The following is a 55958-nucleotide window of genomic DNA, read 5'->3' as shown; positions in this document are numbered from 1 at the left end:
TCCGGACGAAAGACCCTCGGCGTGGCCGTCACGCCGATACGAGCATCCGGGTGCGCCTGGCGTCCGCCAGGGCCCCTGAGGTCAGCACGGGTTCCGGGACCACGATGCCGCAGTCCGTGCAGACCGGACCCGACGACGGCTCGTGCGCCAGGTCGTACCTCCACAGCAGCCGCTCCCCGGTGCACACCGGGCAGGCCGTGCCCGGCTCGCGCTCCAGCGCGGCGATGAGCCGCCGCAGCACCTCGGCCAGCGGCTCATGCGGATGGACCTCCGGGTCGTCGCACCAGGCGACGCCGAAGCCGCCCCAGGTCAGCCGGTGCCAGTCGTCCACACTGCCCGGCCGGCGCAGTCCGTCGTGCTTCTCCTTCCTGCGGCGCTCGGTGAAATCGGCCTCATAGGTGAGCCAGACGGAACGGGCCTCCTCCAGCTCCACCAGTGCGGCCACGAGCCGCACCGGATCGGGGGAGCGGTCCTCGGGGCCGAAGGCGGCCCGGGAGCACAGATGGTCCCAGGTCGCCCGATGCCCGTAAGGGGCGAACTTCTCCAGGCACTTGCGCAGTGAATAGCGCCGCAGTGCCAGATCGCACCTCGGATCTCGTACCTGTCTCGCCAGACTCCGGAAACCGGCCATCGCCCTGCACCTCCGTCACACCAGCAGCTGTACTTCGGTTACCTCGGCGTCGTCGTACGGACGTCGCCGAATAGACGTATCGACAAGCAATTCGGCTCCATCCTTCGTCGAAGACCTCCCCGCGTTGTTTCGTTCGAGCGATTGAAAGTTGACGCATGTTCATCTTCAATCGCCGGGATACCGGCGGTAACGTCCGGCCGCCCCCACTCCGTCGGGAGGAGCTGCCATGCCACAGAGCACCCCACGCAACATCCTCGACAGACTGAGAACTCCTCGTAGATACCCGAAGTTCCTCAAGACCGCTTCGATATGCCTCCTCGTGGGCGGTCTTTTGTCGCCAATCTCGGCGACGGCCGCCTCCGGCACCCCCGCGGCGGCCCCCGCCGCTGCCCCCAACGACTACTGCGGCGGCCAGTGTTCGGACATCCTGCCGCCCGGCGAGAACGGCAACGCCACCCTCGCCCAGATCCTCCTCAACCAGGCCTTCGGCACCCAGCCCGGCCACGCGGAGGACCAGCTCGGCCCCTACGCCAACCTGGCCTCGGGCTACGCAGGACTCACCGACGCGAAGATCAACACCTTCTTCAACGACGCCTCCTTCGGCGTCCCCTCCGACCAGGTCGCCTCCACCGAGAAGCCCGGCGGCCGCGGCGACGTGACCATCGTCCGCGACAAGAAGACGGGCGTCCCGCACATCACCGGCACCACCCGCTATGGCACCGAGTACGGCGCCGGATACGCGGCGGCCGAGGACCGGCTGTGGCTGATGGACGTCTTCCGGCACGTCGGACGCGGCCAGCTGACCTCCTTCGCCGGCGGCGCCGCCGCCAACCAGGGCCTTGAGCAGCAGTTCTGGCGCAACGCCCCCTACACCGAGGCCGACCTCCAGGCCCAGATCGACCGGGCGGTGGCGAACGCCGGGGACCGCGGCAAGCAGGCCCTCGACGACGTCAACGCCTACATCTCCGGCATCAACGCCTACATCGACGCCTCCGACTCCGGCCGCTACTTCCCCGGCGAGTACGACCTCACCGGCCACAAGGACCCCATCACCAACTCCGGGACCATCGAACACTTCAAGGTGACCGACATGGTCGCGCTCGCCTCCGTCATCGGCGCGCTGTTCGGCTCCGGCGGCGGCGGTGAGGTCAACAACGCCATCTCGCTGCTCGCCGCCCAGGACAAGTACGGCGTGGCCGAGGGCACCAAGGTCTGGGAGTCCTTCCGCGAGCGCAACGACCCCGAGGCCGTGCTCACGGTCCACAACGGCGAGAGCTTCCCCTACGCGACCAGACCCGACAGCCCCAAGGGCGAGGCGCTGCCCGACCCCGGCTCGGTGACGGCGGAACCGCTGGTCTACGACCGCACCGGCAGCGCGAGCGCGTCGAGCTCCACCCGCGCCTCCACGTCCGCGGCGGACACGGCCCTCACCTCCGCCCGGCGCGGCATGTCCAACGCCCTGGTGGTCAGCGGCAAGTACACCGCGAGCGGCCACCCGATCGCCGTCTTCGGCCCGCAGACCGGCTACTTCGCGCCACAGCTGCTCATGCTCCAGGAGATCCAGGGCCCGGGCATCAGCGCCCGGGGCGCGTCCTTCGCGGGCCTCGGCATGTACGTCGAACTGGGCCGCGGCCAGGACTACTCGTGGAGCGCCACGACCTCCGGCCAGGACATCATCGACACCTACGCCGTCGAACTGTGCCAGGACGACTACCACTACCTGTACCACGGCACCTGCACCGCCATGGACAAGATCGAGCAGAAGAACGCCTGGTCCCCGACGCTCGCCGACGGGACCGCGGCGGGCTCCTACACGATGCGGGTCTGGCGGACCAAGTACGGCCCCGTCGAGTACCGCGCGACCGTCGGCGGCAAGAAGGTCGCCTACACCACCCTGCGCTCGTCGTATCTGCACGAGGCCGACTCGATCATCGGCTTCCAGATGCTGAACGACCCCGGCTACGTCAAGGGCCCGCAGGACTTCGAGAGCGCGGTGCAGCACATCAACTACACCTTCAACTGGTTCTACGCCGACTCCCGGCACACCGCGTACTACAACAGCGGCGACAACCCGGTGCGCGCCGACGGAGTGGACGCCGAGTTCCCGGTGTGGGCGCAGCCCGCCTACGAGTGGCGCGACTGGGACCCGGCGGTCAACACCGCCGACTACACACCCCCGTCCCGGCACCCCAACTCCCTCGACCAGGACTACTACATCTCCTGGAACAACAAGCAGGCCGCGGACTACACCTCCGCTCCCTGGGGCGAGGGCTCGGTCCACCGCGGCAATCTGCTGGAGGACCGGGTGAAGAAACTGGTGGCCGCGGGCGGGGTGACCCGCTCGGCGCTGACCAAGGCCATGGCGGACGCGGCGCTGGCCGACCTGCGGGCGGAGGACGTACTGCCGAAGCTGCTGAAGGTCATCGGCAGTTCGGCGGTCACCGACCCCACCGAAGCGGCGGCGGTGAGCAAGCTGTCGGCCTGGGTGTCGGCGGGCGCCCGGCGCACGGAGACCTCGGCCGGTTCCCACACCTACGCCGACTCCGACGCCATCCGCATCCTGGACGCCTGGTGGCCGCTGCTGGTGAAGGCCGAGTTCGAGCCCGGCCTCGGCAGCGACCTGTACACGGCCCTCGCCGCCAACCTGCCGGTCGACGAGTCGCCGTCGGCCGCGCACGGCCCGACCGGCGCACACGCCGGAAGCTCCTTCCAGTACGGCTGGTGGAGCTATGTCGACAAGGACATCCGAGCGGTGCTGGGGCAGCCGGTGCAGGGCCCGCTGGCGCAGAAGTACTGCGGCGGCGGAGACCTGGGCGCCTGCCGGGACGCCCTGCTCGGCACCCTCAAGCAGGCCGCGGGCATGACCGCGGCCCAGGTGTACCCCGGCGACGACCAGTGCTCGGCCGGTGACCAGTGGTGCGCCGACTCGATCGTCCAGCGGCCGCTGGGCGGTATCAAGCACGGCCGGATCGGCTGGCAGAACCGGCCGACGTTCCAGCAGGTGGTGGAGTACACCTCGCACCGGTAGGCGCGGGACGGCGGCGGACCGGACTCCCGGCCCGCCGCCGGTACCACCCGGGCCGGTTCAGACCACGCGGCCCGCCGCCAGCACCACCCGGGCCAGTTCCGGGTGCACGATGTCGCTGTGCGCGCCGGAGGGCGGTCCGCCGTGGCGGACCACGGCGGACACGTCCACGTTCACCGGGCCCGCCGTGGGCAGGCCCCGCAGGGCGTCGGCGAGCGCAAGACTCCGGGTGCCGTCCACCCCCTGGACGCCGTCGTGGCCCAGCGCGCCCCAGCGCGGCCCCAGCAGCCGGCCGATGTCGAAGTCCTCCGCCGGGAGCCCCGCCAGCGAGCGGTCGTCCCCGGCCATCCGCGAGGCCAGCGGATACATCGTGCCGAGCGCCGAGTCGAAGCGGGAGTGGCAGCACACCAGCGGCCCGTCCACCCGGTCCTGGTATCCGCGCAGGACACCGGCGGCGGCCGGGTCCTCGGGCACCCGGGCCGCGAAGGCGTAGTGGGAGAAGGCGCCCTGGAGCAGGGTCAGGGACTTCACCGTGCGGACGCCGTCCGGCAGCCCGCGCAGCGCGAAGGAGACCAGCCGTCCGCCGAAGCTGTGGCCGACGAGATGCACCCGCACTCCCGGAGCCGTCCGCGCCAGCCGTCCGAGCAGCGGCCCGAGCCCCTTCTCCCCGACGGTGCCCGCCCGCCCTTTCATCGCGTAGTACGTGGCCTGCCGCAGCACCTCCAGGGCCCCGTCCCAGAGCCCCTTGGGCGTGAGCGAGAAGCCTTCCGTGCCATCCGCCGCGGCCGACTCCGTCTGCTCCAGCGCCCGGGCGAACTCCCCGCACACCTCGGTGATGTCCCCGTACAGCAGCTCGGGGCCGCTGCCGGGCGCCGCCCCGGGAGTGGTGTCCGCGCCGCCCGTGGCCTGCGGGCCCTGCGGATCCCCGGCCACCAGCTGCCGCAGCAGCCGCCCGAACTCCGCGAGCGCGTCGGCGCCGTCGGGGCGTTGCTCCAGCAGCCGGGCCAGCCCCGCGACCTCGGCCGCGCGGCCGGGGAAGACCGTCAGCAGCGCCTGTCGGCTGCCGTCGTCCAGGCCCGGCCGCGCGGGCGGGGCAGGGGCCGCCGCGGGCGACGCGGGGAAGTCGGGGACCGGCTCGTCCGCGAACATCATCGACGGCCAGATCACGCCCACATAGCCGAGGCGGGCCTTCGGGGCCAGCGCGGGCACCGGCGCGAAGAAGCGGCCGTAGAGCCGGGTCGCGCCGGAGCGCTCGTTGTTCCAGCCGTGCGCGAAGACCAGCAGGTCCCGCACCCCCTGCCGGGCCGCCTCCGCCAGCAGCCGGTCCCGCTCGGGACCGTCCGGGTCGCCGTCCGCGTCGAAGGTCAGCTCCCAGTAGGGACTCACACCGATCGCCGGTTCCGCCATGACGGACCCCTTCCGGGTCGGGCCGGATGCACTGTGCCCGCATCGTCCTGCCGCCGCCGCGACTTGACCATAGGCTCGGCCGCCCCCGGGGGCGGACCCCGCTGTCCCGCCCCGCCTTCCGCGGCGGAGGGGGCCCTTCCCCCGGTACATACCGACTGGTTAGTCTGGAGTTCGCAGCAGAGCCGACTGCTACAGAGCCGAGTCGCTTCGCGTCGAAGGAGACCGATGGTGGAAGCCGTGCAGGATGCGGGAGTGGTCGTCACCGGGGCGGGCGGCGGAATCGGGGCCGCCCTGGCCCGCCGGTTCGCCGCCGAGGGGGCGCGGATCGTCGTCAACGACATCGACGCGGAACGGGTGAAGGCCGTGGCCGACGAGATCGGCGCTTACGCCGTCCCCGGCGACGCCTCCGCGATCGTGGCCGAGGCCCGGGACGCCCTCGGCGGCACGGTCGACATCTACTGCGCCAACGCGGGCCTCGGCTCCGGCGGCACCGAGGCGGCCGACGAGGAGGTGTGGGAGCGGGCCTGGGACGTCAATGTCATGGCCCATGTCCGCGCCGCCCGGGCCCTGCTGCCCGACTGGCTGGAGCGCGGCCGGGGACGCTTCGTCTCCACCGTCTCCGCCGCCGGACTGCTCACCATGATCGGCGCCGCCCCCTACAGCGTCACCAAGCACGGGGCCTACGCCTTCGCCGAGTGGCTCTCGCTGACCTACCGCCACCGCGGCCTCGCGGTCCACGCCATCTGCCCCCAGGGCGTGCGTACCGACATGCTGACCGCCGCGGGCAGCGCCGGTGAACTGGTCCTCGTACCGACCGCGATCGAGCCCGGACAGGTCGCCGACGCGCTCATGGCGGGCATCGCCGAGGACCGCTTCCTGATCCTGCCGCACCCCGAGGTCGCCGAGTACTACCAGGTGCGCGCCGCCGAGCCGGACCGCTGGCTGACCCAGATGAACCATCTCCAGCAGAAGTGGGAGGAGGCCCGGTGACCACGTCCCGCTACGCCGCGAAGCCCTGGCTCGATCTCCTCGGCGACGCCCAGCGCGCCCCCGTCCACCCCGCCGACTCCCTGGTCCACGCCCTGCGCACACTCCCCGGGGACCGCACCGCCCTCGCCTACTTCGACGGGCGCATCACCTACGCCGAACTGGACGCCCTCACCGACTCGGTCGCCGGGCACCTCGCCGCCCGCGGCCTCGAACGCGGTGACCGGGTCGCGATCCTGCTCCAGAACTCCCCGCACTTCGTGATCGCCCTGCTCGGGGCCTGGAAGGCGGGCGCCACCGTGGTGCCCGTCAACCCGATGTACAAGTCGGGCGAGGTCACCCACATCCTGAAGGACGCCGAGGTGAGCGCCCTGGTGTGCGCCGACCGCGCCTGGGCCGCCTATCTGCGCGGGACCGCCGTCGGCACACCGGTCCGTACCGTGCTCACCGCCTGCGAGCTGGACCTCCAGATCCGGGGCGACGCACGTGTGCTGACCTTCGAACGCGCGGAACCGGCCGCCGACGCCGACGACCTGGTGGCCCTCGCCCGGCAGGGGCACCAGGCGCCCGAGGACCGCGACCCGGCGCCGGACGACATCGCGCTGATCAGCTACACCTCCGGCACCAGCGGCACCCCCAAGGGCGCCACCAACACCCACCGCAACATCATGTACAACGCCGAGCGGCAGCGCACCGGTTCGGGCCTGCCCGAGGCGCCGGTCTACTTCGCGCTGGCGCCCCTCTTCCACATCACCGGCATGGTGGCGGAACTGGTGGCCTGCCTCCTCAGCGGGGGCACACTCGTCCTCGCCTACCGCTTCGAGGCGGGTGTCGTCCTGGACGCCTTCGCCGAGCACCGCCCGCACTACACCGTGGGCCCCTCGACGGCCTTCATGGCGCTGGCCGCCCACCCCTCCGCCACCCCCGGCCACTTCGCGTCCTTCCAGGCCATCTCCTCCGGCGGTGCACCGCTGCCACCGGCTCTGGTGGAGTCGTTCCGGACGCGCTTCGGGCCCTACATCCGCAACGGCTACGGCCTCACCGAGTGCACCGCCCCCTGCGCCAGCGTGCCCCCGGGCCGCGAGGCCCCCGTGGACCCCGTCTCGGGCACCCTGGCCGTGGGCGTGCCGGGACCCGACACCGTGGTCCGCATCATCGACGACCAGGGACACGAGGTGCCCTTCGGCGCACAGGGCGAGATCGTCGTCCGGGGCCCGCAGGTGGTGCCCGGCTACTGGGGGCGGCCCGAGGCCACCGCCGAGACCTTCCCGGACGGCGAACTGCGCACCGGGGACATCGGCTTCATGGACGCCCAAGGCTGGCTCTATGTCGTCGACCGCAAGAAGGACATGATCAACGCGTCCGGCTTCAAGGTGTGGCCGCGCGAGGTCGAGGACGTCCTCTACACCCACCCGGCGGTGCGCGAGGCGGCCGTCGTCGGGGTGCCGGACGGCTACCGCGGGGAGACCGTCAAGGCGTACATCAGCCTCCGGCCGGGCGCCGCGGCGGACCCGGGGGAGCTGGCCGCGTACTGCAAGGAGAGGCTGGCCGCCTACAAATACCCGCGCCAGGTGGAGATCCTGCCGGACCTGCCGAAGACGACGAGTGGGAAGATCCTCCGTCGGGAACTGCGTTCCCGTACCGAGACCCTCCGGTAGACATCCGGTGGACACCGAGGAAAGGCAGGTGGCGGCAGTGCCCAGAACGACGGACGGGGACGGTACGCCCGTCCCGCAGCGGCTGCTGGCCGCCGCCACCCGGCTCTTCGCCGACCAGGGGTACGACCGCACCTCCGTACAGGAGATCGTTGAATCGGCCGGCGTCACCAAGGGGGCGCTGTACCACTACTTCGGCTCCAAGGACGATCTGCTGCACGAGGTCTACGCCCGTGTGCTCCGCCTCCAGCAGGAGCGCCTGGACGCCATCGCGGACGCCGAGGCGCCGGTCGAGAAGCGGGTGCGGGCCGCGGCCGCGGACGTCGTCGTCACCACGATCGAGAACCTCGACGACGCGATGATCTTCTTCCGGTCCATGCACCAGCTCAGCCCCGAGAAGTACAAGCAGGTGCGCGCCGAGCGGCGCCGCTACCACGAGCGGTTCCGCGCGCTGATCGAGGAGGGCCAGAAGGAGGGCGTCTTCTCCACCGCCACCCCCGCCGACCTGGTCGTCGACTACCACTTCGGCTCGGTGCACCATCTGTCCACCTGGTACCGCCCCGACGGACCGCTCACCCCCCAGCAGGTCGCCGACCACCTCGCCGACCTGCTGCTGCGGGCGCTGCGCCCCTGACGGCACCCGGACGGGAGGAGGGCCGCCCCTCCTCCCGTCCGCCGCTCACCGGTACTGCTGCAACTCCCGGCGGGCCAGGGACCGCTGGTGCACCTCGTCCGGGCCGTCCGCGAGCCGCAGGGTCCGGGCCGCCGCCCACAGCTCGGCCAGCGGGAAGTCCTGGCTCACCCCGCCCGCGCCGTGCAGCTGGACCGCCTTGTCGAGGATGTCGACGACCGTGCGCGGAGTGGCGATCTTGATGGCCTGGATCTCGGTGTGGGCACCCCGGTTGCCGACCGTGTCCATCATCCAGGCGGTCTTCAGGACCAGCAGCCGCAGCTGCTCCACGGCCACCCGCGCATCGGCGATCCAGCCGTGCACCACGCCCTGCCGGGCCAGCGGCTTGCCGAAGGCGGTACGGTCCAGGGCCCGGCGGCACATCAGCTCGATGGCCCGCTCGGCCATCCCGATCAGCCGCATGCAGTGGTGGATACGGCCCGGACCGAGCCGGGCCTGGGCGATGGCGAAGCCGCCGCCCTCCTCCCCGATCAGATGCGACACCGGCACCCGCACCCGGTCGAAGACGACCTCGGCGTGACCGCCGTGGGAGTGGTCCTCGTAGCCGTACACCTGCATCGCGCGCTCGATCCGCACACCGGGTGTGTCGCGCGGGACCAGCACCATCGACTGCTGGCGGCGGATGTCGGGACTGTCCGGGTCCGTCTTGCCCATCACGATGAAGATCCGGCAGTCCGGGTTCATCGCCCCGGAGATGTACCACTTGCGGCCGGTGATGACGTACTCGTCGCCGTCGCGCTCGATACGCGTGGTGATGTTGGTGGCGTCGGAGGAGGCCACCTCCGGCTCGGTCATCGCGAACGCCGACCGGATCTCCCCGGCGAGCAGCGGCTCCAGCCACTGCTTGCGCTGCTGCTCGTCGCCGAACTGGGCGAGCACCTCCATGTTGCCCGTGTCCGGCGCCGCGCAGTTCAGCGCGGTGGGCGCGAGGTGCGGGGAGCGGCCGGTGATCTCGGCGAGCGGGGCGTACTGGAGGTTGGTGAGCCCGGCGCCGTACTCCGCGTCCGGCAGGAAGAGGTTCCACAGGCCCTGGCGGCGGGCCTCGGCCTTCAGCTCCCCGACGACCGCGGGGGTGTCCCAGGGCGAGGCCAGCCGCGCCCGCTGCTCCTCGGCGACCGCCTCCGCCGGGTAGACGTGCTCGTCCATGAAGGCGAGCAGCCTGGCGCGCAGCTCCTCGGTGCGCGCGTCGAATGCGAAGTCCATGGCGGATCAGCCTTCCTGGAGGGTGGTCAGGCCGTGCTCGATGAAGACGGGCACCAGCTCGCCGATGCGGTCGAAGCCCCGGCCGACCGTCTGGCCGAGGGTGTAGCGGTAGTGGATGCCTTCGAGGATCACGGCGAGCTTGAACCAGGCGAACGCCGTGTACCAGGAGATGGCGGTGAGGTCCCGTCCGGAGCGGGCCGCGTACCGCTCGATCAGCGCGGCCGGGTCCGGATGGCCCTCGGCGGTGGCGGTGGTGGAGATGGGGGAGTCCGCGAGCCGCAGGGGCACGCTGTACATCGCCAGCAGGCCCACGTCGGTGAGCGGATCGCCGAGCGTGGACATCTCCCAGTCCAGCACCGCCGTGATCCGGTCGTCCTCGCCGAGCAGCACATTGTCCAGGCGGTAGTCGCCGTGGATCACGGTGGGCGCGGGGGAGGCGGGCAGCGCGCGGCCGAGCGCCACGTGCAGTTCGTCGATGCCCGGCAGCTCGCGGTTGCGGGAGGCGTCCAGCTGCTTGCCCCAGCGGCGCAGCTGCCGGTCCAGGAAGCCATCCGGGCGCCCGAAGTCGTCGAGGCCCGCCCCGGCGGGGTCCACCGCGTGCAGCTCGACCAGAGTGTCGACCAGGCCGAGCACCGCGTCCCGGGTCCGTTCCGGGCCGAGCGGGGCCAGTTGCCCGGCGGTGCGGTAGGGGGTGCCCCGGACGAAGTCCATGACGTAGAACGGGGCGCCCAGCACCGAGTCGTCCTCGCACAGCAGCACCGGGCGCGGCACCGGGACGGCCGTCGGGTGCAGCGCGCTGATCACCCGGTGCTCGCGCTTCATGTCGTGCGCGGTGGCCAGGACATGCCCGAGCGGGGGACGGCGTACGACCCAGGTGGCCGCCCCGTCCGAGACGGCGTAGGTGAGGTTCGACCGCCCGCCCTCGATCAGCCGGCCGGTCAGCGGGCCTCCCACCAGTCCGGGCCGCTCGGTGTCGAGCAGGCCGCGCAGCCGGTCGAGGTCGAGGCCTGGCGGGTGGTCTGGGCTCATCATTGCTCCTACGCGCGCGGGAAGACAGGACGTGCATCATGATGCCGACCGGTCGGTATGCCGTCCAGTGTGCGGGAGGAACGTGATCGGCGCCACGAGCTGGGCTCGTGGCGCCGGGGGCGGAACGGGAGGAGCGCGGCGGTACCGCCGGACGCTCAGGCGTGGCTGGCCACCATCTCCCCGCCGTTCAGTACGGCCATGTCGTGGAAGGCGGGCAGCGGATCGAGGGGGGCGCCCTCCGGCTGCCCGTCCAGCTCGGCGTAGGCGCGGTGCAGATTGGCCACCAGCCGCTCGCTCTCCCGCCACTCGGCGAACTCCCCGAGATCGGTGGCCCGGGCGGCCTCCAGCGGAGTGTGCCCCTCCGGGTGGTGCTTCTGCGCCACCTCCGCGACGAACCGCAGATAGCGCTCGGTGCGGTCGAACTCCGACGGATCGGTAATCGAGCCATGGCCCGGCACCACCGTCTCGGCGCCCAGACCGCGCAGCACGTCCAGGGCGCGCAGCGAACCGCTCAGCGACCCCATCAGGAAGAACGGGGTGCCGCCCTCGAAGACGAGGTCCCCGGCGAACAGCACCCGCCGGTGCGGCAGCCACACCACGGAGTCCCCGACGGTATGGGCCACACCGGGGTGGATGACCTCCGCGTCGATCCCGCCGACATGCAGCGTCGTGCGGTCGGTGTACGTCAGGTCGGCGCCCTGTATGCGGATGTCCCCGTAGTCGGTCCCGGGCCACACCAGCGCCAGGTTGTGCCCGCTCGCCAGCGCCTCCCGGCGGCAGTCCGCGTGCGAGACGATCGCTGCGGCCGGGGAGAACAGCCCGTTGCCGTAGGTGTGGTCGCCGTGGTGGTGGGTGTTCACCACGAACCGCGGCGCGGGCGCCCCGGTGGCCGCCACCGCGGCGGCCAGGGCGCGGGCGCGCCGCTCCGTGGCCGCGGTGTCGACGAGCAGGGTCGTGGTGCCGTCCCCCACGAACCCCGCGTTGTTCAGACACCATCCGCCGTCCGGCTGGACATAGGCGTGTACGTCATCGGCGAGTGCGCACGTGTACGGCTCGGCCGCGGTCATGGAAACCCCCTGCGTTGTCGTCAACCGATGATCAAGACTGCCAGTCGACGCACGGCCGCCCCGCGCAGGGGGTGCCGGTACGGCGGTGGGGTTCTCGGGTAGCGCGGTCAGAACAGCAGTGCGGCCGCGCACACCGCGAGGGCCACCGTGCACAGGGTCGCGAAGGCGGCATGACGGGGGCTCAGCCGCGGGGGACTGCCGGGTGGCGCGGACGCCAGGGCGCATATGCGCCGCTGGGCGACGGCCAGAAAGCCGGACCAGAGCAGTCCGCAGAGGCAGACCACGGCGAAACCGGCCGCCGTTCCCGAGTGCAGCGCCGCCTTCCCGGCCAGGACGGCGGCCACCGTGCACGACAGGGTCGTACGGCGCCAGGCCAGCCGGGTGCGCTCCGGCTGGAGGCCCGGGTCGCGCTCCGGGGCCGGGGCGCTCATCCCGCCAGGCCCAGCAGCACGACCAGGACCATCGCGACCGCCACCACGGCGACGGCGATGCCCAGCAGGGCCGGGAACCGGGAGGCCGGGAGGTCCTCACCGCGCCGCATCGCCCTCTCGCAGCGCACCCAGTGGTGGACCGCGCGCAGCGAGCACAGGACCCCGGCGGCGAGCAGCGCCAGGGCGAGCCCTACCCGCCAGGCCCAGCGCAGATGAGGCAAAAACTGGTCCACGGCGAAGCCCCCGCCGATCAGTGCCAGCGCGGTGCGCAGCCAGGCGAGGAACGTCCGCTCATTGGCGAGGGAGAAGCGGTAGTCGGGCGTACGGCCTTCCTGCCGGACCTCCCCGGGCGCAAACCACAGCCGGACGTTCCGCACGAATTCGCTCACATCCAGGACCCTACCGGTCACCCTTGGAAGGTTCGTGGGGCGGTTCTGGTCAGACATCTACAGCCGCGGGAGCGCGCCGCCCGGCCGGGGCCCCGGGGTCAGGCCGTGGACCGCCGGTGCTCCTTGAGCCGTTCGTAGGCGGCCAGACCGTCCGGGACCCACTCCCAGTCGGTCAGCCGCCGCTCCACCTCTTCCTCGGGCAGAAAGGCGTGCCAGGCGACCTCCTCGGCCTGGGGGTCCACCGGCAGCTCGCAGCGCACCCGGTAGACCGCGGACCACCAGGTCCGGCCGCCGCCGTCGTCGTAGAGAAAGGTGAAGAGGAACTCCGGCCGGGGCAGCCCCCGGACCCCGAGTTCCTCCTCCGCCTCCCGCAGCGCCGCCTCGTCGTAGCTCTCGCCCGCGCCGACCACTCCGCCCACGAACATGTCGTAGAGGGAGGGGAAGACCAGCTTGGTGGGGGTGCGGCGGTGCACGAAGAGGCGGCCCTCGCCGTCCCGCGCCTCGATGAACACACACCGGTGGCGCAGCCCGCGCGCATAGGCCTCGCCGCGCGGCGACTGCCCGATGACCCTGTCGTTCTCGTCCACGATGTCGAGGAGTTCGTCGGCGGCACTCATGGGCCCATCCAAGCAGCCGGATCCCGGGCCCGCCCGGTCGGGCCCGGCGCCGCCGCGCCTCACCGCGCCTGGAGGTCCCGCTCCCGTTCCGGCTCCGCCGTCCCCCGGGGCATCGCCGGGTGCAGTCCGAGCAGCACGATGCCGCAGACGATGCCCGCGAGCCCGGCCGCCTCCCAGGCCAGGGCGCCCGTGTCGGTGCGCAGCCGGTCGCCCAGGAAGCCCACCCCGCAGGCGATCCCGGCCAGCGGCTGGGCCGCGGTCAGCGCCGGGAGGGACATCCGCAGCGGCGCCGTCTCGAAGGCGCTCTGCACCAGGATCAGTCCCGTCACCCCGAGCACCAGCACCCCGTAGGGCTGCCAGCTGGTGATGAACTCCGCCCAGCCGCCCGCCGTGAACCGCTGTCCGCTGACCCGGGTGAGCGCGTCCTGCACGCCGTAGAGCAGACCCGCCGCGAGTCCGAGCAGCACCGGTCCGATGATCAGGCGCGACTTCTTGGCGTACGTCGTGAGCAGCAGGGCCGCCCCCACCATCACGCCGATGATCACCCAGTGCCGTACGGGATCCGTGACCGCGACGCCCGCCCGGGGACGGCCCGCCACGATGAACGCCGTGACGCCCCCGGCCAGCAGCGCGAGCCCCGCCCACCCCTGGCGGCCCAGCGGCTGCCTGGTCTGCCGACGGGACTCCGCCAGCGCGAACAGCAGATTGGTGGCGACCAGCGGCTCGACCAGGGAGATCTCGCCGCGGGCCAGCGCGACGGCGCTGAGCACCATCCCGGCCACCATCAGGGCGAGACCGCCGAGCCAGCGCGGCATCCGCATCAGGTCCAGCAGCAGCCGGGGGGAGAGGAAGTCGCTCAACGGCGCGTGCTGGGCGGCGTTCTGCTGGAGCACGAATCCGGTACCCAGGCAGAAGGCCGCGCTCACGGCGAGGGCAAGAACCAGTACCGACACGCTGTACCTCGATGATCGGCGGGGTCTCGGGATGCGTATCACGCCGACTGTAACGCCCCCGGCCGGGGCCCGCCCGTGGTTGACCGCATCCGACGGATCCCGCCCGGCCGTGACGGCGGGGCGGGCCCGGCGACGCGTACCCCGGGCCGGACGGTTGACGCCGTCACTCGTCCTGCCGAAGGATCTGACCCGTCGGTAACCCCCCTGAACTCCCAGGTCGTCACGGCGAGAGGACGGGCCCATGGCCTACGACGCTGATGTCATCGTGATCGGTGCGGGCCTCGCCGGGCTGGCCGCGACCGCCGAACTGGCGGACGCGGGCCGCACGGTGATCCTGCTCGACCAGGAGCCCGAACAGTCGATGGGCGGCCAGGCGTTCTGGTCCTTCGGCGGCCTCTTCCTCGTCGACTCCCCGGAGCAGCGGCGGCTGCGGATCCGGGACAGCCACGCCCTGGCCCTCCAGGACTGGACGGGCACCGCCGCCTTCGACCGGCCGGAGGACCACTGGCCGCGCACGTGGGCGGAGGCGTACGTCGACTTCGCGGCCGGGGAGAAGCGGGCCTGGCTGCACCGGCAGGGCATCCGCTTCTTCCCGGTGGTCGGCTGGGCCGAGCGCGGCGGCTACGAGGCCACCGGCCACGGCAACTCCGTCCCCCGCTTCCACATCACCTGGGGCACCGGCCCCGGGGTGCTCGCGCCCTTCGTCCGGCGGGTGCGGGCCGGGGCCGCCCGCGGCCTGGTCCAGCTGAGGTTCCGTCACCGGGTCACCGGGCTCTCCCGCAGCGCGGGCGCCGTGGACACGGTCACCGGGGAGATCCTGGAACCCTCCGCCGTCCCGCGCGGCAAGGCCAGCAGCCGCACGGTCACCGGGGCGTTCGAACTCCGGGCGCAGGCGGTGGTCGTCACCTCCGGCGGCATCGGCGGCAACCACGACCTGGTCCGCGCCCACTGGCCCCGGCGCCTCGGCAACCCGCCCGAGCGCATGGTCTCCGGGGTGCCCGCACACGTCGACGGCGAGATGCTCGGCATCGCCGAGGGGGCGGGCGCCCGGCTGATCAACCGCGACCGCATGTGGCACTACACCGAGGGCCTGCACAACTGGGACCCGGTCTGGGACAACCACGGCATCCGCATCCTGCCGGGCCCCTCCTCCCTCTGGCTCGACGCCCGCGGCCGGCGCCTGCCCGTCCCGCTGTTCCCCGGCTTCGACACCCTCGGCACCCTCGAACACATCATGGGGACCGGCCACGACCACACCTGGTTCGTGCTCGACCGGAAGATCATCGGCAAGGAGTTCGCGCTGTCCGGCTCCGAACAGAACCCCGACCTCACCGGGAAGTCGGTGCGGGACGTGATCGGCCGGGCCCGCGCGGACGTACCCGGACCGGTGCGAGCCTTCATGGACCACGGCGTCGACTTCGTCGTGGAGAAGGACCTCGGAGCGCTGGTGCGCGGGATGAACGCGCTCACCGGGGAGCCGCTCATCGACGAGGCGGAGCTGCGCCGCGAGATCGTGGCACGGGACCGGGAGATCCTGAACCCGTTCACCAAGGACCTCCAGGTGACCGCGATTCGCGGGGCCCGCCGCTTCCTCGGCGACCGGCTGGTCCGCACCGCCGCCCCGCACCGCATCCTCGACCCCGCGGCGGGCCCCCTGATCGCGGTACGGCTGAACATCCTCACCCGCAAGACCCTCGGCGGCCTGGAGACCGACCTCTCCTCCCGGGTGCTGACCGAGGGCGGCGACCCGCTCCCGGGGGTGTACGCGGCCGGGGAGGCGGCCGGTTTCGGCGGCGGCGGGGTGCACGGCTACCGCTCCCTGGAGGGCACCTTCCTCGGTGGCTGCCTGTTCTCGGGACGCACGGCCGGACGCGCGGCGGCCCGGGCCGTGGGGTAGGGCGTGGGCCCGGGCCGTGGGGCCGCCCAGGGGCCCGCTGCCCGAGAACCGGGGGCCGTCTTCCGAGAGCGGCCGGGATCCCGCTTCCCGGGAACCGGGGCCGTGGCCCCTCCCTGAGAACGGGGTGAGAAGAGATGACGGAAGTATGACGTACGCCCGTCCCCCCTGGCCCCGGGGCACCGGAGAGTGTTCGAATCGGTCTGTGAACCCTGAACGACCCGAAGAGCGGGACGCGCCGGAGCCCCCCGACCGGGAGCCCTCCGAGGCCCCCGCGACCGGCACCCCGATAGGACGCCGGGTCCTGCTGGGCACCCTGGGGCTCGGCGCGCTCGGTGTCGTCACCGCGCCCGCCCTCCAGCGCGGTATGGAGGCCTTCCTCGGGAGCGTCTCCCAGCAGGACCCGACGGGCCTGACCGGGCTGCTGCCCAACGGCGGCGGCTTCCGCTACTACTCCGTCACGGCGTCCGTGCCGCACCGGGGCGAGCGTGACTACCGGCTCACCGTCGGCGGCCTGGTCGACCACCCCAGGAGCTTCACCCTCGCCGACCTGCGCGCCCTGCCGCAGACCCGGCTGGTCCACGACGTCCAGTGCGTCACCGGCTGGCGGGTGCCGAAGACACCCTTCGAAGGGGTGCGGCTCGCCACCCTGCTGGAGGCGGTCGGCGTGCGCTCCAACGCCGGGGCCGTCCGCTTCACCTGCTTCGACGGGGCGTACACCGAGAGCCTGACCCTCGACCAGGCGCGCCGCGACGACGTCCTGGTGGCCCTGCGGATGCAGGACAAGCCCGTCACCCACGACCACGGCGGCCCGGTGCGGCTGTATGTGGCGCCCATGTACTTCTACAAGTCCGCCAAGTGGCTCTCCGGCATCACCGTCACCCGGGACGTCCGCCCCGGGTACTGGGAGGACCGGGGCTACGACGTCGACGCCTGGGTCGGCCGGTCGAACGGACGGGACGATGCCCCCACCAGCTGACACCGCACACCCCGTCACCGCCCCTGCCCTGCTGCGGCGCTTCAGCCGCGCGGAGCGCTGGGTGCACCGGCTGACCGCCGCGCTGATGGGCGTCTGCGTCTTCACCGCCGGCTGCTTGTATCTCCCGCCCCTCGCGGAGCTCGTCGGCCGCCGCGAACTGGTGGTCCGGATCCATGAGTGGGCCGGCCTGATGCTCCCGGTGCCCGTCCTGGCGGGCCTGGTCTCCCGCGCCTTCCGCACCGACCTCGGCCACCTCAACCGCTGGGGCCCGCACGACCGGATCTGGCTGCGCGCCGCCCTGCGCCGGGACCGGCGCCGCGCGTCCCGCCCCGCGGGCAAGTTCAACGCGGGGCAGAAGACCTACGCGGCCTGGATCGCGGGCGCCACCCTGGTGATGCTCGGCACCGGGCTGCTGATGTGGTTCACCCATCTCACCCCGCTGATGTGGCGCACCTCGGCCACCTTCGTCCACGACTGGCTCGCCCTGACGATCGGCGTCGTCCTGGCCGGCCACATCGGTATGGCACTCGGAGACCCGGAAGCCCGGCGCGGGCTGCGCACCGGGCTGGTCCGCCGCGACTGGGCGGAGCGGGAACACCCGCTGTGGCGGCCGTAGCCGCCGCAGCGGGCGAGCCCTAGACGACGAGGGACAGCAGGAGCACCAGGGCCCCCGCGACCACCGAGATGATCGTTTCCATCACGGACCAGGTCTTGACGGTCTCTCCGACACTCAGGCCGAAGTACTCCTTCACCAGCCAGAAGCCCGCGTCGTTGACATGGCTGAAGAACAGCGAACCGGCGCCGATGGCCAGCACCAGCAGGGCGGTGTGGGTGGTCGACATGTCGGCCGCCAGCGGCGCCACCAGACCGGCCGCCGAGACGGTCGCCACCGTGGCGGACCCGGTGGCGAGCCGGATCGCCACCGCGATCAGCCAGGCCAGCAGCAGGGCGGGGATCGACCAGTCCTTGGATATGTCCAGCACCATCTGGCCCACCCCGCAGTCGATCAGGGTCTGCTTGAAGCCGCCGCCCGCGCCGACGATGAGCAGGATCCCGGCGATCGGCGCGAGCCCCTTCTCGACGGTCCCGGCGATCCGCTCCCTGGTGAACCCGGCTGGGCGTCCCAGGGTGAACATGCCGACGACCACGGCGGCGAGCAGGGCGATCAGCGGGGAGCCGATCACATCGAAGACCCGCTGCACCTGCTGTGCCGGGTCGTCCACGACGATGTCGACCAGCGCCTTGGACAGCATCAGCACCACCGGGAGCAGCACCGTGGCCAGCGTGGCCCCGAAGCCGGGGCGCGTCCGGAGTTCCTCGGAGGCGCGCGGCGGGAGCATGCGCTCCGGGACCGGGGCGTCCACCCAGCGGGCGGCGACCTTCGAGAACAGCGGGCCGGCGATGACCACCGTCGGGACGGCGACCAGCACGCCGAGCGCCAGCGTCACCCCGAGGTTGGCCTTGAGGGCGTCGATCGCCACCAGCGGCCCCGGGTGCGGAGGGATCAGGCCGTGCATCACGGACAGGCCCGCCAGTGCCGGGATGCCGATCCGCATCAGGGAGTAGTTGCCGCGCCGGGCGACCATCAGCACCACCGGGATCAGCAGCACGATGCCGACCTCGAAGAACAGCGGCAGGCCGATCACCGAGGCGATCAGCACCATCGCCCACGGCATCGCACGGCCCTTCGCCCGGGCGAGGATGGTGTCGACGATCTGGTCCGCGCCGCCGGAGTCGGCGAGCAGCTTGCCGAGGATCGCGCCCAGGGCGATCAGCACGCCCACACCGGCCACGGTCGAGCCGAGACCGGTGGTGAAGCTGGTGATGGCCTTGTCGAGCGGTGCCCCGGCGAACGCGCCGAGCGCGAGCGAGCCGATGGTCAGGGCCAGGAAGGCGTGGAGCTTGAATTTGGTGATGAGCAGCACGATGACGGCGATGCCCGCCAAGGCCGCGATGCCGAGTTGAGCGTGGCCCGCCGACGTGATCGGCTCGACGGTGTCCGCTGCCAGCATCTCGACGCTGAGTCTGGTCACGGGGGTCCCTTGGGTGAGGAGAGGAACTCTCGGTTTCTGGTGGGACGGCCCCCGGCGCCGCCGGTCCGGGGAGGACGGCGCGCGGGGACCGGGAGGTTACTGCGAGGGCTGGGCGGAGGACCGCTCCAGGGCGCCCAGGGCGTCCACGGCGCGGGCGGCGATCTCCTCGGGGCTGCCCGAGACGTCCACCGCCACTCCCGCCTCGTCCGGCTCCAGCGGCTGGAGCGTGGCGAACTGGGAGTCCAGCAGGGCCGTGGGCATGAAGTGCCCCCGCCGCTGCGCCATCCGGTCCTCGATGAGGCCCCGGTCGCCCGTGAGGTGCACGAAGACCACGCCGGGAGCGACGGCCCGCAGCCGGTCGCGGTACGCCCGCTTCAGGGCCGAGCTGCTGACCACCCCGCCGAGCCCCGCCCGCCCCTGCGCCCAGGTGCCGATGGCGTCCAGCCAGGGCCACCGGTCCTCGTCCGTGAGCGGGACGCCCGCCGACATCTTGGCGATGCTGGCCGGGGGGTGGAAGTCGTCGCCCTCGGCGTACGGAACGCCGAGCCGGGCCGCGAGCAGGGGGCCGACCGTGGTCTTGCCCGTGCCTGCCACGCCCATGACCACGACCACAGGGGGGGTGCGCACTTGGTGCATCGTGCTCTCGCTGTCTTCGTCGACATCTGATGTCGACGTCACTGAAACCGATTAGGTAGGACTAATTCAAGTCTCTGTGACAAATAAGTCTGACTTTTTCTTCCCGTGACCCGCCTCGTACGCTGAGTACATGACCACTCCGGGCCGGGGGCTGCACGGCCGTGTACTGGACACCCTCGGCCCCGCGATCACAGCGGGCGAGTACCCGCCGGGCAGCGTCCTGCGCACCGACGAACTCGCCCATCACTTCGAGGTCTCCCGATCCGTGATGCGGGAGGCGGTCCGGGTGCTGGAGTCGATGCACCTGGTGGAGTCCCGCCGCCGGGTGGGTGTCACGGTCCGGCCCAAGGCCGAGTGGAACGTCTACGATCCCCAGGTCATCCGGTGGCGCCTGGCCGGTGCCGACCGTCCGCACCAGCTGCGGTCGCTCACCGTGCTGCGCTCGGCCGTCGAACCGGCCGCCGCGGGCCTGGCCGCCCGCAACGCCACGCCCGCGCAGTGCGCCCGGCTGACCGAGTGCGCCCTCGGCATGGTCGCCAACTCACGCGGCCATCAGCTGGAGGGTTACCTCCTCCACGACGTGGCCTTCCACCGGACGGTGCTGACCGCGTCCGGCAACGAGATGTTCGCCCGCCTCGGCGACGTCGTCGCGGAGGTCCTCTCGGGACGCACCCACCACGATGTGATGTTCGAGGACCCCGACCCGGCCGCGGTCACCCTGCACGTCCGGGTCGCGGAGGCGGTACGGGAGGGCGACGCGGCCCGCGCGGAGCAGCTCACCCGGGAGATCACCGTCGGCGCCCTGCACGAGCTGGACATCCTCGCGCCGTAGGCCCCTCCGGGTGGTGCTCAGTCGGGGAAGTCCCCGTCGATGTACACCCAGGCCCCGTCCACCCGCTCGAACCGGCTGTGCTCCGTGAGGGCGCCGCCCCGGTAGGAGGCGCGGAAGGTCACCGTGCCCGTCGAGTGGAAGGCGGACCCGTCCGCCGTCCCCAGGATCTCCAGCCCCGTCCAGCGCGTCCCCGGGTCCAGGTCCAGCCGCGCGGGCCGGGTGCGCGGATGCCAGGTCCGCAGCAGATACCCCGCCTCCGCCCGGACGAAGGCGCTGTACCGCGACCGCATCAGCGCCTCGGCGGTCGGCGCCGCCGCGGCCCCCGAGTGGAAACGGCCGCAGCACTTCTCGTACGGCTCGAGCAGCCCGCAGGGGCAGGAATGCGTGGTCATGACCGCCATTGTGCCCGCCCGGCCCTCCGGTCCCGCGGGCCGGGCGGCCGGGCGCCCCCGGCGCAAGACCTCCCCCTTGCGTGCGCACCCGTCCCATCGGAGTCACAGTGGAGGAAGGGCGCGCGCGCCCCGTGCGGTGCCGCACCGCACCGGCGTGAGGAGGTACGGAAGATGACGTCGTTCCGAATCGCCCCCGGCCGCCCGCCCGCCGCCAAGGAGTGGAGCCTGCGCCTCTACCTCTCCGAGCACGACCCCTCCACCACGGCCCGGGTCGTCCTGGACACCGGCGACAATCTGCTGGAGAGCTGCGCCGCGGCACACCGCAACCCCTACGACATGGCGGTGCCCGAGATCGGGGACGAACTCGCCGCCGGGCGGGCCCTGATCGCACTGGGCCGGAAGCTGCTGCGCGCCGCCGCGGGCGACATCGAGGAGACCGGGGCCCCGGAGGAGGCACCGCCCGCACCGCTGTGGCTGTCCCGGGAGTGAGGAGGGCCGAGCCGTGCTCTTCATGGACCGTCAGGAAGCGGGACGGCTGCTGGCCGCGCGCCTCGAACACCTCCGGGGCCGCGACGCGGTGGTGCTGGGGCTGCCCAGGGGAGGCGTCCCGGTCGCCTTCGAGGTCGCCCGGGCGATCGGTGCCCCCCTCGACGTCTGCCTGGTCCGCAAACTCGGCGTGCCGTTCCAGCCCGAGCTGGGCATGGGCGCGATCGGCGAGGACGGCGTCCGCGTGATCAACGACGCGGTGGTCCGGGAGGCGCGTGTCACCCGGCAGGAACTCGGTCAGGTCGAGGAGTACGAACGGGGCGTCCTCGAACAGCGGGGCCGCCGCTACCGCGGCACCCACGACCCCGTGTCCGTCGAGGGGCGGACCGTGGTCGTGGTCGACGACGGGGTGGCCACCGGCTCGACCGCACGGGCCGCCTGCCGGATCGCCCGCGCCCGGGGGGCCGCGCGGATCGTCCTCGCGGTGCCCGTCGCCCCGGACGACTGGACCGAGCGGCTGGCCGACGAGGCCGACGAACTGGTGGCCGTGGCGGCGCCGCGGGACTTCTTCGCGATCGGCCAGTTCTACGCCGACTTCGCCCAGACCGACGACGAGGAGGTCGCCGACTGCCTGCGGCGCGCGGCGGGCCGCCCCGCGGCACCCGGCCGGGCGGCCCCGGGCACCGAGGTCGAGGTGACCGCCGGTCCGGTGCGGCTCGGCGGTCTGCTGACCGTGCCGGACGACGCGCCCGGCATCGTGGTGTTCGCCCACGGCAGTGGCAGCAGCCGGCACAGCCCGCGCAACCAGTTCGTGGCGTCGGGCCTGAACCGGGCCGGACTCGGCACCCTGCTGTTCGACCTGCTCACCGAGGAGGAGGAGCAGGACCGGGCCAATGTGTTTGACACCGGTCTGCTGGCCGGACGCCTCACCGACGCCACCGCCTGGCTGCGCACCCGGGCTGGGCACGAGGGGTGCGCCGTCGGCTACTTCGGCGCCAGTACCGGGGCCGCCGCCGCCCTGTGGGCCGCCGCGGAACCGGACGCCCGGATCGCCGCGGTGGTCTCCCGCGGCGGCCGCCCCGACCTCGCGGGGCTCCGGCTGCCCGCGGTGACCGCGCCCACCCTGCTGGTCGTCGGCGGCGCCGACCCGGTCGTACTCGACCTCAACCGGCAGGCCCAGATGCGGCTGCGCTGCGAGCACCACCTCGCCATCGTCCCCGGCGCCACCCACCTGTTCGAGGAGCCCGGCACCCTGGAGGTGGTGACCGACCTGGCCCGGGACTGGTTCACCGACCACATGGCCCCCGCCCACGTCTGACCGCCCCGCGCCCCTCGCACCCCGCACGGACGCGGCCTTAGCGTGGGAGGGTGGACGAGGGCCAGGCCACCGCCACGCTGTTCCTCGGCGGTGATGTCATGCTCGGCCGGGGCGTCGACCAGATCCTTCCGCATCCCGGTGACCCGGCGCTGCGCGAGGCATACGTCCGCGACGCCCGGGACTACGTCGCCCTGGCCGAGGCGGCCAACGGCCCGGTGCCCCGGCCGTCCGGCTTCGAGAGGCCCTGGGGCGAGGCCCTGCCCGTCCTCGATGCCGCCGCGCCCGAGGTCCGGGTGATCAACCTGGAAACCTCCGTCACCCGCCAGGACGACTTCGCGCCCGGCAAGGGCGTCCACTACCGCATGACCCCGGCCAACCTCCCCTGCCTCGCGGCCGTCCGCCCGGACGTCTGCGCCCTGGCCAACAACCATGTGCTGGACTTCGGCCGCCGCGGCCTCACCGAGACCCTCCACGCGCTCGCCGCGGCCGGACTGCGGTCGGCGGGCGCGGGCCCCGACGCGGCCGCGGCCCGGGAACCCGCGGCGGTGCCGCTGGGCGGCGGCCGGGTGCTGGTCTTCTCCTTCGGCATGCCCTCCAGCGGGATCCCCGAGCACTGGGCCGCCACCGGCCGCCGGTCCGGCGTAGACCTCCTGTCCGGTCCCACGGCGGCCTCCGCCACCGCCTTCACCGAGCGGCTACGGCACCACCGACGCCCGGGGGACCTGACCGTCGCCTCCGTCCACTGGGGCACCAACTGGGGCTACGACATCTCCCGCGCCCAGATCCGCTTCGCACACGCCCTGGTCGACGCGGGCGTGGACATCGTGCACGGCCACTCCTCCCACCACCCGCGCCCCCTGGAGGCGTACCGGGACCGGCTGGTCCTCTACGGCTGCGGCGACCTCGTCGACGACTACGAGGGCATCGGCGGCCACGAGCGCTACCGGGACGAACTGCGGCTGCTGTACCTGGTCACGGTGGACCGGGCCACCGGCGAACTGGCCGGTGTCCGGATGGTGCCCCTGCGGTCGCGCGCCCTGCGGCTGGAGCACGCCACGTCCGAGGACGCCGCCTGGCTGCGGGACGCCCTCGACCGGTGCAGCCGCGCCCTCGGCACCCGGGTCCGTCTGGACCCCGACCACACCCTGGCCTTCCGCACCCCGCCCCCGCTCACCCCGCCGACCCGGTGAACGCGGCCGGGTCAGCGCGGTCTGCCCCGGCCGAGGAACTGCCGCAGCCTGCGCAGCGGCCAGGTGTTCACGACATCCTCCGGGGTCAGCCAGCCGCGCTGGGCCGTGCCGACGCCGTAGCGCAACTGCGCGAGATGCGGCACCGAGTGGGCGTCGCTGTTCACGGCGAACTTCGCGCCGTGCTCCCGGGCACGCAGGATGTCCTCGTCGCACAGATCGAGCCGGTCGGGCTGGGCGTTGACCTCCAGCGCGGTGCCGGTGCGGGCGCAGGCCGCGAACACCTCGTCCCAGTCCGCGTCCGCGCCCGGGCGCCTGCCGATCAGACGGGTGGTCGGATGGCCGATCACCCGCACATACGGGTTCTCGCACGCCCGCACCAGCCGCCTGGTCATCGCCCGGCGGTCCAGATCGAAATGGGAGTGCAGGGAGGCCACACAGAAGTCGAAGCCCGCCAGGAACGTGTCCGGCCAGTCCAGCTCCCCCTCCGGACCGATGTTCAGCTCCGTGCCGTGCAGCAGCCGCATCCCGCGGTGGACGCCGTCCAGCTCCCGCAGCCGCTCCCGCTGGGCGAGCATCTTCTCGTCCGTCATCCGCTGCATATACAGACGCGGCGCATGGTCGGTGACCGCGTAGTAGGCGTACCCGCGCGCCGCGGCGGCCTCCACCATCGCCTCCAGCGACGCCAGGCCGTCGGTGAGATCGGTGTGGGTGTGCAGATCACCGCGGATGCTCCGCTCGGTGACCACCTCGGGCAGCGCCCCGCGCAGCGCAGCCTCGATCTCCCCGCGGTCCTCGCGGAGCGTCGGGGGAATCCACGGCAGCCCGAGCCGCCCGTAGACCTCCTCCTCGGTACGGGAGGCCAGCGACCGGCCGCTGCCCGCGTCGAAGAGACCGTACTCGGACAGCTTCAGACCCTGACGGACGGCGATGGTCCGGGTGCGGATGTTGTGCCCCTTCGACCCGGTGAAGTACTGCTGCCCGGCCCCCCAGGAATCCGGCGGCAGCACCCGCAGATCGACCTGGACACCCTGGCGGGTGCGGACCGATGTCTTCTTCTCGCCCCGGGCGATCACCTCGGCGGTGGACGGCAGCGCGCACAGGGCGTCCATGAAGGGGGCGGACCGCCGCGCCGCCACCAGCACATCGATGTCCCCCACGGTCTCCCGCATCCGGCGCAGCGACCCGGCGTAGGCACAGCGCGCGCAGCCGGTCACGGCGGACAGCCCGGCGACGATCTCCTCGGCGGTCTCGACCGCCAGATGCAGCGGAATACGGCCGCCCGCCTGCCGCAGCAGGTCGATGCCGTGCGCGATGTTCTTCTGCGTCTTCGCCCCGAAGCCCTTCAGATCACACAGGGCGTCCGCCTCGATCGCCGCCGCCAGCTGCTCCACCGAGGCGATGTGCAGATCCTCGTAGAGCCGCAGGGCCTTCTTCGGACCGAGGGTGGGAATGGTGATCAGCTCCCGCACCCCGGCGGGGATCCGCGCCCGGCGCTCCTCGACCGCGGAGACGGTCCCGGTACGCAGAAACTCGAGCACCTTCTCGGCGATCGACCGGCCTACATTCGGTATCCCGCGCAGCTCGTCGGCGTCCATCCGGGACACATCCCCGGGATACCCGCCGATGGCACGCGCGGCCTTCTCATAGGCGCGCGCCTTGAACGCGTCGCCCGCCGTGATCGCGATGAGGTCCGCGTACTCCCGAAGCAACGCCTCGACCTCGCCATTGGCCCGGGCCACACCCCAAAGTCTAGAAACGCCCCACCACAACGGGCCAGCCCGTACCTGCCCCGACGGCTTCCGCATCCACGACTGGACGTGCGGCGGGTGACGCCACGGCCCGGAAAAGCAGAAGACCCCTGGTGCACAGGGGTCTCAGCTGGTGTCCGAGGGGGGACTTGAACTCTCCTCTCGGGCACCAGCCCACATGCGGTTTGAGCTGGGGAAACACCCGCTCCGAGGCGGGATTTCGACGGGCGCTTCTCCGGTTCTTTCCTGCTGTCTCCTGCGGCTTCGGGGCTCTGTTGGTCATCCGTTGGTCACGTGACCATCCCGCCGCGCCCCGCCTGATCACGCTTTCTCGATCGCCTCGAAGATGTCGGCGTCCGTCTCCTGCTGCCAGGTCGGGAGGTCGGGCCAGTCAGCGACGTAACCCGGCTTCGGGTCCTCGAAGTGCTTGAACATCTGCGCCGCCCAGCACGTCGCCACGAACCGGCTCTTCTGCTCGCGGGTCAGCCGCGACGCGTGCCCGTCGCTGATCTCGATGAACTGGCGCACCTGGTCGAAGACAGACCCGGCGGCCTCGCGCTCCCACTGCGGCGTGTCCTCCCACGGGGTCACATAGCCTGGCTTGGGCTCCCCCGGGAAGTGCTGTCGCACCCCGGAGATCCACGCTTCCCTGAACAGTCGTGCACCTTCGACCTGCGGCATGGCAACCCCTCTCGTCATGACGTGCCCAGTGCGGTGATCTCCGCCCCGAGGTCCGCCACCCGCTGGTCTCGACGCAGGGGGCCGACCTCGCCGCACAGGGCTTGGAGTCTACGGGCGACGTAACCGGAGGAGGAGGCGCGGGCCAGCCGCAAGGCTTCCCGGCCGTACTCGATGACTTGCTCGGCGTCGCGGCGCTTGGCGCCGATGACGGCCAGGTCGGCCAGCACCGTGCCCCTGCGGCGGAAGGACTGGCCGGAGGAAAGTGCCCCCTGCGTGAGAGCGGCCTTCAACGCTTCATCCGCCAGGTCGAGATGGCCAAGCTGTACGTAGCGGGCTCCCCGTTCCTCGGCGAGCCTGGACCCGTCGAAGCGCAGCCACCCTCCGTTGACGCTTCCGACCGGTAGAGCGGTGACTTCCTCGGCTCGGTCCATGGCCCTTTCGCAGGAGGCCAGGTCACGGAGTCCGGCGTATGCCTCGGCCTGTACGGAGGCGACCCAGTGGCGGGTTGACAATGCGCTGTCTCCCCGCTCGGCCAAGGTGCGCGCGGCTTCGAGGATCTGTGCCGCCTGACTGTAGCGGCGCTCCGACATGTCCACGTAGGCATGACGCACCAGGGCGCACGCCCACAGGTCGTAGGCCCCGGCGTCCTTGCTGACCGATGCGGCAAGGGCATACGAGGCTGCCGCGTCGGAGTACCTGTTGGCGTCGAAGGCCACTTCCCCGGCGAGTTGGAGGAGGTCGGCTGCGGCGTTCAGCAGCGGGCGGGAGTTGCCTCGGGTGTCACCGGCGAGAGTGTCGTTGAGGGTGGTGAGCTGGTCACGGACCAGGAGGTAGACGGCTCCTTTTGAGCGGGCCAGTTGGTAGACCTGCCACAGGTGGGTGTTCATCCGGGCGAAGTCCTCGGGTGCGCCCCGGCGCACGCCGTCTTTGAGAGCTTCGGCGTCATCGATCGGCAGGGCGGTCAGCGCCCCGCTGACGGTGAGGATGCGGAGGAATTCGCGGCGGATCATCTCGTCAGGTTCTCCCGCGCTCGGGCCGTTACTGGGCGCTCGCCTCACCTCTTCCGGGCTGGATCTCTGCGGCCCCGTCAAAAGGGCGTCCAGCTCCTCCCGGCTGAGTTCGAGGGCTTCGGCCAGGCCCGGTCGTTGGGGCGGCTGAGGGGTGCTTCTGCCGCTCTCCCAGCGCCCGATGGTCGTGCGGTCCACCCCGAGTAACTCGGCCAGTTGTTCCTGACTGTAGCCCAGGGACCTACGCCGTTCCGCCATGCCCATGGCCGTCCCTCTCCCTGACCCGCGCGGCCCTGCCCCGTGCACGGAAGTGCATCAAGACTGCCGCATCGATGCCGTGGGATGAACGGCCTTCTGGCGCTTTTCTTGGAGTTGTCGCAGAACAGCGCAGGAGCGGACGGAGAGAGGCCGCAGACATGGCAGCGAAGGGCCACACGGACAGTGCACGTCACGGTGCAGGAGCGGCCGGCGGCCGTCATCGCAGGGAGCGGCACGACCCGATGGGAGCCGTGCTGGCCGGAACCTGGGCGTTGGGCAACCTCCTGACGCTGTTCCTGCTTGGCGCCCTTGCCAGCCAACACGTGGCACCGGAGGGCCATCCGTCGCGCCTGGCCGACTGGTCGGCGCCGGACCAGGAAGTGACCGGCTGACGCACTGCGCATGGATCACCTGACGATCCGATCCAATCCCCTCCCGGGGCCGCGTCGCCTCCGGGAGGTCGCACCACCGTGGTGGGGAAGCCACCCCGCCACGCTCGGCAGTTAACGAACGGAGATGAGAACCATGGAGGACCGTTCCCAGCTCGAACCGGAGCCGACGGAGGAGGTCGTATCCCTGGAGGACGCGGCACTTCTGACGAAGGGCGGCAGTAGCTCCAGCGTCGAGAACAAGCGATCGCCCTACGGGGGCTGACGCCCGGCGGCGGCATCCCTGCGCGGGGTGCCGCCGCACGTTCTTCCACTCCAAGAGGAGGTGACGGCATCCGTTGGTTCGGCGGGGCGATCGCCCCCTACGCACCGGCCCCGAGACCGGCGACCGCTGATGTCCTGTGGCTCGGGCCGGAGACCTGGACCGTAGGCACTCCGGTGCGCCAGGCGAGGGACGGAGACGGGCGACGACTGGCCGTGTTCGGGCCGTGTGGAGCGACGGACACGCAGCTCGTAAGGTTGGTGCGCTCGCCGGACTTGCGAGAGTTCGATGCGGCGGCCTCGGCGTGGTCTGGCTCGTACGCCCTGCTTCTCGACGACGGGGCCGGATCAGTCAGCCTCTGGGCCGACGCGGCAGGCTCCTGCCCGCTGTACGTGGCGGAGGTCGGTGGCGCGCTGGTCTGGGCGTCGAGTTCCTTGGCGCTGGCCTCCCTGCTGGGCAGTCGTCCGGACACGGCTTGGCTTGCGGCTCACTTGGCACACCCCACAGCTTGGGCGGCTGGGCGCTCGGCCTGGACAGGGGTGAAGCAGGTACCACCCGGGCACCGCTGGACGGCTCCACGCGACGGGTTGACCTTCTCTACCCCGTACTGGCGGCCCGTTTCCTCCACCTGGCCGGAGGCGGTAGACAGGTTGCGGCTCGACCTGTCGGACGGAGTGCTGATCCGGGTGAGCGGGCGTGCTGCGTCCTCCGACCTGTCCGGCGGCCTGGACTCCAGCACCCTCGCGGCCTACGCGGCACAGTGCGGGCCCGTCCTGGGCGTGACCTTCCATCCCAAGGGCCGGGAGTACGGCGGGGACGTGAGCCACGCGCGCAACGTGGCCAGTGCGTTCCCCTCCATCCGGCACCGGTTCATGGCACTGGGGCGTGAGCACCTGCCGTTCACCGACCTGGAGGCCCTGCCCCTGACCGACGAACCGGCACCGTCCGCCGTGACGATCGCACAGCTTTGCCACCAGTTCGCCCTACTCGCGGAGGAGGGCGTCTCCGTACACCTGACCGGGGACGGTGGCGACACCCTGTTCATGCCGCCCCCCGTCCACCTGGCCGACCTCGCCCGATCGGGCCGCCTTCTTCGCCTGGCGCGTGACGCCCAGGCGTGGGGACGCCTCTACCGTTCAAGCCCCTGGCCTGTCGTGGCGGCAGCCTGGAACGCACCCGACCGGCTGGCAGGCGGGGAGCTGGCGAAGCCCTGGCTCACCCATCAGGCGACCGTGGTCGCCGCGTCCGTCATCTCGCCGGAGACGGGCGTTGACGGCCTCGGCTACGCCGACCGTCACCTACTCGGTGAGGCGCGCTACGTCGGCCGTACGGCCGCGTCGGAGAACCAGCTAGCCGCTACGTACGGCATCGAGATGCACAACCCCTTTACGGACGCCCGTGTTCTCGAAACCGTGTTGTCGGTCCCCGCCTCGGAGCGGTGGTCCGCCCGACGGTACAAGCCGTTGCTCAGCGATGCGGTTACCGGCCTTCTTCCGGATGCGGTCGTAGGGCGTGGGTCCAAGGGGTTGTTTGCGGTGGACCATCACCACGGACTGCGGGCCAACCAGGCGATCGTCCTGGAACTGGCGGACGGTCGCCTGGCAGACCTCGGTCTGGTGCGCCCTGCGGTCCTGCGCTCACTTCTGCGACGTGCCGTACTGGGCGTGGAGGTCCCCTGGGGTCTGCTCGAACCGCTCTTCGGCGCAGAACTGTGGCTACGGGCCAGCGACATTGCCACCGAACAAGTCCGCTGGGAGGGCAAGCCGTGAACATCCCCGTCCCGAGTCGCCACACCCGGACCGCGTTGGCCGGAGCGGTGGGCGTGGTCGTCAACTACCACACAGGATCGACTGTGGTCCTTACCGGGGAATCCCTGTCGCGCTGGCTCGACTCCCTGGAAGAGGGCAACGCACCAGCCGCCGTCACAGTCCGGCCCTCCGAGTCCTCGTGGGGCACGAGTGAGGCACCCGCTCACCTGAACGCTGCGGATGTGACGCCGTGGTCGTGGCGCATGGCGGCGACCGTGGCCCTTGGGGTCACCCTCACGACGCGCCACCTGGGACGCAGGCGTACGCGCTTCGGCCGCCTGGTCCGCTTGGCGGAGGGGGGCCGCACCCTGCCCCCACCGAGCCGGGCACACGCCCGCCTGGCGGTCCGTTCAGTCCGCTGGGCCGCCCGCCTCTTCCCCGCCCGTGTCGCGTGCCTGGAGGAGTCAACATCTGCCGCACTCCTGCTCGCGGCGGGCGGACGCGGCGGAGCTTGGCGCCATGGGGTCGCCACCGACCCGATCCGGATGCACGCCTGGATCTGCGACGTTCACGGTCAGCCCGTCGAGGAACCGGACCAGACTGGGGAGTACACGCCCGTCAACAGGGCGGGGCCAACGTCGAAGGGGTGCCCATGACCGAGCCGCACATCCTGATCCCGGGCAAACGCGTCAGCCTGGCCATGCCGAACCGTGACCACCTGTCCGACTACCACCGCTGGGAGAACGACCCCGGCACCATCCTGGGCTTTGGCACGCAGGTCCCACAGTCCTGGGAGGTCCGTGCCGGCGGTTGGGAGGCGACCGGACGGAACCGTGACTTCCCCCAGTTCGAGGTCATCACGACCGACGACCGGACCCCGGTCGGCCTCACGTCTCTCCAGATCGACCCGGCGGTACGGACCGCCGAGTACGTCATCCTGCTCGCACCCGAAGCACGGGGGAAGGGACTGGCGACGGAGGCCACGGCCCTGACCCTGCGGTGGGCGTTCGAGTACGCCGCACTGCGGATGGTCTGGTTGAAGGTACTGGAGCCCAATACGACCGGGGTCACCGCGTACGAGAAGGCCGGGTTCAAACCCGCTGGCCGTCTCCGTCAGTCCGGCTACTGGCGGGGCCGCCCCTGTGACGAACTCCTGATGGATGCCCTTGCCGAAGAGGCTCCTCCCGCTCCGGCGGCCGGAAGTTGAGCTATCACCGGGACCCCGCCCCACCTAGGACAGGGCCCCGAACGGCTTTTGCCACCGATGTGCGCCCGTCTCAGACACTTTCACCGATATGCCGGTACAAGGTGGCCCGGGAGATCCCCAGGGCCTCGGCGGATGCCATCCGCCTGGAGGGTGGCGGACAGGGACATCAGCTCTGCCACGTTACGGGCAAGACGCTTCATCTCGACCCCGGTCAGGATGACCGGATGGCCAGGAGCAGCCTGCCTGATCTCCCGCGCCAGGGTGACAGCCTTCTCCAGTTCCGGCGGCACCTTCACACGGGTACGGATCTTCTCGGAGAACACGCGTGTGCACTGGGCCTCGGCAAGGGCGTCCAACTGGGACCGGAGTTCCTGCCCCACGGTGGAGCAACGGTCGTAGCCGAACCGGATCGCTGCGCCCGGTGCGGCGTCGGGCACCTGGGGGACGGGTGCGCCCTTGGCCACGGCTTGCCGGGATTTGCGGTCGGCCGGGGTCTCAGCTCCGCGCAGACGGCGTCGACGTCCCAGTAGACGCGCCCCACGACCGACACACCGCCAGTCGGCCACCAGGGCCGACGGGGGCTTGGCGCCGGTTGCCGTTCCGATGTTCCTCAAGCCCCGGTTCGCCCGGCCGGAAGCTCGCGTGTCTGTCCCTGTCCGCCCACCCCAGCGCGGCGAAGTACACGCGGAGGTGGGATCTTGCGCCATGCGTCGGTACTCATGCTGGGGGACGCCGCCCCACGGGCACCCAGGACCGAAGCTGATGGCCACCGCGCTCCCTCCTGGGCGGCGCACCCGGGTGCGTCAGTCGCCGGGCTGCACCATGGCGCGCTTGGGCAGGCGTCGCGCCGAAGGGGCGAAGAAGCCGGCCGCTTCCAGTGCTGCCCGAATCGGCCTGTCATCCCCAGTCTGACCAGGAAGTTCGCTCGACTGTTGGTCACGTGGTTGGTCACACAACACCCCGGAAAAGCAGAAGACCCCTGGTGAACAGGGGTCTCAGCTGGTGTCCGAGGGGGGACTTGAACCCCCACGCCCGATAAAGGGCACTAGCACCTCAAGCTAGCGCGTCTGCCATTCCGCCACCCGGACAAGGTGTCTGTCGTGCGGGGCCTGCCCCGCGGCGACGAAGGAAACATTACCAGGCTTTCGGGGGCGTTCGATCACACCCCGTCCCGGCGTGAACGGTGCGTGACGGGCCGTGCGGTGCCTTGGGGTGCAGCCGGGGTCGGAGGGAGGATGGGGGGACCACCAGCAGTGACAGCGGGAGGAAACAGCGTGACCGAGACGGACACGGCCAGGGGCGTCACCGGCGAGGACGAGGTTGTGGACCTCTGCCGCGAGCTGATCCAGATCGACACCAGCAACTACGGCGACCACTCCGGCCCCGGAGAGCGCAGGGCCGCCGAATACGTCGCCGAGAAGCTGGCCGAGGTGGGGCTCGAACCGCAGATCTTCGAGTCGCACCCGGGCAGGACCTCCACGGTGGCCCGGATCGAGGGCGAGGACCCGTCGCGGCCCGCGCTGCTGATCCACGGGCACACCGATGTCGTACCGGCCCATGCGCCGGACTGGACGCACCACCCGTTCTCCGGCGAGATCGCCGACGGATGCGTGTGGGGCCGGGGCGCGGTCGACATGAAGGACATGGACGCGATGACCCTGGCGGTCGTCCGCGACCGGCTGCGCAGCGGGCGCAGGCCGCCGCGTGACATCGTCCTCGCGTTCCTGGCGGACGAGGAGGCGGGCGGCACCTATGGCGCCCGGTATCTCGTGGACCACCACCGCGGTCTCTTCGAGGGCGTCACCGAGGCGATCAGCGAGGTGGGCGGTTTCTCCTTCACCGTGAACGAGCAGCGGCGCCTCTATCTGATCCAGACCGCCGAGAAGGGCATGCACTGGATGAAGCTGGCCGTGGCCGGTACGGCGGGCCACGGTTCCATGATCCACCGGGACAACGCGATCACCGAGCTGTCCGAGGCGGTCGCCCGGCTGGGGCGCCACACATTCCCGGTGCGGGTCACCAGGACGACCCGGGCCTTCCTCGACGAACTCGGCGACGCGCTGGGCACGAAGCTGGACCCGGAGGACATGGAGTCGACCCTCGCCCGTCTCGGGGGCCTCGCCAAGCTCATCGGCGCGACCCTGACCAACACGGCCAACCCCACGCAGCTGAACGCCGGTTACAAGGTGAACGTCATCCCGGGCGAGGCCACGGCCCATGTCGACGGGCGCTTTCTGCCCGGCTTCGAGGACGAGTTCCTCGCCGACCTCGACCGGATCCTCGGACCCCGGGTGCGGCGGGAGGACGTGCACGCGGACAAGGCCGTCGAGACGGGCTTCGACGGAGCGCTGGTGGAGGCGATGCAGTCCGCGCTCCAGGCCGAGGACCCGGGCGCGAAGGCCATCCCCTACATGCTCTCGGGCGGGACGGATGCCAAGTCCTTCGACGAAATCGGCATCCGCGGCTTCGGGTTCGTGCCCCTGAAGCTGCCGCCGGAGCTGGACTTCGCGGGCATGTTCCACGGTGTCGACGAGCGGGTGCCGGTGGATGCGCTGAAGTTCGGTGTGCGGGTGCTGGACCGGTTCATCGACGCCTCCTGAGCAGCGGCCCGGTCTCCTCGCTGAAACGACAATGCATTAATCGCCAGCGCGTACGGGGGCCGACCGGGACGGGTGAATGCGACCATAAGCTCGTAGCTCCATTACTCCCTCCTCGTTACACGGGGTGCGGTCCGAGGCTTGGACCGCTTTGCCTACGAGGAGGAATAATGCTCAAGAAGGTTGTCGCTGTCGCTGCTGCCACCGGTGGTCTGGTTCTTGCGGGTGCTGGTCTGGCTGCGGCCGACTCGGGTGCCCAGGGTGCCGCCGTGCACTCCCCGGGTGTTGTGTCCGGCAATGTCGTCCAGGTTCCCGTGCACGTCCCGGTGAACGTCTGTGGCAACACGATCTCGGTGATCGGGCTGCTGAACCCCGCCTTCGGCAACACCTGCGTCAACAGCTGACGTTGTGCTCATCCCTTGAGGACCTCTGAGGGCCTCACTCCATGAGGAACCTCGTGCCATGAGGGGCCGCGCCCGATGAGGGGCCCCGCCCCGCGAAGGGCTGAGTCCGTCGGCCCCGGAGCGCGTGCCACGTGCTCCGGGGCCGACCGGTTCCTCCGCGTCCCGGCCCCTGAGGGCGGGCGCGCTCCAGAAGTTTCAGGACAACGTCGAAGGCAGGGAATCCAGCAATGCGACAGGTCACCCGCAAGGGCCTGATGACCGTGGCGGCGGCGACCGGCGTCCTCGCCGTCACCGGTGGCTACGCGCACGCCGACTCGGCGGCGAACGGATCGGCCACGGGCTCGCCCGGCGTGCTGTCCGGCAACACCGTGCAGGTCCCGGTGCACGTCCCGGTGAACGTCTGCGGCAACACCGTGAATGTGATCGGGCTGCTCAACCCGGCGATGGGCAACGCGTGCGGCAACACCGGCGGCGCGCACACCGGCGGCGGCTCCCACGCGGTGGGCCGGACCGGCGGTTCACCGGGCGTCGGCTCCGGCAACACCGTGCAGGTGCCGGTGGACGTGCCCGTCAACGTCTGCGGCAACAGCGTGAACGTGATCGGCGGCGGCAACGGGGCGCTCGGCAACCACTGTGGCAACCCCGGCGGCAGCCAGGCGACCACCCCGCCCGGGGGAGGCGGAACTCCGGGCCACCCGGGTCACCCGGGTCACCCGGGTCACCCGGGTCACCCGGGTCACCCGTGTCACCCCGGCCACCCGGGTCAGCCCACGAATCCGGGCAACCCCACCAACCCCGGGAACCCGAGCAACCCCGGGAACCCCACTCAGCCCGGCACCCCGGGTAACCCCACTCACCCCGGGACCCCCGTCCACCCCGGTACGCCCCAGCAGCCGGGGGGCGGCGGCACTCACCATGTCTCCCAGCCCGCGGGGTCCTCGTCCCTGACCCGGCCCGCGACCGGCGCGCAGCTCGCCCACACCGGTAGCGACCTGCCGCTCGGCGCGCTGGCCCCGGCGAGCGCCGGAGCGCTGCTCGGCGGCGCGCTGCTCTACCGCCGGGCCCGCGCCCAGGCCTGAGGCACCATCGGACCCGCCCGGGCCGGGCACCGATCGGCGAACCAGGCGAATCAGGGGAAACGCGGACCGTTGCCGCGTGTGCCCAAGGAGTGACCGGGGGTCGGCCCATGGGAGGCCCCCCAACGGATCGGGCCCCGCGAACTCCGCGGGGCCCGATCCGTTTCAGCCGCCTTCACCTCACCATGTGGCACGCACCTGGCGGATGATCCGCCGACGCAGCCGCACCTTGCGGCTGCCGTCACGCAGCAGGCTCAGGCGGTCCAGCTCCCAGTGTCCATACTCGGCGTGGTCCGTCAGCAGACGTGCGGCGTCCTTGCGGGACACCCCACGAGGGACGAACACGTCGACAAATTCGTATTCCGGCATCGCATCTATTGTGCGGGCTGGGGCCCGGTACGGATAGCGTCTGCACTATGTCTGATGCTGCGCAGCCCACCGCTGCCGAGGTACGCGCCGCCGCCGAGGCGGTCAAGACCGCGCTCGACCGCCACCTGGCCGCGGTCGAGCGCAGGACGGGCGAGGACGACCCGGCCGTCTACGAGGCGTTCAACGAGCTGGCCGCCGCGGCGGAGGAGTACGACGAACTCCTCTACGACCGCTACGACGAGGTCACCCCCTTTGAGATCCCCGGTGCGGAGGAGGCCCTTCCGCCGTACACGGGCCCCGAGGAACCGACGGCGCTGAGCGTGCTGATCCGCCGGGACTACTCGGTGGCGGAGCCGCAGCGGCTGCTGGCGCAGGCGCGGCGGGTGGAGGACGTGGACGAGGCCGGGCCGATGGAGTCGTCGGCCGACACCGTCCATGGCGCGCTCGGTGTGCTCTTCGGGGAGTTCGAACCCGACGAGATCGCCTCCCGGCACAAGGAGTTCGGCCTCGAAGAGGGCGACTCCACCCTGTGGGTGACCGCCGCAGAGGAACCCGCCGAGCCCGGGGAGTGGCTGGAGACGCCCTTCGAGCAGGCCGACCCGCAACGGATCATCTGCCGTTTCGACGTCAGCGCGGTCTTCGACGACGAGACGGACGACGACGAGATCGAGGACGATCTCGTACTGGATCCGGACCTGCACGGCGCGTTGGACGACGAGGACCTGGAACCACTGGACGCCGAACGCTAGAGACCCGGTCCGCCGGGCACATGTCCGACCATCCGGCACATGTGCCCGGCGCCGCGGTCAAGGCGTTCGTCAGGTGCGCGTCAGGCATCAGCCTTCAGGCGCCGTGCCCTCAGGCGTCGTGCCCTCAGCCGTCGGCACCTGGGGCCGGAGGAGTTCGGGCAGGCGGGTGGTCCGGGGCTTCGCCGGGATCTCGGCCACGGCCCGCGGCAGTGCCTGCTCCACGCCGTGCACCACGGACAGATGGCGGACCGCCCGCCCGAAGGCCGTGTACACCCAGGGGCGGCTGAGCGCCTGGGCCGCGTCGCCTGGCAGCACCACGACCACCGCGGGCCAGCGCTGCCCCGCCGCCTGGTGCGCGGTCATCGCCCAGCCGTGCCGTACGGACTGCTCCACCCGCTCTCTGGGCACCACCACGGTCTCGCCCGCGCACTGGAGATGCAGCCCCTCCGCGTCCGCCCTCAGCACCCGGCCCGGCAACGCGCGGCCCGGGGCGGGGGAGTGGACGACCTTGTCCCCGGGGTCGAAGCCGCCGAAGCGGCCGGGGCCGGGGTTCAGCCGCTCCTTGAGTGCCGCGTTGAGCGCACGCGTCCCCGCCGTGCCCCCGTGCCCCGGCGTGATCACCTGCGTCTCCTCGGGCGGTACGCCGATCGCGCGCGGCACCGAGTCCGCCACCAGCTGCACCGTCCGGTGCACCGCCTCCGCGGCGTCCCGGACCGGCACGATCACCACTTCCTTGCCCGGCGCGTCGACCTGGGGGAGCTCGCCGACGCCGATCGAGGAGACCAGTTCACCGAGCGGCCCCGGGTCCGGGGTCCGCGAGGCGACCGACGGACACACCCGTGCCGCCAGCAGATCGCCGAACACCCGTCCGGGACCGGCCGACCACAGCACCCCTGGGTCACCGCTCAGCACCAACCGCGCTCCGTCGGGCAGCGACTCGACGAGCAGCGCCGCCGTCTCGACGTCCAGCTGGGGCGCGTCCAGGACGATGAGCAGATCGAGGTCCAGCGCGCCGTCCGCGTCCCGTCCGGGGCCCTCGGCACCCGACAGCAGTCCCGCCACCGTGGCGAGCGGCGCCTCCGCCCGCTCTCCGGGAGCGTCCTGTGGGCCGGGCTGTGCGAGCAGCGCGGCCAACTGCTCCCGTCCCGCCGGAGTGTGAGCCGCGGCCCAGGCGCGTACCCCGAGCCGACGCGCCTCGCGCAGCAGGGCGACGGGCTCGGCACGGGACGCCTCTCCGCCGGTGTGGAGCACCAGGCCGTGGCTCCCTGCGGCACGGATCAGCTCCGTCGCCGAACCCCGCGCCGAGCGGGCCGCCCGCTCCCAGTCGTCGGCCGGACCGTCCTCCTTCGGCGGGGAGTTGACCAGCCGGGCCAGTCCGTCGGCGAGGCTCTCCTCCGCGAGCGCATACCGCTCCAGGCCGATCAGGGCGCGAACCGGGTGCTCCTCCCCGTCCGCGTCGTCCTCGCCCGTCTCCCGGCCCTCGCCGCCGCTGTCCGCATCCTCCCCGGGCCCTGTCTCCAGGGCGTCCTGGAAGACCAGGACCTCGCCCTCGGTGATCGCGCTCTGCACGGCCGCCTCCGGATCGGGCACCGCGCGCTGTGCGAGCGCCGTCTGGAGAGTGGAGACCTCCAGCGCCGTATGCCCGGCCAGGGCCGCCTGCTCCAGCAGCCAGACCGCCACCGCGCGTCCCCGGCGTTCGTCGTCGGGGCGGCACTCGGCGCCGAGCAGGGCCCGGGCGAACCCGTCCGCCTGCTCGGGCCGCACTCCGGGAAGCCGCAGCAGCAGCCAGGGGTCCTCGCGCAGCCGGCTCTCCGTGCCGTCGCCGAAGGCCTCGGCGGCCTGGGGTACCAGGGACTCCGGAGCGCCGCCCTCGGCCAGCACGGACCGCACGGCTGCCAGGGTCTCCGCGGCGGGGGCCGCCGCCACCGGGGGTGCCGAGGGCCGGGTGCGCTGCACGGGCTCGGGGGCGGTCCGGCGCGGGGAGGGCGGGGGCTCGCTGAAGGCGCTCGCCACCGGCTTGGCACCGCTTTCCACGGCCCGTACGGCCGCGAGCAGGTCGGCGGCCGTCCCGCTGAGCTTCCCTCCGGCCTCGATGGGCCCCTTCTTCTCCGCCTTCCGCCGCTCGATGCGGTCCCGCTCCAGCTGCTGAGCCGCCAACTCGGCCGCGGCCTCGGACACCTGAGCGGAACCATCAGCACCGGCGTCGGCCGAAGCACCCTCGGCATCGGCGTCGGCCGAAGCACCCGTGCCGTCGGCATCGGCGCCCGCGTCGGCCGAGCCACCCCCGGACCCCGACTCCGAGCCACCCCCACTCTCGGCGGCCCCCGCGGCCCCCTCCTCACCCGAGCCGGAGGCGGCCCTCTGCGGATTCTCCCGGGTGCCGTCCAGGGGCTCCGGGTCCGGCCCCCCGGTCCGTTCCCCCGGGTGGGAGTCCGTCTCCGTGGCTTCCGGGTCCGTGCTCACAGCGTGCTCCAGTCGTGATCGGGATAGCGGTGCACCGGGGCCGACACATCGTCCAGCGCCCGGCAGATCTCGTCAGGAAGACTAAGCGTCTCCACTGACAGTGCCGCCGTGAGCTGCCGCGCGTTGCGCGCCCCGACGATCGGCGCGACCACCCCGGGCCGGTCGCGGACCCAGGCCAGCGCCACCTGGAGCGGTGTCGTGGCGAGGCCGTCGGCCGCCGTCTGCACCGCGTCCACAATGCTGTTCGCCGTGTCGTCGAGATAGGGCGCGACAAACGGCGCCATGTGCTCCGAGGACCCGCGGGAGTCGGCCGGAGTCGCGTTCCGGTACTTGCCGGTGAGCACCCCCCGGCCCAGCGGAGAGGACGGCAGCAGCCCGATCCCCAGGTCCAGCGCCGCGGGCAGCACCTCGCGCTCCACGCCCCGCTGGAGCAGCGAGTACTCCATCTGACTGCTGGCGATCCGGGTCCGCACACCTGGCGCCGCGAGCTGCCAGGTGGCAGCCTTCGCGAGCTGCCAGCCGCAGTAGTTGGACACTCCCGCGTATCTCGCCCGGCCGCTGGCGACCGCCAGGTCGAGTACGCCGAGGGTCTCCTCCAAGGGTGTGTGCGGGTCGAAGGCATGCAGATGCCACACGTCGACATGGTCCGTGCCGAGGCGGGCGAGCGAGGCGTCCAGCGCATCCAGCAGATGCCCCCGGGAGCCGTCGGAACGGCGGTCGGGGTCGGCCACACTGCCCGCCTTGGTGGAGATGACCAGGTCCCGGCGCGGTATCAAGGAGTCCATCAGCTTGCCGAGTACATATTCGGCCTCCCCGTCCCCGTACACGTCCGCCGTGTCGACGAGGGTCCCGCCCGCCTCCCAGAACACCTTCAACTGCTCCGCGGCGTCGCGCTCGTCCGTGTCACGCCCCCAGGTCAGCGTGCCGAGTCCGATGCGGGACACACGAAGGCCCGTACGCCCGAGATGCCTCTGCTCCATGGACGCCGACACTACTGTCCGGAACCAGCCGCGTGGGCGGCCTGTGGACAACGGTCTTCCCGCCGCGCGCGGCGGCTTCCGGCGGCGGCGCGACCGGCGCCGCGCCCGCGGCCGCGCGCCGCCCGTGGTGCGCCGCGCTGGTTTCCGCCCGGTGCCCGCCCGGCCGGACAACCCTCCCCTATCCGGCCGCCCCGCGCTAAGGTCTGCGCACAAGGGACGTTACTGATCGGTAAGGGGAATCGGCCATGCAGCTCGGGATCAACCTCGGCTACTGGGGCGCCGGAATGGACGCGGACAACCTCGCCGTGGCCCAGGAGGCCGACCGGCTCGGCTACGCGGTGTGCTGGGCCGCCGAGGCCTACGGCTCCGACGCGGCGACCGTGCTCACCTGGGTCGCCGCCCAGACCGAGCGCATCGACGTCGGCTCCGCGATCTTCCAGATCCCGGCCCGGCAGCCCGCGATGACCGCGATGACGGCCGCCACCCTCGACTCGCTGTCGGGCGGCCGCTTCCGCCTTGGGCTCGGTGTGTCCGGACCGCAGGTCTCCGAGGGCTGGTACGGCGTCAAGTTCGACAAGCCGCTCGCCCGCACCCGCGAGTACGTGGAGATCGTGCGCAGGGCGATGACGCGGGAGCGGCTGTTGTACGAGGGCGAGCACTGGACGCTGCCGCTGCCGGGCGGCCCCGGCAAGCCCATCAAGCTCACCGTGCACCCGCAGCGCGAGCACATCCCGCTCTACATCGCCGCGATCGGCCCCAAGAACCTGGAGCAGACCGGCGAGATCGCCGACGGCGCCCTGCTGATCTTCCCCTCGGCCGACCACATCGAGGACACCGCCATCCGGCATCTGCGCGCCGGGCGGAAGAAGGCCGGCAAGACCCTGGACGGCTTCGACGTCTGCCCCACCCTGCCGATCGCTGTCGGCGACGACAAGGACGTGACCTCGCTCGCGGACACCTTCCGCCCCTACACCGCCCTCTACGTCGGCGGCATGGGCAGCCGCAAGCAGAACTTCTACAACCAGCTCGCCCGGCGCATGGGCTACGAGGAGGCGGCCGCCGAGGTCCAGGACAAGTACCTGTCCGGCGACAAGCAGGGCGCCGCGGCCGCCGTACCGCACGAGCTGATCGACCGGACCACCCTGCTCGGCTCCGTCGACCGCATCGCCGACCGGATGAAGGCGTACGCCGCGGCCGGTGTCACCACGCTCACCCTCTCGCCCGCGGGCTTCACGCTGGACGAGCGGATCGCCTCGCTCCGGGCGGGATCCGAGGCCCTGGAGCGGGCCGGACTCGCCTAGGCGAACAGGCGGAGGCGAGAAGTCTGCGGCCGTGGTGGGGGCTCGGGGGTCCTCCCCGCCACGGCCGTCACGGGGAACAACGCGTCAGCGGGCCGTCGGTTACGCATGCCCCGCCCCCGGCCGCACGTCCGTCGTTCGGCGCAGTGCGCCGCCGCCCGTGTTGCCGCCGTACCCGCCTGCCACTCGACTCGTTCTTTGCGGACCCTGAGAAACTGCGCGGCGAGGAGCCGCTCACCGTGCGGGACGTCGTCACCTATCTCGCCCACAGCAGGGTCACCGAGCAGCGCGCCTGCGAACAGATGAACCTGCTGCGCCGGCACTGCGGCGACCATCCCGAGGTGGGCCGCGCCGTCCGGATGATCTCCGACGACGAGGACAACCACCTGGCCTGCTGCCACGAGGAGCTGCTGCGTCCCGCGGGCGCCGGGCACGGCCACGCCATCCGGCGGACGCTCCGCGCCTGCGCCCTGGCCGAGATCCGGGTCCACCGCGATGTCGGTCTCGCCGTGATGGCCCGCATGGCGCGGATCCTGGGCCGGCCGAGGGCCAGATCGGCGCTGCTCGCGGCGGGCATCCACACGATGTACGCCTGCGAGCGGGCCGGTGGCTGGCGCCGCATGGTGTTGCTGCGGATGCCGGAGCGCCGCGACGCGCTGGGCGGCCCGGCCGCCGCGGCCCCCGAATACGTCTGAGCCGGGGGCCGGGAACGGCCCGCTACAGCCAGCCCCGACGCTTGAACAGCCGGTACAGCAGCACCTCCAGCACCACCATCACCAGGATCACCGCCGGATAGGCCGCCACCCAGTGCAGCTCGGGCATGTGCTCGAAGTTCATGCCGTAGATGCCCGCGATCATCGTCGGGACCGCCGCCATCGCCGCCCAGGCCGAGATCTTCCGCATGTCGTCGTTCTGCCGCACGCTCATCTGCGCCAGATGCGCGGACAGCACGTCCGACACCAGCCGGTCCAGAGCCTCCACGGACTCGTTCACCCGGGTCAGATGGTCGCTGACGTCCCGGAAGAAGGGACGCGACCGCTCCTGCACGAACGGCACCACCGCCCCCGACGGCCCCTGCCCCGCCAGCCGGGTCACCGGGGGCGCCAGCGGGACCGTCGCCCGGCGGAACTCCATGACCTGGCGCTTGAAGGTGTATATCCGCGACGCCGTGTGCCGGGAGCCCCCGTCCGCCGGGGAGAAGACCTCCGCCTCCAGCTCCTCCAGATCGGTCGCCAGTTCGGTCGCCACCTCCAGATAGCGGTCGACGACACAGTCCGCGATGGAGTACAGCACCCCCGTGGGCCCGTGCCGCAGCATCTCCGGCTGCTCCTCCAGATGCTTGCGCAGGGCACTGAGCGGCATGTCCTCGCCATGGCGCACGGTGACCACGAAGGAGTCGCCGAGGAAGACCATCAGCTCCCCGGTGTGGACCGTGTCGTTGTGCTGCTCGTAGGAGACCGGTTTGAACACCATGAACAGCGAGTCGTCGTAGACCTCCAGCTTGGGCCGCTGGTGCGCCTTCAGGGCGTCCTCCACGGCCAGCGGATGCAGTCCGAACTCCTCGGTGACCAGGTCGAACTCGCTCTCCGTCGGCTCGTAGAGGCCGATCCACAAAAAGGCGTCCCCGACGGAGCGCGCCTGCTGGAGCGCGTCGGACAGGTCTTCGGGCCCCTCGGTGCGGCGCCCGTCGCGGTAGATGGCGCAGTCGACGATCACGGAGCGCATTCTCCCTTCGGCTCGTTCCCGGTGCACCCGGGGGTCCCTCCACCCGTTCGCGCGCCTCCCGCAGCAGGGCGGCCCGGGGTGCGGGCCACCCCCGTACGCTGGACGGCATGCCCACGTTGATCCTCGTCCGGCACGGACGCTCCACCGCCAACACCGCGGGACTCCTCGCCGGCTGGACGCCCGGCGTGGCCCTCGACGAGCGCGGCGCCGCACAGGCCGCGGCCTTGCCGGGACGGCTCACCGAGCTGCCCCTCGCCGAGGTCGTCACCAGCCCCCTGCAACGCTGCCAGGAGACCCTGGAGCCCCTGCTCGCCGCCCGGCCGGGGCTGCGGGCGCACACCGACGAGCGCATCGGCGAGTGCGACTACGGCGACTGGTCCGGGCGCAAGCTCGCCGAGCTGAAGGACGAGCCCCTGATGGAGGTGGTGCAGGCCCACCCGTCGGCCGCCGCCTTCCCCGGCGGCGAATCGATGCGGGCGATGGCGACCCGGGCCGCGGAGGCGGTACGGGAGTGGAACGCGCGCGTGGAGCGCGACCACGGCGCCGACGCCGTGTACCTCATGTGTTCGCACGGTGACGTCATCAAATCGCTTGTCGCGGACGCTCTCGGACTTCATCTCGACCTCTTCCAGCGGATCTCCGTGGAACCTTGTTCCATCACCGCGATCCGTTACACCCGGCTGAGGCCGTTTCTCGTTCGCCTCGGCGACACCGGGGATTTCGCCTCCCTGGCACCGCGCGCCGAACCCGCCGGGCCGGACGCCACGGTCGGGGGTGGTGCGGGCGCACCGTGATCGTCGGCCGCAGTAGGGTGAAGCGGTCGCACCAGCGCAGTAGTTGTCAGCAACCGGAACGGGCCGACCCCAACAGCCGGTCCCGGTCCCGATCCAATGGAGACAGGACGTGTCCCGTCAGGTGTTCCTCTACGACCCCCCGGACCGTTTCGTGGCCGGTACGGTCGGGCTGCCCGGGCGCCGCACCTTCTTCCTCCAGGCCACGGCCGGACCCCGGGTGACCAGTGTGGCCCTGGAGAAGACCCAGGTCGCGGCGCTCGCCGAGCGCATGGACGAGTTGCTCGACGAGGTCGTGCGGCGCAGCGGCGGCAGTGCCGCCGTCCCCGCCGTGGCCCCCACGGAGATCTCCGACACGGGCCCGCTGGACACACCGATCGAGGAGGAGTTCCGCGTCGGCACCATGGCCCTGGCCTGGGACGGCGAGGAACAGCGCATGATCGTCGAGGCCCAGGCGCTCGTCGAGCTGGACGCCGAGTCCGACGAGGACCTCGCCGAGGCCGAGGAGCGGCTGCTCCAGGACGAGGAGAACGGTCCGCCGATGCTCCGGGTCCGGCTCACCGGCACGCAGGCCAGGGCCTTCGCCAAGCGGGCCCTCGACGTCGTCAACGCCGGGCGGCCGCCGTGCCCGCTGTGCAGCCTCCCGCTCGACCCGGAAGGACATGTATGTCCGCGCCAGAACGGATACCGCCGCGGAGCGTGACCACCGCCGACCTGCTCGCCGAGGGCGGGCTGACCGTGCGCGGACGCATCCGCGAGGCCTCCAACGCGGCGCTGTACTGCACGGTCTCCCAGGACGGCCGGGAGGCCGCGTGCATCTACAAGCCGGTGGCCGGGGAACGCCCCCTGTGGGACTTCCCCGACGGCACCCTGGCCCAGCGCGAGGTCGCCGCCTACGAGGTCTCCGAGGCGACCGGCTGGGGCCTGGTGCCGCCCACCGTGCTGCGCGAGGGCCCCTACGGCGAGGGCATGTGCCAGCTGTGGGTCGAGCCGGTGCCCGGCGGGGAGCTGCTGGCGCTGGTGGACGCCGAGGAGCCGGAGCCCGGCTGGAAGGCGATCGGACTCGCCGACGTCGGTGAGGGGCGCACGGCGCTGCTGGTGCACGCCGACGACGACCGGCTCAGACGACTGGCCGTCCTCGACGCGGTGATCAACAACGCCGACCGCAAGGGCGGCCATCTGCTGCCCGCGGCGGACGGCCGGCTCTACGGCATCGACCACGGCGTGACCTTCAACACCGAGAACAAGCTGCGCACCCTGCTGTGGGGCTGGGCCGGAGAGCCGCTGACGGGGGAGGCGGTCGAGGCACTCAAGGGGCTCAAGGAGGGCCTGGAGGAGGGCGCCGCGCTCGCAGAGCGGCTGGCCCGGCTGATCACCCCGGCCGAGGTGGCGGCCACCCGCGCACGGGTTGAGGCACTGCTGATTTCCGGACGTCATCCGGAGCCCACCGGGGAGTGGCCCGCGATTCCCTGGCCGCCCGTGTGAGACGCCCGGGCGGGCGGGCCGCCCGGGGGCTCCGGGGCTCCGCGCGGGACCGCGTTCCCGGTCCCGCCTCACGCCACGGCGGGGCTCCGCGCAAGAGTGCGCTCCCGGCCATCCGGTCGGATCCGGTTCGTATACCGAACTTCCGGCCGGTTAGGCTCATGACATGCATGCCTGGCCCGCTTCCGAGGTCCCCGCCCTGCCCGGTCAGGGCCGCGACCTGAGGATCCACGACACCGCGACCGGCGGTCCGGTCACCCTCGACCCCGGCCCCGTCGCCCGTATCTACGTCTGCGGCATCACCCCGTACGACGCGACCCACATGGGTCACGCGGCGACCTACAACGCGTTCGACCTGGTCCAGCGCGTCTGGCTGGACACCAAGCGGCAGGTGCACTACGTCCAGAACGTCACGGACGTCGACGACCCCCTCCTGGAGCGCGCCGCGCGCGACGGCGTCGACTGGGCGGCCCTCGCCGAGCAGGAGACCTCCCTGTTCCGCGAGGACATGACCGCGCTGCGGATGCTGCCCCCGCAGCACTACATCGGCGCGGTCGAGGCGATACCCGGCATCGTGCCGCTCGTCGAACGGCTGCGCGAACTGGGGGCGGCCTACGACCTGGAGGGGGACATCTACTTCTCCGTCGAGTCCGACCCCCGCTTCGGCTCGGTGTCGCGCCTGGACGCCGCCGCCATGCGCCTGCTGTCCGCGGAGCGCGGCGGCGACCCGGACCGCCCCGGCAAGAAGAACCCGCTCGACCCGATGCTGTGGATGGCCGCCCGCGACGGCGAGCCCCGCTGGGACGGCGGCTCGCTGGGCCCCGGCCGGCCCGGCTGGCACATCGAGTGCGTGGCCATCGCCCTGGACCACCTCGGCATGGGCTTCGATGTGCAGGGCGGCGGCTCCGACCTCGCCTTCCCGCACCACGAGATGGGCGCCTCGCACGCCCAGGTGCTCACCGGCGAGTTCCCGATGGCCAAGGCGTACGTCCACGCGGGCATGGTGGCGCTGGACGGCGAGAAGATGTCGAAGTCCAAGGGAAACCTGGTCTTCGTCTCCCGGCTGCGGTACGACGGCGTCGACCCGGCCGCCATCCGGCTCGCCCTGCACGCCCACCACTACCGCTCCGACTGGGAGTGGACCGACCAGGTCCTCCGGGACGCCGAGGCACGGCTCGGCCGCTGGCGCGCCGCCGTCTCCCGGCCCGACGGACCGCCCGCCGAGGCGCTCGTCGAGGAGATCCGTGAGGCTCTCGCCGACGACCTGGACGCCCCGGCCGCGCTCGTCGCGGTGGACCGCTGGGCCGCCCTCCAGGAGGAGAGCGGCGGCACCGACACCGGCGCGCCCGGTGTGGTCTCCCGTGCCGTGGACGCCCTGCTCGGCGTGGCTCTCTGACCCCACGGCGACACGGCCCTGACACAGCACAGCGGCGGGGGGGGGGGGGGCGGGCGGGCGGGGGCGCGGCCCGGGGGGGGGGGGGCGCGCGGGGGGGCGGGGGGGGGGCGGGGGGCGGCCCGCCCCCCCCGCCCCCCCGCCCCCCCCCCCCCGCCCCCCCCCGCGCCCCCCCCGCCCGCCCCCCCCCCCCGCCGCTGTGCTGTGAGCCACTGTGCTGTGAGGGGGAGGCGTCCGGGCCCGCCGACGGCCCGTCAGTCCTCCAGGGAGGACCTCTCAGTCCTCCGGGGAGTCCTCCTCGTCGCCGCCCGTGCGCGGCGGCTTCGGCGGACGGGTGCGGCCGCCGGGGGTGTCCCGCCGGAAGGTGCCGCCCTCGCCGCCGTCCGCGGTGGCGTGCCCGCCCGGCGGACTGACGTCCCGTCGGCGCAGATACCGCTCGAACTCCCGGGCGATCGCCTCCCCGGAGGCCTCCGGCAGCTCGGCGGTGTCCCGCGCCTCCTCCAGGGTCTGGACGTACTCGGCGACCTCGCTGTCCTCCGCCGCCAGCTGGTCCACGCCGAGCTGCCAGGCCCGCGCGTCCTCCGGCAGCTCGCCCAGCGGGATCCGCAGGTCGAGCAGGTCCTCCAGCCGGTTGAGCAGGGCCAGCGTGGCCTTCGGGTTGGGCGGCTGGGAGACGTAGTGGGGGACCGCGGCCCAGAGCGAGACGGCCGGGACACCCGCGTGCGTGCAGGCCTCCTGGAGCACGCCCACGATGCCGGTGGGACCCTCGTACTTGGTCTCCTCCAGGTCCATCCGGCGGGCCAGATCCGCGTCGGACGTGGTCCCGCTGATCGGAACCGGACGGGTGTGCGGAGTGTCGCCGAGCAGGGCGCCCAGGATGACGACCAGCTCCACGCCCAGCTCATGGGCGAAGCCCAGCAGCTCGTTGCAGAACGAGCGCCAGCGCATCGACGGCTCGATACCGCGGACCAGCACCAGGTCCCGGGGCTTCTCACCGCCGACGCGGACCACCGAGAGACGGGTGGTGGGCCAGGTGATCTTGCGGACCCCGGCCTCCAGGAACACGGTGGGGCGGTTCACCTGGAAGTCGTAGTAGTCCTCGGCGTCCAGCGCCGCGAAGACCTCGCCCTTCCACTCCTTGTCCAGATGCGCGACCGCGGTGGAAGCGGCGTCGCCGGCATCGTTCCAGCCCTCGAACGCGGCCACCATGACCGGGTCGATCAGCTCGGGAACCCCCTCGAGCTCGATCACCCAGCGCCTCCTTCCGACGTGCCCTCGTGTACGTCCCAACTTTACGGCGTGCGGCGGGGGCGCTCGCAGCCCCCTTGCACGGGGTGTGAACGGATCACTGCCCCGCAGGGGGCCCTTGAACACCCATGATCGCCACCGAGTGCCCAGCGCACACGTGATCGGGCCCGGTCCGTCACCGTCCCGCGGGCGCCCGGTGACCGGGCCTCAGACCTCCCCGGCCCCCTCGTTCCGCCGCGCCAGCAGCCGCAGCGCCTCCAGGGCGACGACCGCGCCCCGCTCCACGCCCCGGGCCACCACCTGACGGTGCGGGTCGTAGCCGCCCGTGGAGAAGGGCGCCTCCGCGTCGACCAGTTCATCGGCGTTGACCCCGTCGACCACCAGCAGCCCGCCCGCCACCAGCCCGCGCAGCGAGGCCGTCACCAGCAGCGCCGACAGCTCCATCTCGATCGCCGCGAGACCCGCCCGGTCGTAGGCGTCCAACGGGAGCAGCCCGGGCTGGAAGGCCGCCCGGCTCCACACGATCCCCCGGTGGCACGGCGCACCCGCCTCCCGGGCCGCGCGGAGCAGCGCGAGCACCGCCTCCGGTGCGGCCACGGCCGGATACTCGGGCGGCAGCAACTGTCCGGTGACACCGTCGTCGCGGACCGCCGCCTCCGCGACCACCAGGTCCCCGTCGCCGATCCCCGGCCGCATGGCGCCCGCCGTGCCGAGCCGCAGCACGGTCCGGATCCCCGCGTCCGCCAGCTCCTGGAAGAGCAGGATCGCGCCCGGCGCCCCCACCCCGTGCGAGGCGACCGTCACCGGCAGGCCCCGCCGGCCACCCCGGAAGACCCGGTACTCCCGGTGGTACGACACCTCCTCGGCGCCGTCGAGCAGCTCCGCGACGGCCGCCGCGCGCGCCGGGTCGCCCACCACCACGGCGTACGGGGGCAGCCCGGTGCGCGGGACACGGGTGACGGGCGACAGGTCCTGGGTCATCGGGCGGCTCCGATGGGTCGGCGAGGCCGGGCGGCACGGTGCGCGGAGGCCCGGGCGCACCGCACACACCGTACGCGCGCCCCGAAGTGATGACGGGCAGTCAGCACCCGGTGTCGCAACGGGAGTTCGGGCCCTTCCGGGGCCGGGGTACGCGGAAGGGGCGGCTCCGTGCGGGGAGCCGCCCCTCGTCCTGTGGCGGACCTACTTCTTGTCGAGCAGGTTCTGCACCTTGCCGCGCACCTCGTCCGAGGCCAGGCCGCGGATCGTCAGGGTGGTGCGGCGGCGCAGCACGTCGTCCGCCGTCTCGGCCCACTCGTGGTCGCGGGCGTAGACGACCTGCGCCCAGATCTCCGGCGCGTCCGGGTGGACGCGCTCGCCCAGCTCCGGGTTGTCGTTGGCCAGCCGCGCGATGTCGAAGGCCAGCGAACCGTAGTGGGTGGCCAGGTGCTTGGCGGTGTCGGGCGCCATCCGCGGCCCGGGCGCCGGGCCGTCGGTGACCAGCCGGTGCGCGACCGCACGCGGGTTGGCGATGCCCGGCAGCGGCAGCTTCTTGGGCAGCGTGGCGATCGGCTCGAAGTCGTCGCCGAGCGGACGGCCCGGCAGGGCCTCCAGCTTCTGCATGATCGTGCGGCCGATGTGCCGGAAGGTGGTCCACTTGCCGCCCGCCACGGACAGCATGCCGCCCCGGCCCTCGGTGACCACGGTCTCCCGCTTGGCCTTGGCGGTGTCGCCGGGGCCGCCGGGCAGCACCCGCAGACCGGCGAAGGAGTAGGTGATCAGCTCACGCCGCAGCTGCTGGTCGCGGACCGAGAAGGCGGCCTCGTCGAGGATCTGGTCGATGTCCTTCTCGGTCACCGAGACGTCGGCCGGGTCGCCCTCGAACTCCTCGTCCGTGGTGCCGAGCAGCAGCATGTCCTCCCAGGGGAGGGCGAAGGTGATGCGGTACTTGTCGATCGGGGTCGCCAGCGCGGCCTTCCAGGGGGAGGTGCGCTTGAGGACCAGGTGCGCGCCCTTGGACAGGCGTATGGAGGGCGCCGCGTCGGGGTCCTCCATACGGCGCAGGTGGTCGACCCAGGGGCCGGTGGCGTTGAGCACCAGCCGCGCGTCCACCCCGAACTCGTCCCCGGTGAGCCGGTCCCGCAGCTCGGCACCGGTGACCCGGCCCCGGGTGAAGCGCAGACCGGCGACCTCGGCGTGGTTCAGGACCACGGCGCCCGCCTCGACGGCCGCGCGGACCGTCATCAGCGCCATCCGCGCGTCGTTCATCTGGTCGTCGCCGTACACGGCCACGGCCTTGAGGTTCTCGGTACGCAGCTCCGGCACGTCCTGCTGCGCCCGGCCCGGGGACAGCAGATGGCCGACGCCGTCACCGAACGCCGACAGCGCGGAGTAGGCGAAGACGCCCGCACCGAGCTTCGCCGCGCCGTGCGGGCCGCCCTTGTACACGGGGAGGTAGAACGTGAGCGGGTTCGCCAGGTGCGGTGCGACCTGGCGGGACACCGCACGGCGCTCGAAGTGGTTCTCCGCCACCAGCTTCACCGCGCCGGTCTGCAGGTAGCGCAGTCCGCCGTGGAGCAGCTTGGAGGAGGCGGAGGAGGTGGCGCCGGCGAAGTCGCCGGCGTCCACCAGGGCCACCCGCAGGCCCGACTGCGCGGCATGCCAGGCAGTGGAGATGCCCAGAATTCCGCCGCCGATCACCAGGAGGTCGTAGGTCGCCTTGGACAACTGCTCCCGGGTCTCGGCGCGGCTCGGGTTGGAGCCGTAGGCCGGGTGGGTCCCCAGAGCCGGGACACTCTGCAGGGTGGTCATTGCGAATTACTCCTCGTCTTCGATCCAGCCCATGGTCCGCTCGACGGCCTTGAGCCAGCTCTTGTACTCACGGTCGCGGGTCTCCGCGTCCATGTGGGGCGTCCACTCGGCGGCCCGGCGCCAGTTGGCGCGCAGGTCGTCGGTGCCGGTCCAGAAGCCGACGGCGAGACCGGCGGCGTAGGCGGCGCCGAGGCAGGTGGTCTCGGCGACCATCGGGCGCACCACCGGCGCGTCGAGGACATCCGAAAGCGTCTGCATCAGCAGGTTGTTGGAGGTCATGCCGCCGTCGACCTTCAGGGTCGCCAGCTCGACGCCCGAGTCCTTGGTCATGGCGTCCGCGATCTCGCGGGTCTGCCAGGCGGTGGCCTCCAGGACGGCGCGCGCGAGGTGCGCCTTGGTGACGTACCGGGTCAGACCGCTGATCACACCGCGGGCGTCGGAGCGCCAGTACGGGGCGAACAGACCGGAGAAGGCCGGTACGAAGTAGGCGCCGCCGTTGTCCTCGACCGACAGGGCGAGGGTCTCGATCTCGGCGGCGGTGGAGATCAGGCCCATCTGGTCGCGCATCCACTGCACCAGGGAGCCGGTGACGGCGATCGAGCCCTCCAGGGCGTAGACCGGCTTGGCGTCGCCGATCTGGTAGCCGACGGTGGTCAGCAGGCCCGAGTAGGAGTTGATGATCTTGCTACCGGTGTTCATCACCATGAAGGTGCCGGTGCCGTAGGTGGACTTGGTCTCGCCCTCGGAGAAGCAGGTCTGGCCGAACAGGGCCGCCTGCTGGTCGCCGAGCGCGGAGGCCACCGGGACGCCGCCGAGCAGCTCGCCGAGGCGGCCGCCGGTGACCTCGCCGTAGACCTCGGCGGAGGAGCGGATCTCGGGCAGGATCTGCTTCGGGACGCCGATGGACTCGCAGATCTTGTCGTCCCACTGCATGGTGTGCAGGTTCATCAGCATGGTGCGGGAGGCGTTGGTCACGTCGGTGACGTGGTGGCCGCCGTTGGCACCGCCGGTCAGGTTCCAGATGACCCAGGTGTCCATGGTGCCGAAGAGGATGTCGCCCGCCTCGGCGCGCTCCTTGAGGCCCTCGACGTTGTCGAGCAGCCAGCGGGCCTTCGGGCCGGCGAAGTAGGAGGCCAGCGGCAGACCGGTCTCGCGGCGGAAGCGGTCCTGGCCGACGTTGCGGCCCAGCTCCCGGCAGAGGCCGTCGGTGCGGGTGTCCTGCCAGACGATGGCGTTGTGGACGGGCTCACCGGTGTTCTTGTCCCACAGCACGGTGGTCTCGCGCTGGTTGGTGATGCCGATGGCCTTGATGTCGTCGCGGGTGATGCCGGCCTTCTCGATGGCTCCGGCGACGACCTCCTGGACGTTGGTCCAGATCTCGGTGGCGTTGTGCTCGACCCAGCCCGGCTTCGGGAAGATCTGCTCGTGTTCCTTCTGGTCGACGGAGACGATGCGGCCGTCCCGGTCGAAGATGATGCAGCGCGACGAGGTGGTGCCCTGGTCGATGGCGGCGATGAAGGGGCCGGCGGTGTGTGCGTCGGTCACGGTGTGCTCCTGGGATTCCATGGATATGAGGGGCGGTCTGTACGGCGCAGTCTTCTCAGGCGAAGGCGACGTTGTATATGCCTGCGGCGATCGCGCCGCCGATCAGTGGACCGACGACCGGAATCCAGGCGTAGCTCCAGTCGGAGCCGCCCTTGTTAGGCAGGGGGAGCAGGGCGTGCACGATGCGGGGGCCGAGGTCACGCGCCGGGTTGATCGCGTAGCCGGTGGGGCCGCCCAGGGAGAGACCGATCGAGACCACCACGAGGGCGGTGATCAGGGCGCCGAGGGTGCCGAGGCCGTTGCCCTTGTCGTTCAGGCCCTGGGTGAGGACCGCGAGCACCAGTACGACGGTGCCGATGATCTCCGTGGCCAGGTTCATCACCGCGTTCCGGATCTCCGGACCGGTGGAGAAGATGCCGAGGACGGGCCCGGCCTGGGTCTCCTGGGCCTCCACGGACTTGGTGTCCTGCGCCCCCGGGCCCCCGACGATCTCTCTGTCGGTGAGGTGGGCGTGGAACTGTCCGTAGTACGCGACCCAGACCAGGGCGGCACCGATCATCGCGCCGAGCAGCTGGCCGCCCCAGTAGAAGGGGACGTTGTTCCAGCCGCCGTTCTTGATGGCGAGCGCCAGCGTCACGGCCGGGTTGAGGTGCGCGCCGGAGAGGGGTGCCGAGGTGTACACCGCCGTCAGTACGGCGAAGCCCCACCCGAAGGTGATGGCGAGCCACCCGGCGTTCCGGGCCTTGGAGGCCTTCAGCGTGACGGCGGCGCAGACGCCGCCACCGAGCAGGATGAGTATGGCGGTACCGATGGTCTCGCCGATGAAGATGTCGGAGCTGGACACCCGCGACTCCTTTGTCCTTCGTCCAGGGGAAGGCGAACCCCGGGTCCCTCCGGTGGTCCGCGCCCTCGGGGGTGAGGGCGATGTCGGCCCGTGGCGCTGTCACACTCTAACGCGTATTGCCGGTAGGTGTTCGACAATGCCGACCGATGGACGGGAGTCTCGCTTCCGGTTCACCAGGTCGTCAAGAGTTCGGTAATCGAATGCAGGATCGTTATTGATCGCCGTGAGTTATCGATCTTGAGGATCGGTGCGTACCGCGTGCGAGCAGGTACGTTTCGTGGTCACCGGATGTGGCGAACGCAACCGGGAGAGGGTTTTCCGGCGGTTTCCGCTACGTCGGGTGACCTCCGCGGGGCTCCGGGTGCGACGGCCGGGTGTGACAGAGGACTCGGTGGTGGGGGAGCGGGGTAGTGCGCGGCGGGGTAGCGGTGCGGTGAGGCGCGCAGCAGTGAGGCGGCGGGCGGCGGGCAGTGGGGCGGCGAGGAGGCAGGCGGCGGTGCGGCGGGCGGCGGTGCGGCCGGGCGCGCGAAAGCGGCCGGTGCGTCGTGCGTGCACCGGCCTGCCGGATGTCATGGGCTCCGCCTCGTGCGGGCGGCCGCGACCGCGCTGTGCACGGTTTCAGGGGTCGGGCGTCCCAGGCGTCCCGGGCGGCTCAGAACCGGCCGGCGCCCAGGTCCCGCGAGACCGCTCGGGCGCAGTCCCGCACCGCCGCGATCATCTCGGGGCGCAGCTCCCCGTCCCGGCACAGCCGCTCCACCGCCCCGGTGATGCCCACCGCGCCCACCGGCATCCGCCGCCGGTCGTGAACGGGCGCCGCCACCGAGGCCACCCCGGTCCAGGTCTCCTCGACATCGGCCGCGTACCCCCGGGCCCGGGTCAGGTCGAGCAGCTGCTCGAGGCCCTCCGCATCGCACACCGTCAGATCGGTGAACGCCTTCCGGTCGCTGTCCAGTGCCTCGCTGTGCGCCACCGGGTCGTACGCCGACAGCACCTTGCCCAGGGCCGTGGAGTGCAGCGGCTGCATGGCCCCGATCTCCAGGACCTGCCGGCTGTCGTCGGGCCGGAAGACGTGGTGCACGATCAGCACGCCCTGCTGGTGCAGCACCCCCAGATAGACGCTCTCGCCGCTCGCCCGGGCCAGGTCGTCCGTCCAGACCAGGGCGCGCGCCCGCAGCTCGTGCACATCCAGATAGGTGGTCCCGAGGCGCAGCAGCTCGGCGCCCAGCTGGTAGCGGCCCGAGGCCGCCTCCTGCTCGACGAAGCCCTCCTGCTGGAGCGTGCGGAGTATGCCGTGGGCCGTGCCCTTGGCGAGGCCGAGTGACGAGGCGATGTCCGACAGGCCGAGCCGTCGCTCACCGCCCGCGAGCAGTCGCAGCATCGCGGCCGCCCGTTCGAGCGACTGGATGTTCCGTGCCATCCCCGTCCTGCCTCCGTCCTCCGACCGACCGCCGACCGTCGTGATACCACCGTTCGGCAATGCCGAACACTACCGGTCGTTGCCGACCTCCCGCTAATGGGTCGACGCCATCCGTTCCGCGAAAGTCTCCGTGCGGGTCACCCGAGCCACGCCTGTCCGCCTCGTGGACGTCCCTGACCGCGCGGCCCGCCGGGGGCTACCCTGGCCGGGTGCGCCTTCCGCGGGAGGCGCAAAGCCGACAGCCGTCGCACCCCAGGGAGCATCTTCCATGGCCTCGTTGCCGAACCCGTCCCTTCCGTCCGTCTCCGACGACCGCCGGACCCGAACCGAAGCCCTCCGGGAGGCGCTCGCCACCCGTGTCGTGGTGGCCGACGGCGCGATGGGCACGATGCTCCAGGCGCAGGATCCGACCCTGGAGGACTTCCAGGGTCTTGAGGGCTGCAACGAGGTCCTCAACCTCACCCGCCCCGACATCGTCCGCTCCGTCCACGAGGCGTACTTCGCGGTGGGCGTCGACTGCGTGGAGACCAACACCTTCGGCGCCAACCACTCGGCCATGGCCGAGTACGAGATCGAGGGCCGGGTCCACGAGCTGTCCGAGGCGGGCGCCCGGATCGCCCGCGAGGCGGCCGACGTGTGCGCCGCGGACGACGGGCGCACGCGCTGGGTCCTGGGCTCCATCGGCCCCGGAACCAAGCTGCCCACCCTCGGCCACATCCCCTACCTCACCCTCCGCGACGGCTTCCAGGCCAACGCCGAGGGCCTGCTCGCGGGCGGCGCCGACGCCCTCATCGTCGAGACCACCCAGGACCTGCTCCAGACCAAGGCCTCGATCCTGGGCGCCCGCCGCGCCATGGAGGCCACCGGCACCGAGGTGCCCCTGCTCTGCTCGATGGCCTTCGAGACGACCGGCACCATGCTGCTGGGCTCCGAGATCGGCGCCGCGCTGACCGCGCTGGAACCCCTCGGCATCGACATGATCGGCCTGAACTGCTCGACCGGCCCCGCCGAGATGAGCGAGCACCTGCGCTATCTCACCCGCCACTCGCGCATCCCGCTGCTGTGCATGCCGAACGCCGGACTGCCGGTGCTCACCAAGAACGGCGCGCACTTCCCGCTCGGCCCCGAGGGCCTCGCCGACGCCCAGGAGAACTTCGTCCGCGACTACGGGCTCTCCCTGGTCGGCGGCTGCTGCGGCACCACCCCCGAGCATCTGCGCCAGGTCGTCGAACGGGTTCGCGACCTCGCCCCGGTCGAGCGCAGCCCCCGCCCCGAGCCGGGCGCCGCCTCCCTCTACCAGAACGTGCCGTTCCGTCAGGACACCTCGTATCTGGCGATCGGCGAGCGCACCAACGCCAACGGCTCCAAGAAGTTCCGTGACGCCATGCTGGAGGCCCGCTGGGACGACTGCGTGGAGCTGGCCCGCGAGCAGATCCGCGAGGGCGCCCACCTGCTCGACCTGTGCGTCGACTACGTGGGCCGCGACGGCGTCGCCGACATGCAGGAACTGGCCGGCCGCTTCGCCACCGCCTCCACCCTGCCGATCGTCCTGGACTCCACCGAGGTCGACGTCATCCGGGCGGGCCTGGAGAAGCTCGGCGGCCGGGCCGTCATCAACTCCGTCAACTACGAGGACGGCGAC

The 55958-nt window shown here is 72.1% G+C and carries 52 protein-coding genes, 1 tRNA gene and 1 pseudogene (1 of these 54 running past the window's edge); 27 read left to right on the top strand and 27 right to left on the bottom strand.

Going from position 1 to position 55958, the window contains the following annotated elements; translation table 11 throughout:
• Positions 1 to 28 precede the first annotated feature (28 nt).
• Entirely contained in the window at positions 29 to 631 is a 603-nt protein-coding gene (locus ACIHAA_RS12305) for a hypothetical protein (protein WP_399815963.1), read from the bottom strand.
• 226 nt (positions 632 to 857) lie between these two features.
• Here ACIHAA_RS12305 and ACIHAA_RS12300 point away from each other — a divergent pair, with 226 nt between their 5' ends.
• The gene (locus ACIHAA_RS12300; RefSeq protein WP_399815961.1) at positions 858 to 3659 is read left to right on the top strand and encodes a penicillin acylase family protein; all 2802 of its coding nucleotides are present in this window, start codon (positions 858 to 860) and stop codon (positions 3657 to 3659) included.
• A gap of 57 nt (positions 3660 to 3716) precedes the next feature.
• Here ACIHAA_RS12300 and ACIHAA_RS12295 read toward each other — a convergent pair whose 3' ends face one another.
• Positions 3717 to 5063, bottom strand: a complete 1347-nt coding sequence (locus ACIHAA_RS12295) for a serine-threonine protein kinase (RefSeq protein WP_399815959.1) — start codon at positions 5061 to 5063, stop codon at positions 3717 to 3719.
• Between the two features lie 225 nt (positions 5064 to 5288).
• Between ACIHAA_RS12295 and ACIHAA_RS12290 the strand changes: the two genes are divergently transcribed.
• From ACIHAA_RS12290 to ACIHAA_RS12280, 3 genes are read left to right on the top strand one after another with little or no spacing between them, the layout of a single operon-like run.
• The gene (locus ACIHAA_RS12290) at positions 5289 to 6053 is read left to right on the top strand and encodes an SDR family oxidoreductase (RefSeq protein ID WP_399815957.1); all 765 of its coding nucleotides are present in this window, start codon (positions 5289 to 5291) and stop codon (positions 6051 to 6053) included.
• Complete coding sequence (locus tag ACIHAA_RS12285) at positions 6050 to 7708, top strand: class I adenylate-forming enzyme family protein (RefSeq protein ID WP_399815955.1); 1659 nt, start codon at positions 6050 to 6052, stop codon at positions 7706 to 7708. Before ACIHAA_RS12290 ends, ACIHAA_RS12285 begins: the two co-directional genes overlap by 4 nt.
• A gap of 37 nt (positions 7709 to 7745) precedes the next feature.
• Positions 7746 to 8339 carry a TetR/AcrR family transcriptional regulator gene (locus ACIHAA_RS12280; RefSeq protein ID WP_399815953.1) on the top strand — a complete coding sequence of 198 codons (594 nt, stop codon included), beginning with the start codon at positions 7746 to 7748 and terminating at the stop codon, positions 8337 to 8339.
• Positions 8340 to 8384: 45 nt separating this feature from the next.
• Here ACIHAA_RS12280 and ACIHAA_RS12275 read toward each other — a convergent pair whose 3' ends face one another.
• From ACIHAA_RS12275 to ACIHAA_RS12245, 7 genes are all read right to left on the bottom strand, one after another.
• Positions 8385 to 9599, bottom strand: a complete 1215-nt coding sequence (locus ACIHAA_RS12275) for an acyl-CoA dehydrogenase family protein (protein ID WP_399815952.1) — start codon at positions 9597 to 9599, stop codon at positions 8385 to 8387.
• 6 nt (positions 9600 to 9605) lie between these two features.
• Entirely contained in the window at positions 9606 to 10628 is a 1023-nt protein-coding gene (locus tag ACIHAA_RS12270; RefSeq protein ID WP_399815950.1) for a phosphotransferase family protein, read from the bottom strand.
• A 155-nt stretch (positions 10629 to 10783) separates the two neighbouring features.
• The gene (locus tag ACIHAA_RS12265; protein WP_399815948.1) at positions 10784 to 11695 is read right to left on the bottom strand and encodes an MBL fold metallo-hydrolase; all 912 of its coding nucleotides are present in this window, start codon (positions 11693 to 11695) and stop codon (positions 10784 to 10786) included.
• A 107-nt stretch (positions 11696 to 11802) separates the two neighbouring features.
• Entirely contained in the window at positions 11803 to 12126 is a 324-nt protein-coding gene (locus ACIHAA_RS12260; protein WP_399815946.1) for a DUF202 domain-containing protein, read from the bottom strand.
• Positions 12123 to 12515 (bottom strand): YidH family protein, encoded by a 393-nt coding sequence (locus ACIHAA_RS12255; protein ID WP_399815945.1) that lies wholly within the window; start codon positions 12513 to 12515, stop codon positions 12123 to 12125. Before ACIHAA_RS12255 ends, ACIHAA_RS12260 begins: the two co-directional genes overlap by 4 nt.
• Positions 12516 to 12613: 98 nt before the next feature.
• Positions 12614 to 13132: an NUDIX domain-containing protein gene (locus tag ACIHAA_RS12250; protein ID WP_399815943.1), complete on the bottom strand. Its 519-nt coding sequence runs from the start codon at positions 13130 to 13132 to the stop codon at positions 12614 to 12616.
• Between the two features lie 59 nt (positions 13133 to 13191).
• Positions 13192 to 14085 (bottom strand): DMT family transporter, encoded by an 894-nt coding sequence (locus tag ACIHAA_RS12245; protein WP_399815941.1) that lies wholly within the window; start codon positions 14083 to 14085, stop codon positions 13192 to 13194.
• Between the two features lie 241 nt (positions 14086 to 14326).
• Between ACIHAA_RS12245 and ACIHAA_RS12240 the strand changes: the two genes are divergently transcribed.
• The 3 genes from ACIHAA_RS12240 (at position 14327) to ACIHAA_RS12230 (ending at position 17574) form a co-directional block, all read left to right on the top strand.
• Positions 14327 to 15982, top strand: a complete 1656-nt coding sequence (locus ACIHAA_RS12240) for an FAD-binding dehydrogenase (protein ID WP_399815939.1) — start codon at positions 14327 to 14329, stop codon at positions 15980 to 15982.
• 202 nt (positions 15983 to 16184) lie between these two features.
• Positions 16185 to 16958 carry a molybdopterin-dependent oxidoreductase gene (locus ACIHAA_RS12235; protein ID WP_399815938.1) on the top strand — a complete coding sequence of 258 codons (774 nt, stop codon included), beginning with the start codon at positions 16185 to 16187 and terminating at the stop codon, positions 16956 to 16958.
• Positions 16942 to 17574 (top strand): cytochrome b/b6 domain-containing protein, encoded by a 633-nt coding sequence (locus ACIHAA_RS12230; protein WP_399815936.1) that lies wholly within the window; start codon positions 16942 to 16944, stop codon positions 17572 to 17574. Before ACIHAA_RS12235 ends, ACIHAA_RS12230 begins: the two co-directional genes overlap by 17 nt.
• Positions 17575 to 17593: 19 nt before the next feature.
• Here ACIHAA_RS12230 and ACIHAA_RS12225 read toward each other — a convergent pair whose 3' ends face one another.
• On the bottom strand, positions 17594 to 18991 hold the full coding sequence (locus ACIHAA_RS12225; RefSeq protein ID WP_399815934.1) for a GntP family permease: 1398 nt from the start codon (positions 18989 to 18991) through the stop codon (positions 17594 to 17596).
• A gap of 96 nt (positions 18992 to 19087) precedes the next feature.
• Complete coding sequence (locus tag ACIHAA_RS12220; RefSeq protein WP_399816145.1) at positions 19088 to 19627, bottom strand: gluconokinase; 540 nt, start codon at positions 19625 to 19627, stop codon at positions 19088 to 19090.
• A gap of 130 nt (positions 19628 to 19757) precedes the next feature.
• Between ACIHAA_RS12220 and ACIHAA_RS12215 the strand changes: the two genes are divergently transcribed.
• Positions 19758 to 20459 carry a FadR/GntR family transcriptional regulator gene (locus ACIHAA_RS12215; RefSeq protein WP_399815932.1) on the top strand — a complete coding sequence of 234 codons (702 nt, stop codon included), beginning with the start codon at positions 19758 to 19760 and terminating at the stop codon, positions 20457 to 20459.
• A gap of 17 nt (positions 20460 to 20476) precedes the next feature.
• On the opposite strand, the gene ACIHAA_RS12210 is transcribed toward ACIHAA_RS12215, so the two are convergent.
• Positions 20477 to 20851 carry a YchJ family protein gene (locus ACIHAA_RS12210; RefSeq protein ID WP_399815930.1) on the bottom strand — a complete coding sequence of 125 codons (375 nt, stop codon included), beginning with the start codon at positions 20849 to 20851 and terminating at the stop codon, positions 20477 to 20479.
• 171 nt (positions 20852 to 21022) lie between these two features.
• Here ACIHAA_RS12210 and ACIHAA_RS12205 point away from each other — a divergent pair, with 171 nt between their 5' ends.
• The 3 genes from ACIHAA_RS12205 to ACIHAA_RS12195 are packed head-to-tail and all read left to right on the top strand — an operon-like array spanning position 21023 to position 23845.
• A complete protein-coding gene (locus tag ACIHAA_RS12205; RefSeq protein ID WP_399815928.1) occupies positions 21023 to 21340 on the top strand; it encodes a DUF1876 domain-containing protein in 318 nt (105 codons plus the stop codon).
• A 13-nt stretch (positions 21341 to 21353) separates the two neighbouring features.
• Positions 21354 to 22655, top strand: coding sequence for a phosphoribosyltransferase family protein (locus ACIHAA_RS12200; protein ID WP_399815926.1), 1302 nt, complete (start codon positions 21354 to 21356; stop codon positions 22653 to 22655).
• A 50-nt stretch (positions 22656 to 22705) separates the two neighbouring features.
• Positions 22706 to 23845 (top strand): CapA family protein, encoded by a 1140-nt coding sequence (locus tag ACIHAA_RS12195; protein ID WP_399815924.1) that lies wholly within the window; start codon positions 22706 to 22708, stop codon positions 23843 to 23845.
• A gap of 11 nt (positions 23846 to 23856) precedes the next feature.
• Here ACIHAA_RS12195 and polX read toward each other — a convergent pair whose 3' ends face one another.
• From polX to ACIHAA_RS12180, 3 genes are all read right to left on the bottom strand, one after another.
• Positions 23857 to 25584 carry a DNA polymerase/3'-5' exonuclease PolX gene (polX, locus tag ACIHAA_RS12190; protein WP_399815923.1) on the bottom strand — a complete coding sequence of 576 codons (1728 nt, stop codon included), beginning with the start codon at positions 25582 to 25584 and terminating at the stop codon, positions 23857 to 23859.
• 330 nt (positions 25585 to 25914) lie between these two features.
• Positions 25915 to 26274 (bottom strand): hypothetical protein, encoded by a 360-nt coding sequence (locus ACIHAA_RS12185; RefSeq protein WP_399815921.1) that lies wholly within the window; start codon positions 26272 to 26274, stop codon positions 25915 to 25917.
• A gap of 14 nt (positions 26275 to 26288) precedes the next feature.
• The gene (locus tag ACIHAA_RS12180) at positions 26289 to 27545 is read right to left on the bottom strand and encodes a helix-turn-helix domain-containing protein (RefSeq protein ID WP_399815919.1); all 1257 of its coding nucleotides are present in this window, start codon (positions 27543 to 27545) and stop codon (positions 26289 to 26291) included.
• 236 nt (positions 27546 to 27781) lie between these two features.
• On the opposite strand from ACIHAA_RS12180, the gene ACIHAA_RS12175 reads away from it, so the two are divergent.
• The 5 genes from ACIHAA_RS12175 (at position 27782) to ACIHAA_RS12155 (ending at position 31145) form a co-directional block, all read left to right on the top strand.
• Positions 27782 to 27931: a hypothetical protein gene (locus ACIHAA_RS12175; protein WP_399815917.1), complete on the top strand. Its 150-nt coding sequence runs from the start codon at positions 27782 to 27784 to the stop codon at positions 27929 to 27931.
• 124 nt (positions 27932 to 28055) lie between these two features.
• Entirely contained in the window at positions 28056 to 28193 is a 138-nt protein-coding gene (locus ACIHAA_RS12170; protein ID WP_399815916.1) for an albusnodin family lasso peptide, read from the top strand.
• On the top strand, positions 28175 to 29959 hold the full coding sequence (locus ACIHAA_RS12165) for an albusnodin/ikarugamycin family macrolactam cyclase (protein WP_399816143.1): 1785 nt from the start codon (positions 28175 to 28177) through the stop codon (positions 29957 to 29959). Before ACIHAA_RS12170 ends, ACIHAA_RS12165 begins: the two co-directional genes overlap by 19 nt.
• Before the next feature lie 242 nt (positions 29960 to 30201).
• Positions 30202 to 30594 carry a lasso peptide biosynthesis B2 protein gene (locus ACIHAA_RS12160; RefSeq protein WP_399816141.1) on the top strand — a complete coding sequence of 131 codons (393 nt, stop codon included), beginning with the start codon at positions 30202 to 30204 and terminating at the stop codon, positions 30592 to 30594.
• On the top strand, positions 30591 to 31145 hold the full coding sequence (locus ACIHAA_RS12155) for a GNAT family N-acetyltransferase (protein ID WP_399815914.1): 555 nt from the start codon (positions 30591 to 30593) through the stop codon (positions 31143 to 31145). Before ACIHAA_RS12160 ends, ACIHAA_RS12155 begins: the two co-directional genes overlap by 4 nt.
• A gap of 80 nt (positions 31146 to 31225) precedes the next feature.
• Here the strand turns inward: ACIHAA_RS12155 and ACIHAA_RS12150 are convergent, their stop codons facing one another.
• A complete protein-coding gene (locus ACIHAA_RS12150; RefSeq protein ID WP_399815912.1) occupies positions 31226 to 31609 on the bottom strand; it encodes a recombinase family protein in 384 nt (127 codons plus the stop codon).
• Positions 31610 to 32145: 536 nt separating this feature from the next.
• Positions 32146 to 32233 (bottom strand) — tRNA-Leu (locus ACIHAA_RS12145).
• A gap of 186 nt (positions 32234 to 32419) precedes the next feature.
• Here ACIHAA_RS12145 and ACIHAA_RS12140 point away from each other — a divergent pair.
• From ACIHAA_RS12140 to ACIHAA_RS12130, 3 genes are all read left to right on the top strand, one after another.
• Positions 32420 to 33745: a M20/M25/M40 family metallo-hydrolase gene (locus ACIHAA_RS12140; protein ID WP_399815910.1), complete on the top strand. Its 1326-nt coding sequence runs from the start codon at positions 32420 to 32422 to the stop codon at positions 33743 to 33745.
• A gap of 167 nt (positions 33746 to 33912) precedes the next feature.
• Positions 33913 to 34146 (top strand): chaplin ChpH, encoded by a 234-nt coding sequence (chpH, locus tag ACIHAA_RS12135; protein ID WP_399815908.1) that lies wholly within the window; start codon positions 33913 to 33915, stop codon positions 34144 to 34146.
• A 227-nt stretch (positions 34147 to 34373) separates the two neighbouring features.
• Positions 34374 to 35225 (top strand): chaplin, encoded by an 852-nt coding sequence (locus tag ACIHAA_RS12130; protein WP_399815906.1) that lies wholly within the window; start codon positions 34374 to 34376, stop codon positions 35223 to 35225.
• Positions 35226 to 35402: 177 nt separating this feature from the next.
• On the opposite strand, the gene ACIHAA_RS12125 is transcribed toward ACIHAA_RS12130, so the two are convergent.
• The gene (locus ACIHAA_RS12125) at positions 35403 to 35591 is read right to left on the bottom strand and encodes a DUF5703 family protein (protein ID WP_399815905.1); all 189 of its coding nucleotides are present in this window, start codon (positions 35589 to 35591) and stop codon (positions 35403 to 35405) included.
• A 47-nt stretch (positions 35592 to 35638) separates the two neighbouring features.
• Here ACIHAA_RS12125 and ACIHAA_RS12120 point away from each other — a divergent pair, with 47 nt between their 5' ends.
• Positions 35639 to 36340 (top strand): hypothetical protein, encoded by a 702-nt coding sequence (locus tag ACIHAA_RS12120; RefSeq protein WP_399815904.1) that lies wholly within the window; start codon positions 35639 to 35641, stop codon positions 36338 to 36340.
• Positions 36341 to 36427: 87 nt separating this feature from the next.
• Here ACIHAA_RS12120 and ACIHAA_RS12115 read toward each other — a convergent pair whose 3' ends face one another.
• A complete protein-coding gene (locus ACIHAA_RS12115; protein ID WP_399815902.1) occupies positions 36428 to 38803 on the bottom strand; it encodes a helix-hairpin-helix domain-containing protein in 2376 nt (791 codons plus the stop codon).
• Positions 38800 to 39783: an aldo/keto reductase gene (locus tag ACIHAA_RS12110; protein WP_399815899.1), complete on the bottom strand. Its 984-nt coding sequence runs from the start codon at positions 39781 to 39783 to the stop codon at positions 38800 to 38802. The genes ACIHAA_RS12115 and ACIHAA_RS12110 overlap by 4 nt, the downstream gene beginning before the upstream one ends.
• Before the next feature lie 245 nt (positions 39784 to 40028).
• Between ACIHAA_RS12110 and ACIHAA_RS12105 the strand changes: the two genes are divergently transcribed.
• Both ACIHAA_RS12105 and ACIHAA_RS12100 read left to right on the top strand, forming a co-directional pair.
• Entirely contained in the window at positions 40029 to 41084 is a 1056-nt protein-coding gene (locus ACIHAA_RS12105; RefSeq protein ID WP_399815897.1) for an LLM class F420-dependent oxidoreductase, read from the top strand.
• Positions 41085 to 41290: 206 nt separating this feature from the next.
• A pseudogene (locus tag ACIHAA_RS12100) lies at positions 41291 to 41776 on the top strand (ferritin-like domain-containing protein); the annotation flags it as partial.
• Positions 41777 to 41798: 22 nt separating this feature from the next.
• Here the strand turns inward: ACIHAA_RS12100 and corA are convergent.
• The gene (gene corA / locus ACIHAA_RS12095; RefSeq protein ID WP_399815896.1) at positions 41799 to 42797 is read right to left on the bottom strand and encodes a magnesium/cobalt transporter CorA; all 999 of its coding nucleotides are present in this window, start codon (positions 42795 to 42797) and stop codon (positions 41799 to 41801) included.
• A 116-nt stretch (positions 42798 to 42913) separates the two neighbouring features.
• Here corA and ACIHAA_RS12090 point away from each other — a divergent pair, with 116 nt between their 5' ends.
• From ACIHAA_RS12090 to mshC, 4 genes are all read left to right on the top strand, one after another.
• Positions 42914 to 43600, top strand: coding sequence for a histidine phosphatase family protein (locus ACIHAA_RS12090; RefSeq protein ID WP_399815894.1), 687 nt, complete (start codon positions 42914 to 42916; stop codon positions 43598 to 43600).
• A 109-nt stretch (positions 43601 to 43709) separates the two neighbouring features.
• Entirely contained in the window at positions 43710 to 44300 is a 591-nt protein-coding gene (locus ACIHAA_RS12085; protein ID WP_399815892.1) for a DUF3090 domain-containing protein, read from the top strand.
• Positions 44264 to 45082 carry an SCO1664 family protein gene (locus tag ACIHAA_RS12080; RefSeq protein WP_399815890.1) on the top strand — a complete coding sequence of 273 codons (819 nt, stop codon included), beginning with the start codon at positions 44264 to 44266 and terminating at the stop codon, positions 45080 to 45082. Before ACIHAA_RS12085 ends, ACIHAA_RS12080 begins: the two co-directional genes overlap by 37 nt.
• Positions 45083 to 45245: 163 nt before the next feature.
• Positions 45246 to 46475, top strand: a complete 1230-nt coding sequence (mshC, locus tag ACIHAA_RS12075) for a cysteine--1-D-myo-inosityl 2-amino-2-deoxy-alpha-D-glucopyranoside ligase (protein WP_399815888.1) — start codon at positions 45246 to 45248, stop codon at positions 46473 to 46475.
• Between the two features lie 273 nt (positions 46476 to 46748).
• Here mshC and ACIHAA_RS12070 read toward each other — a convergent pair whose 3' ends face one another.
• The 6 genes from ACIHAA_RS12070 to ACIHAA_RS12045 form a co-directional block, all read right to left on the bottom strand.
• On the bottom strand, positions 46749 to 47723 hold the full coding sequence (locus ACIHAA_RS12070) for a PAC2 family protein (protein WP_399815885.1): 975 nt from the start codon (positions 47721 to 47723) through the stop codon (positions 46749 to 46751).
• Positions 47724 to 47927: 204 nt separating this feature from the next.
• On the bottom strand, positions 47928 to 48701 hold the full coding sequence (locus ACIHAA_RS12065) for a nucleoside phosphorylase (RefSeq protein ID WP_399815883.1): 774 nt from the start codon (positions 48699 to 48701) through the stop codon (positions 47928 to 47930).
• A gap of 201 nt (positions 48702 to 48902) precedes the next feature.
• Positions 48903 to 50510, bottom strand: a complete 1608-nt coding sequence (locus tag ACIHAA_RS12060) for an FAD-dependent oxidoreductase (RefSeq protein ID WP_399815882.1) — start codon at positions 50508 to 50510, stop codon at positions 48903 to 48905.
• Between the two features lie 6 nt (positions 50511 to 50516).
• Positions 50517 to 52055, bottom strand: coding sequence for a glycerol kinase GlpK (gene glpK, locus ACIHAA_RS12055; protein ID WP_399815880.1), 1539 nt, complete (start codon positions 52053 to 52055; stop codon positions 50517 to 50519).
• A 55-nt stretch (positions 52056 to 52110) separates the two neighbouring features.
• Positions 52111 to 52899 carry an MIP/aquaporin family protein gene (locus tag ACIHAA_RS12050; protein WP_399815878.1) on the bottom strand — a complete coding sequence of 263 codons (789 nt, stop codon included), beginning with the start codon at positions 52897 to 52899 and terminating at the stop codon, positions 52111 to 52113.
• A gap of 652 nt (positions 52900 to 53551) precedes the next feature.
• Complete coding sequence (locus ACIHAA_RS12045; protein ID WP_399815876.1) at positions 53552 to 54316, bottom strand: IclR family transcriptional regulator; 765 nt, start codon at positions 54314 to 54316, stop codon at positions 53552 to 53554.
• 268 nt (positions 54317 to 54584) lie between these two features.
• Here ACIHAA_RS12045 and metH point away from each other — a divergent pair, with 268 nt between their 5' ends.
• Positions 54585 to 55958, top strand: partial view of a methionine synthase gene (gene metH, locus ACIHAA_RS12040; protein WP_399815874.1) — the beginning only. 2151 nt of this gene lie beyond the right edge of the window; the window shows 1374 of its 3525 coding nt (coding positions 1-1374); it begins with the start codon at positions 54585 to 54587; the stop codon falls past the right edge of the window.

The sequence above is a fragment of the Streptomyces sp. NPDC052040 genome, assembly GCF_044548405.1.
GTDB lineage: Bacteria > Actinomycetota > Actinomycetes > Streptomycetales > Streptomycetaceae > Streptomyces.
Note: the sequence above shows the minus strand (reverse complement) of the source record. Positions and strands in the feature narration are given on the sequence as shown.

Coding starts and splice junctions, on each gene's coding strand:
- ACIHAA_RS12305 (WP_399815963.1), bottom strand. CDS start 631: ATGGCCGGTTTCCGGAGTCTGGCGAGACAGGTACGAGATCCGAGGTGC.
- ACIHAA_RS12300 (WP_399815961.1), top strand. CDS start 858: ATGCCACAGAGCACCCCACGCAACATCCTCGACAGACTGAGAACTCCT.
- ACIHAA_RS12295 (WP_399815959.1), bottom strand. CDS start 5,063: ATGGCGGAACCGGCGATCGGTGTGAGTCCCTACTGGGAGCTGACCTTC.
- ACIHAA_RS12290 (WP_399815957.1), top strand. CDS start 5,289: ATGGTGGAAGCCGTGCAGGATGCGGGAGTGGTCGTCACCGGGGCGGGC.
- ACIHAA_RS12275 (WP_399815952.1), bottom strand. CDS start 9,599: ATGGACTTCGCATTCGACGCGCGCACCGAGGAGCTGCGCGCCAGGCTG.
- ACIHAA_RS12270 (WP_399815950.1), bottom strand. CDS start 10,628: ATGAGCCCAGACCACCCGCCAGGCCTCGACCTCGACCGGCTGCGCGGC.
- ACIHAA_RS12265 (WP_399815948.1), bottom strand. CDS start 11,695: ATGACCGCGGCCGAGCCGTACACGTGCGCACTCGCCGATGACGTACAC.
- ACIHAA_RS12260 (WP_399815946.1), bottom strand. CDS start 12,126: ATGAGCGCCCCGGCCCCGGAGCGCGACCCGGGCCTCCAGCCGGAGCGC.
- ACIHAA_RS12250 (WP_399815943.1), bottom strand. CDS start 13,132: ATGAGTGCCGCCGACGAACTCCTCGACATCGTGGACGAGAACGACAGG.
- ACIHAA_RS12240 (WP_399815939.1), top strand. CDS start 14,327: ATGGCCTACGACGCTGATGTCATCGTGATCGGTGCGGGCCTCGCCGGG.
- ACIHAA_RS12230 (WP_399815936.1), top strand. CDS start 16,942: ATGCCCCCACCAGCTGACACCGCACACCCCGTCACCGCCCCTGCCCTG.
- ACIHAA_RS12220 (WP_399816145.1), bottom strand. CDS start 19,627: ATGCACCAAGTGCGCACCCCCCCTGTGGTCGTGGTCATGGGCGTGGCA.
- ACIHAA_RS12215 (WP_399815932.1), top strand. CDS start 19,758: ATGACCACTCCGGGCCGGGGGCTGCACGGCCGTGTACTGGACACCCTC.
- ACIHAA_RS12210 (WP_399815930.1), bottom strand. CDS start 20,851: ATGACCACGCATTCCTGCCCCTGCGGGCTGCTCGAGCCGTACGAGAAG.
- ACIHAA_RS12205 (WP_399815928.1), top strand. CDS start 21,023: ATGACGTCGTTCCGAATCGCCCCCGGCCGCCCGCCCGCCGCCAAGGAG.
- ACIHAA_RS12185 (WP_399815921.1), bottom strand. CDS start 26,274: ATGCCGCAGGTCGAAGGTGCACGACTGTTCAGGGAAGCGTGGATCTCC.
- ACIHAA_RS12180 (WP_399815919.1), bottom strand. CDS start 27,545: ATGGGCATGGCGGAACGGCGTAGGTCCCTGGGCTACAGTCAGGAACAA.
- ACIHAA_RS12175 (WP_399815917.1), top strand. CDS start 27,782: ATGGGAGCCGTGCTGGCCGGAACCTGGGCGTTGGGCAACCTCCTGACG.
- ACIHAA_RS12170 (WP_399815916.1), top strand. CDS start 28,056: ATGAGAACCATGGAGGACCGTTCCCAGCTCGAACCGGAGCCGACGGAG.
- ACIHAA_RS12160 (WP_399816141.1), top strand. CDS start 30,202: ATGGCGGCGACCGTGGCCCTTGGGGTCACCCTCACGACGCGCCACCTG.
- ACIHAA_RS12155 (WP_399815914.1), top strand. CDS start 30,591: ATGACCGAGCCGCACATCCTGATCCCGGGCAAACGCGTCAGCCTGGCC.
- chpH (WP_399815908.1), top strand. CDS start 33,913: ATGCTCAAGAAGGTTGTCGCTGTCGCTGCTGCCACCGGTGGTCTGGTT.
- ACIHAA_RS12130 (WP_399815906.1), top strand. CDS start 34,374: ATGCGACAGGTCACCCGCAAGGGCCTGATGACCGTGGCGGCGGCGACC.
- ACIHAA_RS12125 (WP_399815905.1), bottom strand. CDS start 35,591: ATGCCGGAATACGAATTTGTCGACGTGTTCGTCCCTCGTGGGGTGTCC.
- ACIHAA_RS12120 (WP_399815904.1), top strand. CDS start 35,639: ATGTCTGATGCTGCGCAGCCCACCGCTGCCGAGGTACGCGCCGCCGCC.
- ACIHAA_RS12110 (WP_399815899.1), bottom strand. CDS start 39,783: ATGGAGCAGAGGCATCTCGGGCGTACGGGCCTTCGTGTGTCCCGCATC.
- ACIHAA_RS12105 (WP_399815897.1), top strand. CDS start 40,029: ATGCAGCTCGGGATCAACCTCGGCTACTGGGGCGCCGGAATGGACGCG.
- ACIHAA_RS12090 (WP_399815894.1), top strand. CDS start 42,914: ATGCCCACGTTGATCCTCGTCCGGCACGGACGCTCCACCGCCAACACC.
- ACIHAA_RS12080 (WP_399815890.1), top strand. CDS start 44,264: ATGTCCGCGCCAGAACGGATACCGCCGCGGAGCGTGACCACCGCCGAC.
- mshC (WP_399815888.1), top strand. CDS start 45,246: ATGCATGCCTGGCCCGCTTCCGAGGTCCCCGCCCTGCCCGGTCAGGGC.
- ACIHAA_RS12065 (WP_399815883.1), bottom strand. CDS start 48,701: ATGACCCAGGACCTGTCGCCCGTCACCCGTGTCCCGCGCACCGGGCTG.
- ACIHAA_RS12060 (WP_399815882.1), bottom strand. CDS start 50,510: ATGACCACCCTGCAGAGTGTCCCGGCTCTGGGGACCCACCCGGCCTAC.
- ACIHAA_RS12045 (WP_399815876.1), bottom strand. CDS start 54,316: ATGGCACGGAACATCCAGTCGCTCGAACGGGCGGCCGCGATGCTGCGA.